This window comes from Pseudomonas svalbardensis (assembly GCF_030053115.1).
GTDB classification, from domain to species: Bacteria; Pseudomonadota; Gammaproteobacteria; order Pseudomonadales; family Pseudomonadaceae; genus Aquipseudomonas; species Aquipseudomonas svalbardensis.
The window spans coordinates 6287646-6344590 of record NZ_CP125619.1 but is presented as its reverse complement, the minus strand read 5'-3'; the positions used below and the strand labels follow the sequence as shown (position 1 = coordinate 6344590).

Annotated in this window: 53 protein-coding genes and 3 pseudogenes (2 of these 56 cut by a window edge); 38 read left to right on the top strand and 18 right to left on the bottom strand. The window is 57.0% G+C overall.

Features of this window, described 5'->3' with window-relative positions:
• The 5 genes from atpD to glmS all read left to right on the top strand — a co-directional run.
• On the top strand, positions 1-500 hold the 3' portion of the coding sequence (gene atpD / locus QFX16_RS29440) for a F0F1 ATP synthase subunit beta (protein ID WP_283182328.1). Its footprint begins 880 nt before the window's first position; the window shows 500 of its 1380 coding nt (coding positions 881-1380); its start codon lies beyond the left edge, outside the window; it ends in the stop codon at positions 498-500.
• A gap of 45 nt (positions 501-545) precedes the next feature.
• Positions 546-971, top strand: a complete 426-nt coding sequence (locus QFX16_RS29435; protein ID WP_008155716.1) for a F0F1 ATP synthase subunit epsilon — start codon at positions 546-548, stop codon at positions 969-971.
• 116 nt (positions 972-1087) lie between these two features.
• Entirely contained in the window at positions 1088-2455 is a 1368-nt protein-coding gene (gene glmU, locus QFX16_RS29430; RefSeq protein WP_283182327.1) for a bifunctional UDP-N-acetylglucosamine diphosphorylase/glucosamine-1-phosphate N-acetyltransferase GlmU, read from the top strand.
• Between the two features lie 219 nt (positions 2456-2674).
• On the top strand, positions 2675-3451 hold the full coding sequence (locus QFX16_RS29425) for a DeoR/GlpR family DNA-binding transcription regulator (RefSeq protein ID WP_056738517.1): 777 nt from the start codon (positions 2675-2677) through the stop codon (positions 3449-3451).
• 1 nt (position 3452) lies between these two features.
• The gene (gene glmS / locus QFX16_RS29420) at positions 3453-5285 is read left to right on the top strand and encodes a glutamine--fructose-6-phosphate transaminase (isomerizing) (RefSeq protein ID WP_283182326.1); all 1833 of its coding nucleotides are present in this window, start codon (positions 3453-3455) and stop codon (positions 5283-5285) included.
• A gap of 228 nt (positions 5286-5513) precedes the next feature.
• Here the strand turns inward: glmS and QFX16_RS29415 are convergent, their stop codons facing one another.
• The 6 genes from QFX16_RS29415 to QFX16_RS29390 form a co-directional block, all read right to left on the bottom strand.
• A complete protein-coding gene (locus tag QFX16_RS29415) occupies positions 5514-5981 on the bottom strand; it encodes a DUF411 domain-containing protein (RefSeq protein ID WP_283182325.1) in 468 nt (155 codons plus the stop codon).
• The gene (locus QFX16_RS29410) at positions 5971-6786 is read right to left on the bottom strand and encodes a c-type cytochrome (RefSeq protein ID WP_283182324.1); all 816 of its coding nucleotides are present in this window, start codon (positions 6784-6786) and stop codon (positions 5971-5973) included. Before QFX16_RS29410 ends, QFX16_RS29415 begins: the two co-directional genes overlap by 11 nt.
• A gap of 9 nt (positions 6787-6795) precedes the next feature.
• Positions 6796-7770 carry a copper resistance protein B gene (locus QFX16_RS29405; RefSeq protein ID WP_283184659.1) on the bottom strand — a complete coding sequence of 325 codons (975 nt, stop codon included), beginning with the start codon at positions 7768-7770 and terminating at the stop codon, positions 6796-6798.
• On the bottom strand, positions 7742-7990 hold the full coding sequence (locus tag QFX16_RS29400) for a hypothetical protein (protein WP_283182323.1): 249 nt from the start codon (positions 7988-7990) through the stop codon (positions 7742-7744). Before QFX16_RS29400 ends, QFX16_RS29405 begins: the two co-directional genes overlap by 29 nt.
• A 12-nt stretch (positions 7991-8002) precedes the next feature.
• The gene (locus QFX16_RS29395) at positions 8003-9904 is read right to left on the bottom strand and encodes a copper resistance system multicopper oxidase (RefSeq protein ID WP_283182322.1); all 1902 of its coding nucleotides are present in this window, start codon (positions 9902-9904) and stop codon (positions 8003-8005) included.
• Positions 9905-10082: 178 nt separating this feature from the next.
• On the bottom strand, positions 10083-10289 hold the full coding sequence (locus QFX16_RS29390; protein WP_283182321.1) for a co-regulatory protein PtrA N-terminal domain-containing protein: 207 nt from the start codon (positions 10287-10289) through the stop codon (positions 10083-10085).
• 389 nt (positions 10290-10678) lie between these two features.
• Between QFX16_RS29390 and QFX16_RS29385 the strand changes: the two are divergent.
• A pseudogene (locus tag QFX16_RS29385) lies at positions 10679-10794 on the top strand (flagellar basal body rod protein FlgB); the annotation flags it as partial.
• A 325-nt stretch (positions 10795-11119) separates the two neighbouring features.
• Here the strand turns inward: QFX16_RS29385 and QFX16_RS29380 are convergent.
• The gene (locus QFX16_RS29380; protein ID WP_283182320.1) at positions 11120-11773 is read right to left on the bottom strand and encodes a transmembrane anchor protein; all 654 of its coding nucleotides are present in this window, start codon (positions 11771-11773) and stop codon (positions 11120-11122) included.
• A gap of 12 nt (positions 11774-11785) precedes the next feature.
• Positions 11786-12523, bottom strand: coding sequence for a HupE/UreJ family protein (locus QFX16_RS29375; RefSeq protein WP_283182319.1), 738 nt, complete (start codon positions 12521-12523; stop codon positions 11786-11788).
• A 512-nt stretch (positions 12524-13035) separates the two neighbouring features.
• Between QFX16_RS29375 and QFX16_RS29370 the strand changes: the two genes are divergently transcribed.
• Entirely contained in the window at positions 13036-13335 is a 300-nt protein-coding gene (locus QFX16_RS29370; RefSeq protein WP_057387496.1) for a metal-sensing transcriptional repressor, read from the top strand.
• 58 nt (positions 13336-13393) lie between these two features.
• Complete coding sequence (locus tag QFX16_RS29365; RefSeq protein WP_283182318.1) at positions 13394-14137, top strand: TraX family protein; 744 nt, start codon at positions 13394-13396, stop codon at positions 14135-14137.
• A gap of 41 nt (positions 14138-14178) precedes the next feature.
• On the opposite strand, the gene QFX16_RS29360 is transcribed toward QFX16_RS29365, so the two are convergent.
• Entirely contained in the window at positions 14179-15489 is a 1311-nt protein-coding gene (locus QFX16_RS29360; protein ID WP_283182317.1) for an MFS transporter, read from the bottom strand.
• Between the two features lie 359 nt (positions 15490-15848).
• Between QFX16_RS29360 and QFX16_RS29355 the strand changes: the two genes are divergently transcribed.
• From QFX16_RS29355 to QFX16_RS29320, 8 genes and pseudogenes are all read left to right on the top strand, one after another.
• Positions 15849-16124, top strand: a complete 276-nt coding sequence (locus tag QFX16_RS29355; RefSeq protein ID WP_283182316.1) for a metal/formaldehyde-sensitive transcriptional repressor — start codon at positions 15849-15851, stop codon at positions 16122-16124.
• A 10-nt stretch (positions 16125-16134) separates the two neighbouring features.
• Positions 16135-17064, top strand: a complete 930-nt coding sequence (dmeF, locus tag QFX16_RS29350; protein ID WP_283182315.1) for a CDF family Co(II)/Ni(II) efflux transporter DmeF — start codon at positions 16135-16137, stop codon at positions 17062-17064.
• 97 nt (positions 17065-17161) lie between these two features.
• Positions 17162-17479 carry an IS66-like element accessory protein TnpA gene (gene tnpA, locus QFX16_RS29345; protein WP_010465922.1) on the top strand — a complete coding sequence of 106 codons (318 nt, stop codon included), beginning with the start codon at positions 17162-17164 and terminating at the stop codon, positions 17477-17479.
• Positions 17476-17811, top strand: a complete 336-nt coding sequence (gene tnpB / locus QFX16_RS29340; RefSeq protein ID WP_010465920.1) for an IS66 family insertion sequence element accessory protein TnpB — start codon at positions 17476-17478, stop codon at positions 17809-17811. The genes tnpA and tnpB overlap by 4 nt, the downstream gene beginning before the upstream one ends.
• Positions 17812-17873: 62 nt before the next feature.
• Entirely contained in the window at positions 17874-19400 is a 1527-nt protein-coding gene (gene tnpC, locus QFX16_RS29335) for an IS66 family transposase (RefSeq protein ID WP_010465918.1), read from the top strand.
• A 116-nt stretch (positions 19401-19516) separates the two neighbouring features.
• Positions 19517-19885: pseudogene (locus QFX16_RS29330) on the top strand (hypothetical protein).
• A gap of 239 nt (positions 19886-20124) precedes the next feature.
• Positions 20125-20514 (top strand): DUF305 domain-containing protein, encoded by a 390-nt coding sequence (locus QFX16_RS29325; protein ID WP_283182314.1) that lies wholly within the window; start codon positions 20125-20127, stop codon positions 20512-20514.
• 12 nt (positions 20515-20526) lie between these two features.
• Positions 20527-20736: pseudogene (locus tag QFX16_RS29320) on the top strand (metal/formaldehyde-sensitive transcriptional repressor); the annotation flags it as partial.
• Positions 20737-20791: 55 nt separating this feature from the next.
• On the opposite strand, the gene QFX16_RS29315 reads toward QFX16_RS29320, so the two are convergent.
• From QFX16_RS29315 to QFX16_RS29295, 5 genes are all read right to left on the bottom strand, one after another.
• Positions 20792-20992 (bottom strand): heavy-metal-associated domain-containing protein, encoded by a 201-nt coding sequence (locus QFX16_RS29315; protein WP_283182313.1) that lies wholly within the window; start codon positions 20990-20992, stop codon positions 20792-20794.
• Positions 20993-21103: 111 nt separating this feature from the next.
• Complete coding sequence (locus QFX16_RS29310; protein ID WP_283182312.1) at positions 21104-23461, bottom strand: heavy metal translocating P-type ATPase; 2358 nt, start codon at positions 23459-23461, stop codon at positions 21104-21106.
• A gap of 2 nt (positions 23462-23463) precedes the next feature.
• The gene (locus tag QFX16_RS29305) at positions 23464-23715 is read right to left on the bottom strand and encodes a DUF2933 domain-containing protein (protein ID WP_102595275.1); all 252 of its coding nucleotides are present in this window, start codon (positions 23713-23715) and stop codon (positions 23464-23466) included.
• A gap of 93 nt (positions 23716-23808) precedes the next feature.
• Positions 23809-24345: a cupredoxin domain-containing protein gene (locus tag QFX16_RS29300; RefSeq protein WP_283182311.1), complete on the bottom strand. Its 537-nt coding sequence runs from the start codon at positions 24343-24345 to the stop codon at positions 23809-23811.
• A 162-nt stretch (positions 24346-24507) separates the two neighbouring features.
• Positions 24508-24861 (bottom strand): co-regulatory protein PtrA N-terminal domain-containing protein, encoded by a 354-nt coding sequence (locus QFX16_RS29295; protein WP_283182310.1) that lies wholly within the window; start codon positions 24859-24861, stop codon positions 24508-24510.
• A 205-nt stretch (positions 24862-25066) separates the two neighbouring features.
• Between QFX16_RS29295 and QFX16_RS29290 the strand changes: the two genes are divergently transcribed.
• The 15 genes from QFX16_RS29290 to QFX16_RS29220 all read left to right on the top strand — a co-directional run bounded on the left by QFX16_RS29290 (position 25067) and on the right by QFX16_RS29220 (position 43734).
• Positions 25067-25756, top strand: coding sequence for a heavy metal response regulator transcription factor (locus QFX16_RS29290; RefSeq protein ID WP_024078225.1), 690 nt, complete (start codon positions 25067-25069; stop codon positions 25754-25756).
• The gene (locus tag QFX16_RS29285) at positions 25753-27141 is read left to right on the top strand and encodes a heavy metal sensor histidine kinase (protein ID WP_283182309.1); all 1389 of its coding nucleotides are present in this window, start codon (positions 25753-25755) and stop codon (positions 27139-27141) included. Before QFX16_RS29290 ends, QFX16_RS29285 begins: the two co-directional genes overlap by 4 nt.
• A gap of 370 nt (positions 27142-27511) precedes the next feature.
• Positions 27512-27895, top strand: a complete 384-nt coding sequence (copC, locus tag QFX16_RS29280) for a copper homeostasis periplasmic binding protein CopC (protein ID WP_019821291.1) — start codon at positions 27512-27514, stop codon at positions 27893-27895.
• Positions 27896-27898: 3 nt separating this feature from the next.
• The gene (copD, locus tag QFX16_RS29275; RefSeq protein ID WP_283182308.1) at positions 27899-28837 is read left to right on the top strand and encodes a copper homeostasis membrane protein CopD; all 939 of its coding nucleotides are present in this window, start codon (positions 27899-27901) and stop codon (positions 28835-28837) included.
• 74 nt (positions 28838-28911) lie between these two features.
• Entirely contained in the window at positions 28912-29253 is a 342-nt protein-coding gene (locus tag QFX16_RS29270; protein WP_283182307.1) for a hypothetical protein, read from the top strand.
• A 99-nt stretch (positions 29254-29352) separates the two neighbouring features.
• Positions 29353-30609: a TolC family protein gene (locus tag QFX16_RS29265; RefSeq protein ID WP_283182306.1), complete on the top strand. Its 1257-nt coding sequence runs from the start codon at positions 29353-29355 to the stop codon at positions 30607-30609.
• On the top strand, positions 30606-32090 hold the full coding sequence (locus tag QFX16_RS29260) for an efflux RND transporter periplasmic adaptor subunit (protein WP_283182305.1): 1485 nt from the start codon (positions 30606-30608) through the stop codon (positions 32088-32090). Before QFX16_RS29265 ends, QFX16_RS29260 begins: the two co-directional genes overlap by 4 nt.
• On the top strand, positions 32087-35245 hold the full coding sequence (locus QFX16_RS29255; protein ID WP_283182304.1) for an efflux RND transporter permease subunit: 3159 nt from the start codon (positions 32087-32089) through the stop codon (positions 35243-35245). Before QFX16_RS29260 ends, QFX16_RS29255 begins: the two co-directional genes overlap by 4 nt.
• On the top strand, positions 35242-35592 hold the full coding sequence (locus tag QFX16_RS29250) for a copper-binding protein (RefSeq protein ID WP_283182303.1): 351 nt from the start codon (positions 35242-35244) through the stop codon (positions 35590-35592). Before QFX16_RS29255 ends, QFX16_RS29250 begins: the two co-directional genes overlap by 4 nt.
• Positions 35593-35782: 190 nt before the next feature.
• Positions 35783-36136 (top strand): antitoxin Xre/MbcA/ParS toxin-binding domain-containing protein, encoded by a 354-nt coding sequence (locus QFX16_RS29245; protein ID WP_283182302.1) that lies wholly within the window; start codon positions 35783-35785, stop codon positions 36134-36136.
• Between the two features lie 372 nt (positions 36137-36508).
• On the top strand, positions 36509-37411 hold the full coding sequence (locus tag QFX16_RS29240; RefSeq protein WP_283182301.1) for a LysR family transcriptional regulator: 903 nt from the start codon (positions 36509-36511) through the stop codon (positions 37409-37411).
• A 130-nt stretch (positions 37412-37541) separates the two neighbouring features.
• On the top strand, positions 37542-38168 hold the full coding sequence (locus QFX16_RS29235) for a glutathione S-transferase family protein (RefSeq protein WP_283182300.1): 627 nt from the start codon (positions 37542-37544) through the stop codon (positions 38166-38168).
• Between the two features lie 63 nt (positions 38169-38231).
• On the top strand, positions 38232-40262 hold the full coding sequence (locus QFX16_RS29230) for a pyridoxamine 5'-phosphate oxidase family protein (protein WP_283182299.1): 2031 nt from the start codon (positions 38232-38234) through the stop codon (positions 40260-40262).
• 171 nt (positions 40263-40433) lie between these two features.
• Positions 40434-41627 carry a DUF3142 domain-containing protein gene (locus tag QFX16_RS29225; RefSeq protein WP_283182298.1) on the top strand — a complete coding sequence of 398 codons (1194 nt, stop codon included), beginning with the start codon at positions 40434-40436 and terminating at the stop codon, positions 41625-41627.
• Positions 41614-43734 (top strand): hypothetical protein, encoded by a 2121-nt coding sequence (locus QFX16_RS29220; protein ID WP_283182297.1) that lies wholly within the window; start codon positions 41614-41616, stop codon positions 43732-43734. Before QFX16_RS29225 ends, QFX16_RS29220 begins: the two co-directional genes overlap by 14 nt.
• Here QFX16_RS29220 and QFX16_RS29215 read toward each other — a convergent pair whose 3' ends face one another.
• Positions 43735-44364, bottom strand: coding sequence for a LysE family translocator (locus QFX16_RS29215; RefSeq protein WP_283182296.1), 630 nt, complete (start codon positions 44362-44364; stop codon positions 43735-43737). It lies immediately after the preceding gene.
• Between the two features lie 144 nt (positions 44365-44508).
• Here QFX16_RS29215 and QFX16_RS29210 point away from each other — a divergent pair, with 144 nt between their 5' ends.
• A complete protein-coding gene (locus QFX16_RS29210) occupies positions 44509-44982 on the top strand; it encodes an Lrp/AsnC family transcriptional regulator (RefSeq protein WP_046044944.1) in 474 nt (157 codons plus the stop codon).
• A 112-nt stretch (positions 44983-45094) separates the two neighbouring features.
• Here QFX16_RS29210 and lpdA read toward each other — a convergent pair whose 3' ends face one another.
• Entirely contained in the window at positions 45095-46495 is a 1401-nt protein-coding gene (gene lpdA / locus QFX16_RS29205) for a dihydrolipoyl dehydrogenase (protein WP_283182295.1), read from the bottom strand.
• Between the two features lie 217 nt (positions 46496-46712).
• On the opposite strand from lpdA, the gene hflK (QFX16_RS29200) reads away from it, so the two are divergent.
• The 5 genes from hflK (QFX16_RS29200) (at position 46713) to cfaB (ending at position 54075) form a co-directional block, all read left to right on the top strand.
• Positions 46713-48671 (top strand): protease modulator HflK, encoded by a 1959-nt coding sequence (hflK, locus tag QFX16_RS29200; RefSeq protein WP_283184658.1) that lies wholly within the window; start codon positions 46713-46715, stop codon positions 48669-48671.
• Positions 48668-49702: a protease modulator HflC gene (hflC, locus tag QFX16_RS29195; RefSeq protein ID WP_283182294.1), complete on the top strand. Its 1035-nt coding sequence runs from the start codon at positions 48668-48670 to the stop codon at positions 49700-49702. The genes hflK (QFX16_RS29200) and hflC overlap by 4 nt, the downstream gene beginning before the upstream one ends.
• The gene (gene hflK, locus QFX16_RS29190) at positions 49699-50757 is read left to right on the top strand and encodes a protease modulator HflK (protein WP_283182293.1); all 1059 of its coding nucleotides are present in this window, start codon (positions 49699-49701) and stop codon (positions 50755-50757) included. The genes hflC and hflK (QFX16_RS29190) overlap by 4 nt, the downstream gene beginning before the upstream one ends.
• The gene (locus QFX16_RS29185; protein WP_283182292.1) at positions 50754-52664 is read left to right on the top strand and encodes a cation-translocating P-type ATPase; all 1911 of its coding nucleotides are present in this window, start codon (positions 50754-50756) and stop codon (positions 52662-52664) included. The genes hflK (QFX16_RS29190) and QFX16_RS29185 overlap by 4 nt, the downstream gene beginning before the upstream one ends.
• 226 nt (positions 52665-52890) lie before the next feature.
• Positions 52891-54075, top strand: coding sequence for a C17 cyclopropane fatty acid synthase CfaB (gene cfaB, locus QFX16_RS29180; protein WP_283182291.1), 1185 nt, complete (start codon positions 52891-52893; stop codon positions 54073-54075).
• Here the strand turns inward: cfaB and cls are convergent.
• Positions 54072-55511, bottom strand: coding sequence for a cardiolipin synthase (gene cls, locus QFX16_RS29175; RefSeq protein ID WP_283182290.1), 1440 nt, complete (start codon positions 55509-55511; stop codon positions 54072-54074). The two genes, cfaB and cls, sit on opposite strands and share 4 nt — an antisense overlap.
• Positions 55512-55643: 132 nt before the next feature.
• Here cls and QFX16_RS29170 point away from each other — a divergent pair, with 132 nt between their 5' ends.
• Positions 55644-56165 (top strand): DUF3617 domain-containing protein, encoded by a 522-nt coding sequence (locus QFX16_RS29170; protein ID WP_150657752.1) that lies wholly within the window; start codon positions 55644-55646, stop codon positions 56163-56165.
• Positions 56166-56187: 22 nt separating this feature from the next.
• On the opposite strand, the gene QFX16_RS29165 is transcribed toward QFX16_RS29170, so the two are convergent.
• A protein-coding gene (locus QFX16_RS29165; RefSeq protein WP_283182289.1) for a His/Gly/Thr/Pro-type tRNA ligase C-terminal domain-containing protein crosses the window boundary here: on the bottom strand, positions 56188-56945 show its 3' portion. Its footprint extends 124 nt past the window's final position; 758 of the gene's 882 nt are visible here — the last part of the coding sequence; its start codon lies off the right edge, out of view — the gene reads right to left on this strand; it ends in the stop codon at positions 56188-56190.

The following is a 56945-nucleotide window of genomic DNA, read 5'->3' as shown; positions in this document are numbered from 1 at the left end:
AAGCGGTATACGTACCGGCGGATGACTTGACTGACCCGTCGCCAGCGACCACTTTCGCCCACTTGGACGCCACCGTCGTTCTGTCCCGTGACATCGCTTCCCTGGGTATCTACCCAGCGGTCGATCCACTCGACTCGACTTCGCGCCAGCTGGACCCGAACGTAATCGGCCAGGACCACTACGACACCGCTCGCGGCGTACAGTATGTTCTGCAACGTTACAAAGAACTGAAGGACATCATTGCGATCCTGGGTATGGACGAGCTGTCGGAAGCCGACAAGCAGTTGGTAAACCGTGCTCGTAAGATCCAGCGTTTCTTGTCGCAGCCGTTCTTCGTGGCTGAAGTCTTCACCGGTGCTTCGGGTAAATACGTTTCCCTGAAAGACACCATTGCTGGCTTCAAAGGCATCCTCAACGGTGACTACGACCACCTGCCAGAACAAGCGTTCTACATGGTCGGCGGCATCGAAGAAGCGATCGAGAAAGCCAAGAAACTGTAATCCCGGCGCCCGGCAACGGGCGCTAATTTAGGTTGAGGCAATCAGATGGCTATGACAGTCCATTGCGATATCGTCAGCGCGGAAGGGGAAATCTTCTCCGGCCTGGTCGAGATGGTGGTTGCGCACGGTGCACTGGGTGATCTTGGTATCGCCCTGGGTCACGCGCCGCTGATCACTAATCTCAAGCCGGGCCCGATCCGCCTGATCAAGCAGGGCGGGGAAGAGGAGGTGTATTACATCTCTGGCGGTTTCCTCGAGGTTCAGCCGAACATGGTCAAGGTACTTGCCGACACTGTGCAACGTGCCGCCGACCTGGACGAAGCCTCCGCTCAGGAAGCCGTTAAGGCTGCCGAGAAGGCCTTGCATGACCGTGGCGCAGAATTCGATTACGGTTCTGCTGCCGCACGTCTGGCCGAGGCTGCAGCTCAGCTGCGCACCGTCCAGCAGATCCGCAAGAAGTTCGGCCACTAATAGGCCACTGCTTGTTGTGCGATTGATTAAAAAGGGTAGCCTCGGCTACCCTTTTTTCTTTTTAGATATTCATAACCTGGTCGCAGCCGCTGACCACCCAGGATTGGTAGCCAGTCATGTCTTTAGAAATTGTTATCCTCGCTGCTGGTCAGGGCACTCGCATGCGATCGGCTTTGCCGAAGGTTCTGCATCCGATTGCCGGCAACTCGATGCTCGGCCATGTTATCCACAGCGCCCGGCAACTTGATCCACAGCGCATCCATGTAGTGATTGGCCATGGCGCCGATGCAGTGCGCGAGCGTCTGGCGGCTGATGATCTGAATTTCGTCCTGCAGGACAAACAGCTTGGGACTGGCCACGCCGTTGCTCAAGCGGTGCCTTTCATTAAGTCCGACACCGTCCTGATTCTTTATGGTGACGTGCCATTGATCGAAGTCGAGACCCTGCAGCGTCTGCTCAAGCAAGTAGCGCCGCAGCAACTGGGTTTGTTGACAGTAGAACTGGACGACCCGACCGGCTATGGCCGCATCGTCCGCAATACTGACGGCAAAGTGACTGCCATCGTCGAGCAGAAAGACGCCAACGAAGCCGAACGAGCGATCACTGAAGGCAACACCGGCATTCTGGCGCTGCCGTTCGCGCAATTGGGTGGCTGGATGAGCCGTCTTTCGAACAACAACGCCCAGGGCGAGTACTACCTGACCGACGTGATCGCGATGGCAGTCAGCGACGGTCTGGTGGTGGCCACCGAGCAACCGCATGACGCCATGGAAGTGCAGGGCGCTAACGACCGCAAGCAGCTTTCCGAGCTTGAGCGTCACTATCAGCTGCGCGCTGGTCGTCGGTTGATGGCTCAGGGCGTGACCCTGCGTGACCCGGCTCGTTTTGATGTGCGCGGTGAAATCACCGTCGGCCGCGACGTGCTGATCGACATCAACGTGATCCTCGAAGGCAATGTCGTTATCGAGGACGACGTGGTGATCGGTCCGAACTGCGTGATCAAGGACAGCACCCTGCGCAAAGGTGTGGTGATCAAGGCCAACAGCCACATCGAAGGCGCGATTCTCGGCGAAGACAGCGATGCCGGCCCGTTCGCCCGTTTGCGTCCAGGTACCGTGCTGGAAGCACGAGCGCATGTGGGTAACTTTGTTGAGTTGAAAAACGCTCATCTCGGCGAGGGCGCCAAGGCCGGTCATCTGACCTATCTGGGTGACGCCGAGATCGGCGCGCGTACCAACATCGGCGCGGGCACCATCACCTGCAACTACGACGGTGCCAATAAGTGGAAAACCGTGCTGGGTGAAGATGTGTTCATCGGTTCCAACAACTCGTTGGTTGCCCCTGTGGATATCTCTTCAGGTGCGACCACGGCGGCGGGTTCGACCATTACGCAGAATGTGGATAACGCGCAGTTGGCTGTGGGCCGTGCGCGGCAGAAGAATATCGATGGTTGGAAGCGGCCTGAGAAAATCAAGAAGGGCTAAGTTATCCACAGTTAATTTGGCGTCCTTGAGATAGCAATCGCGGACAAGCCTTGCTCCTACAGGTTTTAGCGCAATGTGTGAACGACGCGGACCTGTAGGAGCAAGGCTTGCCCTCGATGCTTTTATCCACAGGTCTTTTTTATCGCCCCACGCTTGACGAAGTTTCGCCAATAGGTTTTGATTGCTTCCGTTATCTTTCGAATCGAAACTTACCAAGTCATGTCGAAACGCAATACACCTCAACGGCGTCACAACATCCTCGCCTTGCTCAATGAGCAGGGCGAAGTCAGTGTGGATGAGCTGGCCAAGCGCTTCGAAACGTCGGAAGTTACGATCCGCAAGGATCTCGCGGCGCTTGAGAGCAACGGCTTGCTGCTGCGCCGCTATGGCGGGGCGATCACCCTGCCTCAAGAGCTGGTGGCCGACCTTGGTCAACCGGTGTCCAAATACAAGCAGGCCATCGCCCGCGCTGCCGTGACACGAATTCGCGAGCATGCGCGGATCATCATCGACAGCGGCAGCACCACGGCAGCGATGATTCCGGAACTCGGCCAGCAGCCGGGCTTGGTCGTGATGACCAACTCCCTGCATGTCGCCAATGCCTTGAGCGAACTTGAGCATGAGCCGGTGCTGTTGATGACCGGCGGCACCTGGGACCCGCATTCTGAGTCCTTTCAGGGGCAGGTGGCGGAGCAGGTCCTACGCTCTTACGATTTCGACCAGTTGTTCATCGGTGCCGATGGCATCGACTTGGTTCGCGGTACCACCACCTTCAACGAACTGCTGGGACTGAGCCGAGTCATGGCTGAAGTCGCCCGGGAGGTGGTTGTCATGGTGGAGGCCGACAAGATCGGCCGCAAGATTCCCAACCTGGAGCTGCCCTGGAGCAGCGTCCATACCCTTATCACCGATGATCGCCTGCCGCTTGAGGCACGGGATCAGATTCAGGCTCGCGGAATCAACTTGATCCTCGCGGCTGTCAGTCAGGAGAAATAGCATGTGTGGAATTGTCGGCGCAGTCGCAGAACGTAATATCACCGCCATTTTGCTCGAAGGCCTGAAACGCCTCGAATACCGTGGCTATGACAGTGCCGGTGTAGCGGTCTACACCCATGACCAAAAGCTCGAGCGTCTGCGACGTCCGGGCAAGGTCAGTGAATTGGAACTGGCGCTGGCCGAAGAACCGCTGGTCGGCCGCCTGGGTATCGCCCACACCCGCTGGGCCACTCACGGCGCGCCGTGCGAGCGCAACGCTCACCCGCATTTCTCCGGTGATCTGGCGGTGGTGCACAACGGCATCATCGAGAACCACGAAGCCCTGCGCGAGCAACTGAAAGCATTGGGTTATGTGTTCACCTCGGACACCGACACCGAAGTCATTGCTCACCTGTTGAACCACAAACTCAAGGATCTGCCTGATCTGACCGTGGCCCTGAAGGCTACTGTCAAAGAGCTGCACGGTGCTTACGGTCTGGCGGTCATCAGCGCTCAGCAACCGGATCGTCTGGTCGCCGCCCGTAGCGGCAGCCCGCTGGTCATCGGTTTGGGCATGGGTGAAAACTTCCTGGCTTCCGATCAGCTGGCCCTGCGCCAGGTCACTGACCGCTTCATGTACCTGGAAGAAGGCGATATCGCCGAAATTCGCCGCGACAGCGTGCAGATCTGGGACGTTAGCGGCCAAGTCGTCGAACGTGAGTCGGTGCAGTACCGCGATGGCGCCGAAGCCGCCGACAAGGGCGAATTCCGCCACTTCATGCTCAAGGAAATTCACGAGCAACCAGCTGTGGTGCAGCGCACCCTGGAAGGTCGCATTAGCCAGAATCAAGTGCTGGTGCAAGCGTTCGGTCCACAGGCGGCCGAGCTGTTCGCCAAAGTGCGTAACGTGCAGATCGTCGCGTGCGGCACCAGTTATCACGCCGGCATGGTTGCCCGTTACTGGCTCGAAGAACTGGCCGGCATCCCGTGCCAGGTCGAAGTCGCCAGCGAATTCCGCTACCGCAAGGTGGTGGTGCAGGCAGACACGCTATTCGTGACCATCTCCCAGTCCGGTGAAACTGCCGACACCTTGGCCGCTCTGCGTAACGCCAAAGAGTTGGGTTACCTCGCGAGCCTGGCGATTTGCAACGTCGGCATCAGCTCATTGGTGCGTGAGTCCGATCTGACTCTGCTGACCCAGGCCGGTCGCGAAATCGGCGTGGCCTCGACCAAAGCCTTTACCACTCAGTTGGTCGGTCTGCTGCTGCTGACTCTGTCCTTGGGTCAGGTTCACGGCACGTTGGCCAAAGGCGTCGAAGCCACATTGGTTGAGGAGCTGCGTCGCCTGCCAACCCGCCTCGGCGAAGCCCTGGCCATGGACGGTACCGTCGAAAAAATCGCCGAACTGTTCGCCGAGAAAAACCACACCCTGTTCCTCGGTCGTGGTGCGCAATTCCCGGTGGCGATGGAAGGAGCTCTCAAGCTCAAGGAAATCTCCTACATCCACGCCGAAGCCTATCCGGCCGGCGAGCTGAAACACGGTCCGTTGGCGCTTGTGGATAACGACATGCCAGTGGTCACCGTGGCACCGAACAACGAGCTGCTGGAGAAGTTGAAATCCAACCTCCAGGAAGTCCGCGCCCGTGGCGGCGAGCTGATCGTCTTCGCAGACGAACAAGCTGGCATGACCAATGGCGAAGGCACTCATGTTGTGCAAATGCCGCACATCCACGACATCCTGTCGCCGATCCTCTACACCATTCCGTTGCAGTTGCTCTCGTATTACGTTGCTGTGTTGAAAGGCACTGACGTTGACCAACCGCGAAATCTGGCGAAGTCGGTGACGGTGGAATAAGTTATCCACAGGTGATGGAAACATTGGTTTCACACAATAAAAACTGTCGCAAAGTAATAAAAACTGTCGCAGCTTGGAGGTCCCAAGGATCTCCAAGACATCTAGAGAGGGGCAGAACAACTGTAGCTGGTTGTCCTGGGCGTGTTACTTGAATACGAAATGGACAGCACGTGCCTGCGGCATGGCCAGTGACGCAGGCCATGCCGGGAATGGATGGAGGGGATCAGATTAGTTTCCAGGGTATTCAGCAATGACCAGATCTGTGCCTGTTTTGGTCAGGCCGATTACCTGATAAGCAACATGTTTTCCGTCGACTTCCATTCCTGGAGAGCCTGCTGGCATACCAGGAACAGCGATCCCAAGAAGGTCGTCACGCTCGTTCATCGCAATTATTTGCTCCGCGGGCACGTGACCTTCAACAAACTTTCCATTGATCATTGCTGTGTGGCAGGACGAGAGTCGTGGAGCAACACCGAGATTCTGCTTGACCGCGCTCATGTTGGTTTCTACATGATCAACGACGGTGAAGCCGTTAGCTTCAAGGTGCTGGATCCACTTCTTGCAGCATCCACAGTTAGCGTCACGATGGACGTCGATCGTCAGCGACTCTGCTGCATGACCAGCTGAACTGATAAACAGAGCCGCGAATGCAGCGAGGCGAAGTGCCCGACCGGGAAGAAGAAAGTTACTTCGCATGGGTATGTTCCTTCCCATCGGCATGGGTATGAGTTTTGGGCTGAACGACCGGAGTTGCTGGATCAGCATGTGAAGCCTCGGCACCCTTAGGGTGGGCGTGTTCGGTATTTTCATTCTGAGTAGGTGCTGCGGCCGCCTTATGAGGGTGGCTATTGTTCCTCTCGCCATGATGGTCGCCTGCGTCGGCTACTTCTTCGGCTGCCCCCGCATTATGATGTGCAGAGGCTGCCCCCTTTTGACCCTCATGCTCACCTTCATGGTTATGCATTTTGCTCTCGCCGCCGCCGTGTTGATGACCACCACTGCTGACTGCTAGAGCGGTGTATTGCTCTGCATTCAGGGTAGGAAGTTGCTTAAGAAAAGCGACCATTCCCCAGATATAGGGATCGGCCATGCTTTTACCCCAAGCGGGCATGCCTGTGGATTTGATTCCATGCTTGATGATCCAGAAAGCTGCGGCAGGGTTTCCATCAACGCCCAGTTTTGAAAGATTTGGGGGGGCAGGATAAAGGCTATTACTTAACTCGGTTCCTGCAATACCCGGAGCCAGATGGCAGCCAATGCACATTGAGTTGTAGTTGCCAGCACCTGCACGAATGAGAGTTTCATCACTCAGGTCGGGAACTTCAATGTCGCGTGAGCGCACTGCTATCGAGCGATCCCGAGCAATGGACAGCAGTGAGTAAACGGGTTCGGAGTGCGGATCATCCGCCCCAACATTGAACACACCAAAATACACCACGCCGGCACCTACTATTGCGGCGACCACCCCGGCAGCAGTCAATGTTTTCAATGTTCTTTTCATATCAGGCTCTCAAAACCACATCCGAATACCAGCGACAAATCGCGCCTCGTTCGCATCCTCTCCTTCATCGCTGGCCAGGTCTGCCGTATTGCCGTAGGAGCGGCTCCAGCTAACCCCAATATAAGGGGCAAATTGGCGAACAATCTCATAACGCAATCGGAGCCCTACTTCGGTATTTGCCAATCCAGACCCAATGCCTCGCTGAGGATCATTTTTTCCGTAAAAATTGGCTTCGGCCGTCGGCTGCAAAATCAGGCGATTGGTCAGCAGAATGTCGTAGTCGCCTTCCAATCGAGCAGCGGTTTGACCGTTCTCACCGATGTAGGCAGTCGCTTCGGCTTCAAAGTTATAGAGGGCCATACCCTGAATACCGAGCGCTCCCCAAGTTTGTGGTGACCCGGGCTTGAAGTCTTGTCGTACGCCGGTGACGACATCCCACCATGGACCGATGGAGTGCCCCCAAAGTGCTGAGAGTTCAGCGTTTTCCGTTACGCCATTGGTACGTTCGCCTTCCGACCGCAACCACAGTCGGTCAACGTCACCGCCGATCCATCCTTTTGCATCCCAGGCCAATGCACTACCGTTGTCAGCATCCTGGTACTCAAATTTATCCAGCAGCATGAAGGAGTTGAGTTTTTTGTCGTGGACACCATGACCAGCAACATCTGGAAAGGCGGCTGCACGGTCAGCGTCGGTAAGTACGGGGACTGGGGGCCGACTGGTGGTAGTCGCCCCTCCATCCATACTTTCCATTCCGTCCATTTGCCCGTCATCCATACTCATCTTGCTGTGATCCATAGCCCCCATCTTGCTATGGTCCATAGCTCCCATTGAGCCATGGTCCATCTTGGAGTGATCCATCTCTTCAGCGGCGTGAGCCACGACAAAGAAAGCAGGACTGGTAGAGACTGCCAGTGCCATCAACGTTGGGCGTAAAAACTTACTGGTCATGATCTCAATCTGCCTTTTTGGTTTTTTGGTCATGATCCATCGATTCATGGCTCATCTTGCTGTGGTCCATTGACCCGTGATCGGGCTTTGACTCGTTTGTCGCAGTTGCAGGCTTGCTCGTTGCTTTCACAGGAGTAGCAGGTGAATGATCACTACTATCTTCGACTGCCAGCGCCACGGACGAGAGTCCACCCATCAAGCCGACGGCAAAGAGGCAACCAACCAGCGATTTACGATTTAGGTATGTGCTCACAGATCGTCTCCTTTACTCATCAACCCGTACTTCACGGAACATGCCCATTTCCATATGGAAAAGCAGGTGGCAGTGATAAGCCCAGCGACCTAAGGCATCAGCGGTGACTCGATAGCTGCGCTTGGTACCTGGTGGCATGTCGATTGTGTGTTTGCGCACCATGAACTTGCCGTTCTCATCTTCAAGATCGCTCCACATGCCGTGAAGGTGGATGGGATGGGTCATCATGGTGTCGTTCACCAGGGTGATGCGAAGACGCTCCCCATATTTCAGACGAAGCGGCTCGGCGTCAGAAAATTTGATTCCGTTGAAGGACCACGAAAACTTCTCCATGTGTCCGGTCAGATGAAGCTCAATGGTGCGATTGGGCTCGCGGCCGTCAGGGTCTTGGAACGTGCTTTTCAGGTCTGAGTAGGTGAGTACTCGACGACCATTGTTCCGCAAACCGATGCCTGGATCGTTTAGCTTGGGCGTTGGGTTCATGGCTTGCATATCAACCAAGGGGTTGTTGGATTCGGAGGCTGGGTGAGTCTGCATTTCGCCACCCCTACCGCCCATCCCGGCCATCTTGCTGTGATCCATCCCGGCCATGTTGGACATGTCGCCTTTGTCCATTCCCGCCATCTTGCTGTGGTCCATACCGGCCATGTTAGTCATGTCACCGCTGTCCATGCCGGTCATGTCACTTTGGTCCATGCCCGACATCTTGCTGTGGTCCATGCCTGACATGTCACCTTGTTTCATATCGCCGTCGCCCATACCAGCCATGCTGCCATGGTCCATGCCCGCCATACCGCCCATTCCCATGTCATCCATGGTCAAAAGTGGCCGAGGATCGATCGCAGGTACGTGTGCCTTTAATCCTTCGCGAACTGCCAAGGTTCCACGTGCATAACCTGTTCTATCCATGGACTGGGCGAAGATTGTGTAAGCTTCTTCGCTGGTAGGTTCTACGATCACGTCATACGTTTCTGCCACGGCGATGCGGAATTCATCGACGCTGACTGGTTTGACATGTTGGCCGTCAGCCGCCACAACGGTCATTTTCAAACCAGGGATGCGGACGTCGAAATAGCTCATAGCTGAGCCGTTGATAAAGCGTAGGCGCAGCTTCTCGCCCGGCTTGAAAATACCGGTCCAGTTACCGTTAGGCGCCTGGCCATTCATGAGATAGGTGTAAGTATCCCCACTGACGTCTGCGAGATCAGTGGGGTTCATTTTCATTTCAGCCCACATCTTCCGGTCGGCCACGGCAGCAGACCAACCTTGCTTGCTGACGTCGTCGATAAAGTCGCCTACGGTACGTTTGTGGTGGTTGTAATAGTCCGATTGCTTCTTGAGCTTGGCCATGACGCGACTAGAATCTTCATCGGTCCAGTCAGTCAACATCACTACATAGTCGCGGTTGTATTGAAAAGGTTCAGGCTCTTTCGAGTCGATGACGATTGGACCGTAAACGCCTGCCTGCTCCTGCAAACCAGAGTGGCTGTGGTACCAGTACGTGCCGTTCTGATGCACCTTGAATTTGTACTCGTACATGCCATCGGGCGCGATGCCATGGAAACTCAAACCCGGTACACCGTCCATGTTGGCGGGCAGAATGATCCCGTGCCAATGAATGGACGTGTCTTGGTCTAGGCGATTTTTCACACGCAGTGTGACCGTCTCGCCTTCGCGCCAGCGCAGCAAAGGTCCGGGCAACGAACCATTGATGGTCATGGCTGTGCGTGGTGAGCCGGTGATGTTTACAGGGGTTTCACCAATAAACAGATCAAATTCGTTACCGGTGAGAACGCTCGGTAGACCAGGGCTGGTCACTGCCCATACAGGAGTGCGCCACAGACCAAGGCCGCCGAGAATGCCACCAGCGGCCAGGCCTTTAACGAATGTCCGCCTAGAGGTTTTGGAATGCATGCCGTTTATGTCCAATCAGTCAAAAGGGAAGCCGTGCGAAACAACCAATGGGTTGCCCGGATGAGCTTCGCCCACCGTCACAAAAAACGAACTCTTACGGCAAGCGAGCTCAGAAATTGCCACATTTAAACCACCACAGTGATTACATTTCTGTCAGCTTGGGAATGTACCCAGCTATTTAGCAATTCTTGTGGTCCATCACTTTGGCTTTGCTTTCTGCGACGGGAGGTTGAGAGCTTTGCGTTTGAGCTACTTGGTACGATTCCATCGAGTTACTCCTGGCCGCTTCCATGCGTGCGAAAGCCCGGTCACCACCGCCTTCAGCCATAGCCAAAGAAGAGATGGTCAGAGCAGCAATGACGAACAAGGATTTGATAGGGTTCATTTGGGTTTCCTCGGATGAGTATTCGGTAACCCCTGAATCCACATCAAGCGCTGATTCTTAGGGGTGAGCTTAAGGCTCAGTTGGACTATAAGACTTACCCCCTGTCAGGAAGCTTAGGCCAATATTACAGTTGTGTCAGGTTGCGATATTTCTCTTGAGGAACACACTACTTAATTCTTAATGATCTCGATCATCCAGCAACACATAGCCGATATTTACCGATTGAAAGTTTTAGCGGTGTGGTTTTGTAAGCTGCCGGTAACTTTGGCGGAGGCTTTACGTTTTTTTGCACCTACACTTGAATTGAATGCGTCGACTTGAGCGCGCTGAGCTCAAAACTAGAGCTTGATATGCGTGAGAAATAGTAACGTGACTAAAGGTGATCGAATGTGAGTATTAATTTTGAAAAAGCACTTGGCTCCCAGAAAGAGTGTTAATTTATCGCAGCCAAAGAGCTGAGGTGCTGAGCAACAATATCGCTAACGCCGATACGCCTAACTTCAAGATAGCGATTGACGGCGATCTAAGGAGAATGCTCCATTTAGAGAGCGCTTCTGTGGTACTGGTGATGTTGTGAAAAGCGAGGCGGCATTGGCTGCCTCGCTTGTTTTCAACGCTTCACTCGTGCGAGTGGCCATGACCTGCACTTTCCGATCCCGCCTCTTTCTCACTACCGCTACATGCGGTCATCAGACCCAGAAAGCAGATTAGAAGAACTGAACGGAACACCGTTGCTGAAGTTTTCATGCGTGTATTTTCCAAGAGATTATGGAGGTGTGTATTCGATTAAAGCGCTCCTCCCCCCTCGGTAGGAGCGCGAGCTTCTGCGATTACTGTTTGACGCTCAGGTAATCACCGGTCGTACTCAGAGAGATGGTCACGTCGTTGCTGCTGCGATTACGCCAAAACCAACCGTGGGTGCCGTCAAAAATGGCGGTGAATTCACCTTTATCACTTTTGACCTGCTTGCCCTTGTTGTAGCTGTGGAAGTAACCCTTTTCACCGTTGTAGGGTTCGCCATGGGTGTCATAGTTCACAGGTCCGCCAGCCGCTGTCCATTCATAGCTGACAGTCTTGTTCTTCAGCACTTCCAGTTTGATTTCTGTCCCTTCGCCTGGCTTGAGCGTGACGGTCATTTGATTGGTTTTCAAAGCTGGGGCAGGTGTCGCCACTGGTTGAGCTACAGGTTTCGCAATAGGTTGGACTTGCGCAACTTGCGGAGCTGGAGCTGGAGCTGGAGCTGGAGCTGCGGGTTGCGGTTGCGCGGCATCCGCCAAGGCTTCCTGGGCAAGGATGATTTTCAGTTCACCCATCTGCGTCAGGCCCAGTGCGCGCCCCACGCCCGTTGGATCAATAGCGTATTCCGATGGCATGACAACGGTCACCAGCAGGCCGACCGCGGTCAGCAGTGCAATGACAGTCGAGCGCACCAATTTGCGAGTGCTAGGCAATTCATTAACAGTGGGAAGCGGGGTATTGAACATGGTCAGAATTCCTTACGCAGAGACAAACAGGCCGGTGATCTGGTAACCCATCAGCAGGAAACCGGCACTCATCATGGCGACGTTGGCGGTATAGGCGTGGCGCCAGAAACTGCCGGTTCGCCGCCAATACCCCATTAAAATGAGAATCGCGCTAAGGGCCAGCAATTGGCCGATCTCGACACCAACGTTGAAGGCGATCAGGTTCGGAATCAGGCCATCAGGCGAGATCTCGTACTCCTGAATCTTGGTGGCCAGACCGAAACCATGGAGTAGGCCGAAGATCAGCGTGGCCACCTTGGTATCGGGTTGGAAACCGAACCAGCGCTGGAATGCGCCCAGGTTATCGAGCGCCTTGTACACCACCGAGAAACCGATGATGGCATCGATGATGTAAGAGCTGATGCTGACCTCGGTCAGCACGCCAAGCAGCAGCGTGACCGAGTGGCCTACCGCGAATAGCGTGACGTAAAGCCCAACCTCTTTCAGGCGATAGAGGAAGAAGATCACCCCGAACAGAAACAGCAGGTGGTCGTAGCCCGTCATCATGTGCTTGGCGCCCATGTAGATGAAGGGCAACAACATGACGCCTGAGCTTTCCTGTATGAACCCCTTGTCACCTTCGGCGACGGCATGAGCCATCGCCTCGGGCATTGCGAGGAAAAGTGCCGCGACAAATAAAAACAACAGCAGTAGCAGGCGACGCGAAGGCGCAGTAAATGCGTCAACGCCGCTCATCGAGTGAGTATGCATAGATCAATCCTACGTTGCAGGGATCAAAGGCCGCAGTACGGCCATGGTCAGGATGCGAACGAAGGACGGGGTGGACGCTCGATCAAGAAAATCGGCGGACGAGGAACGGAATAGCGTGGGGCTTCGAGTCGCATGGACAGCTTCGGCTGCGCAGACAAAGTCAACGCAGAACTGAGCTGTGGCGTTTCGTGATGGTGCTCAGGGGTCAACGGGGAGTGATAGTGATCCGAACAGCTCGCACACGACATCTCGGCTCGCTCTTCATGGGAGTGATGTGCGTCTTGCGCAATCTCCCAGACCGGCTGTTTCGACATCACTGACAGGGTATAGGTATGCCCGGCCCAGGCCACAAACATGGCGAGAGCAAGCGCGATTACCACCGTCGTTGTCAGTGTTCTGCTGAACATAGCGTTCGGGTTTCAACTCGTTTTGTAGGGCTTTGATGCGTTTGACCCATCCTCCTAGGGGGGATAGGATGCCAGCGTAATTCATCGAGGCCAGAGGCTCAAGTCATGAGTGAGCACGAACACGAACATAACCATCCCCACACCCACCAAAGTCACGAGGCGATCATCAAGCGGCTCAAGCGGGCGGACGGCCATTTACGCGGCATCATCACCATGATCGAAGAGGGTCGTCAGTGCGTGGACATTGCTCAGCAGCTGCATGCTGTCGAAAAAGCAGTGTGCCAAGCCAAGCGCACGCTCATCCAGGATCACATCGATCACTGCCTGGAGGACACCGTATCGGCGCTGAACAATGGTGAGCGTGCACCACTGGAAGCCTTCAAACAAATCACCAAGTACCTCTAGGTCTGAAAATGCCCAACTTCGGTGGACTGCTGCAACAAGGTGGGGCTCACGCCTAGGCATGACGACTGCTCATACCACCGAGGATTCCTCGCTCAAGCGCCGGAGCGGCAGCCTGGATCTGATCAAGTGGATGGCGTTGTTAACCATGGTCATCGATCACTTGCGGTTGGTGTGGCCGGAGATGAGCAATCTGTTCATTCCGGGTCGACTCTCTTTTCCGTTGTTCTGTGTCGCCATTGCGGCCAATGTGGCACGCTCGAAACCGGGCGAATTACTGACTGCCGCGAACGGTCGCTACGTCGCGTTGATCTTGGTGTTCGCCGCCATTTCAGAAGTGCCTTATCGCTACATCAGCACCTCGGGATCATTCAACGTGTTGGTGACCCTGGCATTGGGGCTGGTAATTGCCTGGGGATGGCAGCATCGCACTTTGTTGAGCGGAACCATGGCGTTGATTGCCGGCGCGGTTGCCTACGTGCTGGATGATCCGTTGATGTATGGCTTCTACGGGGCACTCGTACCTGCCGCGGTTTTGTTGGCAATCAAGAGGCTTAGTGCTCTTTGGCTGCTGCCAGCGGCTTTGTGCCTGTTGAGCAACACCCGCAGCAGCATCGTGACCAGGGCGTTGGACTTGGAAATCTATTCATTGCTGGCCTTGAGTACCGCGTTTGCTGCGCCCCTAATCGGACTCTGGCTACTGCGCCAGACCTTCACCTTTAAGGTTTGGCCGGTGCGGCAATGGGGCTACTGGTTCTATCCGGGGCACCTTGTCGCTCTGCAAGCGCTACGGTTTCTGATTTGAAGGCTGACCAACCAGCTTTAGCACATCTTAGGAACTTACGATCATCTGTTTGGCCATCGGCGATGCTGATCATCGATCACGTATGGATGCTCGTGATCCACACCCTCCTGGCCGTCGAAGTGCGTGTGATTGCCCGGCAGATTCTCATGGGTGTGCTTGATCGACTCTTGGTCATGAGCTGGACGCCATATCACGATGCTGGCCACCAGTGCGCTACCTGCCACGACAGCGAGCCCAACAAACGATGCGGTGAGGCTAATGTTGGCACCCAGCCATCCCGCCATTGGGTAGGTAATCAACCAGCAGGCATGGGATAGCGCAAATTGGGCGGCAAACAACGCCGGGCGATCTTCGGCATGTGCCGAGCGACGCAACAGCCGACCGCTGGGGGTCTGCGCTAGGGAATAGCCCACCCCGAGCACCATCCACAGCGGCAGCAGGAAGTTATAGGTGGTCAGGTTGATGCCAATCGCTAAGCCAGCGACCAATACTCCTCCGCCAAACAGCATGGCTGTTCGGTCTTTGATGTTTTTCAACAGCCGAGGCAAGACCAGGGCGGCGACCATCGAGCCGCCACCAAACGCAGCCAGCGCCAATGCCGTCGAACTCTGAGGTAGAGCGAAGCGCGACTGCACCAGCACCACCGTATTGACGATGACCATGGCACTGGCGGCCGCTACGGAGAGATTGAGAGCTAGCAGTCCCCGTAGACGAGGGGTGGCCAGAAATATGCGCATGCCTCGGGTAGTTCGCTCGTAAATGCTGCGTCGTGGTGTCGGCTTCGCCTTTGGCAGTAACACTGTGGCGACCAGGACCGCTGAGCCGAGAAAACCGATGACAGTGCCGGCGAAAAGGTTATGGAAGCTGATCACGGTCAGCAACGCGGCAGCGAGCATAGGGCTGGCGACACTTTCAAGATCATAGGCGAGACGTGATAGCGACAAGGCGCGGGTGTAATCGTCCTCATCCGGCAGGATGTCTGGAATGGTCGCCTGGAACGTCGGGGTGAACGCCGCCGAGGCTGACTGGAGAACAAAAATTAACACGTAGATCTGCCAGACTTCCGTCACAAACGGTAGAGCGAGTGCGACCAGTGCTCGCACCAAGTCCAGCGAGACCAGCATCGCTCGACGGGGTAGACGTTCAGCAAAAGCCGCTGCGATTGGTGCAACGCCAATGTAGGCCGTCATTTTGATCGCCAGCGCTGTACCGAGGACAGCACCTGCTTGGGCGCCCGCAAGGTCGAACGCCAGAAGGCCCAGCGCGACAGTGGCGAGTCCTGTCCCTACGAGCGCGATTACTTGGGCGAGAAAGAGATGACGGTAGGTTCGGTTGGCTAGGATTTTCAGCATGTAATATCTCAAGTGGCGAAGTGCGGTGACCAGGCGGTTACCGAACTTTTCACAAAGAGACGCAAGTAGCTGGTTTTGTCTCTGTTGTGTGCGGATATCCCCCCTGGGGGGATATGGCTCGATCCTAAACCATAGACCATGGCAGCTCAAGAAATAGGCGCTACGCCATCTATCGAATGATTGAAGTGCGGGCCCGCCCATCGGCTTGTATTGGTTTTGCACAGAGAGGCAACGTGCTCAATGTTTCGATAACGGCATTCAAACGCTGCACGCTGCCGGTCGGATGTCTTCTTTCCCTGGCTTGAATGGCCAATTGGAACGTGTGATCATGCTGTCAATATAGGTAGGGGGGGTATGGTATGAGTCATGTAAGTTCGAGCAAAGACAATCTTCTTAAGCGAGTAAAGCGAATCGCTGGGCAAATCCAGGCAATTGAGCGAGCACTCGACTCTGACGATGACTGCTCGAAAACCTTGCTTTTGGTCGCTTCGACCCGTGGCGCGATCAATGGGCTGATGGATGAAATCATCGAAGACCACGCTCGTGAACACGTCGCGAATCCGACACTCAGCAACGAAGAAAGAGCGAAAGGCGTTGACGAGCTCCTCGAAGCCATTCGCCGCTATTCCAAATAGGATTACCCAGATGAGTAATTCGCACACCGACTATTCCCACGACCATATGTTCCTGGGGACATCGCATGAAGAAAACGCCAAGCGAACCTTGTGGGTGGTGGCTCTGACCGTCGTAATGATGGTCGCTGAGATCACCGCGGGTTATGTCACAGGATCCATGGCGTTGCTTGCCGATGGATTTCACATGGCAACGCACGCAGGAGCACTCGGCATAGCCGCAGCTGCTTACGGTTACGCAAAAAGGCATGCCTCAAGTGCTCGCTACAGTTTTGGAACTGGCAAGGTGGGAGACTTGGGTGGCTTCGCCTCTGCTCTGATTTTGGGACTGGTCTCCTTGGGTATTGCTGGAGAATCGCTATTCCGTCTCTTTCAACCGACTCAAGTGCAATTCGGGACAGCGACACTTATCGCAGTTGTCGGATTAGCAGTGAATGTCGTGAGCGCGCTTTTGCTATCAGGCGGTCATGATCATCACCATGGGCATGACCACGAATCTCACCATGTGCATGGTCACGACAATAATTTGCGATCTGCTTACGTGCACGTCGTTGCAGATGCCCTGACCTCGGTTCTGGCCATCGCTGCACTGCTTGCTGGTCGATACCTTGGTTGGGTATGGCTTGACCCTGTAATGGGGATTGTGGGTGCAGTTGTCATTGCGCGCTGGGCTTGGTCGTTGATGCGGGTGACTGCGGGTGTATTGCTCGACCAGACAGATGATCATGTTGCCGAAGAGATTCGTGAACTGGTTGAACGACCGGGGGATGCTTCGATCATTGATCTTCATGTCTGGCAGGTGGGGCCTCAGGCCCGAGCCGCGATTGTGAGTGTTCTGGGCAGCCCAGCAACAAATGCCGAAAACATACGAGAACGCCTCGCTACGGTTCATGAGGTCACTCATCTGACGGTTGAGTACCGCACAAAACTGGGAGCTGAGTAAGCGTCCGGCCATGTCACCTTCAAAACTCCAGCATTAAGGGCGATGGTGTCCGCGTATTTTTAAGCGGACGCGATCACCCTTAATCGCCAGGATTTCCATGCGCCAACGAAGCTCTTATCCCAAACCGTTCAAAGCCCAGGTCGTTCAGGAATGCCTTCAGCCCGGGGCCACCGTTTCAAGCGTTGCCATCGCTCACGGCATCAACGCCAACGTCATTCGTAAATGGCTGCCGCTTTACCGGCATACCTCAGTTGCCGCGTTGCCTGCGTTTGTCCCGTTGAAGGCTCCGCCTAAGCGGCCGTCGGAGGCATCGGCGATCATCGAGATACCCGTTGGCGAACAAGCCATCGCAGTGAAGTGGCCAGTTTCCGATCCTGATGGGTGCGCTCGATTTATTCGAGAGCTTGCCAAGTGATCCGCATAGACGCCATCTGGCTCGCCACCGAGCCCATGGATATGCGCGCGGGTACCGAGACTGCGCTGGCCAGAGTGATCGCAGTATTCGGTGCGGCGAAGCCGCACTGTGCTTATCTGTTTGCCAATCGCAGGGCTAACCGAATGAAAGTCCTGGTTCATGACGGAATTGGTGTTTGGCTGGCGGCACGGCGGTTGAACCAAGGCAAATTCCACTGGCCAGGCATTCGCCAAGGTTGCGAGATGGAGCTGGATGCCGAGCAACTTCGGGCGTTGGTGCTCGGTCTACCTTGGCAACGTGTTGGCGTTGGCGGCGTAATTACACTGCTTTAAAAGTTTTAATTTTGCTTCTTGGCCTACTGCCGTAGGCGGTCTGCTTTGGTAAAATCCACGGCATGACTTCCTTGCCCAACCTCGACCAAATGACCCCCGACCAACTGCGCGCCCTCGCTGCGCAGTTGATGTCGAAGGTCGACACCATGGGCAGAAAGATCCACCGCGATCAAACCATCATCGAACAGCTGACCCACGAGATCGCGATCCTCAAGCGGCACCGGTTTGCCAAACGCAGCGAGCAGATCAGTCCTGAACAAGGCAGCTTGCTCGACGATCTGCTCAACACCGACCTTGAGGCTATCGACGCCGAGCTGACGGCACTGCTTCCGGCTCCTGCTCCAGAAGAGGCGCGCCAAAAACCAAAGCGCGCGCCACTGCCGCCGCAGTTTCCACGCACCGTCATTCATCACGAACCAGAAAGCACTCAGTGCACTTGCGGCTGCCAACTCCAGCGCATCGGCGAGGACATCAGCGAGAAGCTCGATTACACGCCGGGCGTGTTCACTGTTGAACAGCATGTGCGTGGGAAGTGGGCCTGCCGTCAGTGCGAAACACTGATCCAGGCACCGGTACCGGCCCAAGTGATCGACAAGGGCATCCCAACTGCGGGCCTGATCGCGCATGTGTTGGTGGCGAAGTTCGCTGACCACTTGCCGCTGTATCGGCAGGAGAAAATCTTCGGGCGCGCTGGTTTAGCGATCCCGCGCTCCACACTAGCTCAATGGGTTGGACAAACAGGTGTACAGCTTCAGCCATTAGTTGATGCCTTGCGAGAAGCCGTCCTGGCGCAGCAAGTTGTCCACGCCGATGAGACGCCGGTGCAGATGCTTGCGCCCGGAGAGAAGAAAACTCACCGCGCTTATGTCTGGGCTTACTGCACCACGCCGTTTTCGGCGCTTAAGGCAGTGGTTTATGACTTCAGCCCGAGCCGCGCCGGTGAGCATGCGCGTAACTTCCTCGGCGCGTGGAATGGCAAGCTGGTGTGCGACGACTTTGCTGGTTACAAAGCTGGGTTTGAGAAAGGCATGATCGAAATCGGCTGCATGGCTCACGCCCGCCGCAAGTTTTTCGATCTGCATGTCGCGAATAAAAGTCAGTTGGCAGAACAGGCGCTGCACTCGATTGGCGGTTTGTACGAAGTTGAGCGGCAAGTGCGAGACATGAGTGATGGAGATCGCTGTCGAATACGGCAAGAAAAAGCGGCGCCGCTGGCCAAAGCACTGCACGACTGGATGTTGGCCCAGCGCGATCTTGTGCCCAATGGATCAGCAACGGCCAAAGCCTTGGATTACAGCCTTAAACGCTGGGTAGCGCTGACGCGCTACCTGGTCGATGGGGCGGTGCCCATAGACAACAATCCAGTCGAAAACCAGATCAGGCCGTGGGCACTTGGACGCTCGAACTGGTTGTTTGCTGGATCGCTTCGCAGCGGCAAACGGGCAGCGGCGATTATGAGTTTGATCCAGTCGGCACGTATGAATGGGCACGATCCGTATGCCTATCTCAAAGATGTGCTGACGCGGCTGCCGACGCAGCGGGCGAGTGAGATCGACCAACTGCTGCCGCATCAGTGGGTATCTGCCTGAGTCATGCAAGGTGACTTCGGCGGACGCTTACGGAGCTGATTCATCGGTTCAAGTTTCGGCTCCGGCTTAGAAATGAACGCAAAGTTAACTGATCGGAAAATAAGGATCGAGAGAGGCTGTTGAGCAAACGCGATCAAGCGCACATCGAGCGTCGTCTGATTGCCGCCCTAACAAAGGCCTGCGAGACCGCCAAAGCGGAAATCGTGGGCTTCTCTTGGTTGACTCACGACGTGGTTTACGCGCGGTTCCCCTCCAGCCTGATGGTTGTTTAGGTCTTCGACACCGATGCCAACAGAGATCAGGTTTTTGCCAATGGGCAAGATAAGCGAATGCTTGAACTGACTACCCAGGCGTTAAGCGAAGCGGATGTTCACGCCAGCCAGGTGTTGGCCAACCTACATTTCGATAGTGAAGAGCAATGTCAGCGGTCGAATGCCGGTGACTGGCAGCAGCGCTTAGCCTGTGCACGATCTACGCGGACTTAAACCATGCTAACCAACTGGAACCTGACAGGAATGTAATTTTCATTTCTATCGACTGTCCGCCCAGCGTGGTCTAGGGTGAAATATGAGCTCTTGAGCACTTATTGATCTCTAGCCATGAAGCATTTTCCTGCTGACATCACGTCTGGCATTTCTGTCGAAAATGATCAGCTGTTTTCAATCGAAAATGTCGCCGCCGTATGTATATGCCGATCCTCCGCCTTTTAACCAGGAGATTCACAATGTCACAGCATATCAAACACAGCAGCTCTAGCCGATTCACTTTGTCGGTGAGAGCGGTAGTGATGGCTGCCGCTGTCATGGCGGCAGCACCGACGTGGACCAGTGCCGCAGAACCCGCAAAAAGCGGAACAATGCCGATGCCTTCCGAGCAGATGGATCACTCGAAGATGGACAGCATGATGGGTGGTATGTCCAAGACCGGCGATGTGGATTATGACTTCGCGGCCAACATGCGCATGCATCACCAGATGGCAGTCAAGATGTCACAAGCCGAACTCAAGAACGGAAAAAATCCAGAGATGCTCCGAATGGCCAAAGACATAATTGCCGCACAGGAAAAGGAAATCGCCGTTTTCGATCAGTGGATTAAAGAGAATAAAAAACCCTGACGATGGTGATGGCAAGCGCTGGAACGCGCGCTGAAGCAGGAGGTGGAGTGTTCTGCTGTTTTGCAACAAATTGCAGCGGTGGTGGGCGCGGTGAATGGATTGATGGCAGAGGTGCTCGAAGGGCGCATCCGTGAGCATTTAGGTGCTGAAGCTGTTACTCCAGAGCAACGTCAAGAGGACCTGGACCAGGTTGTCTCGGCTCTGCGCTCGTATTTGAAATGAACCCAAGGGGAGCCCGGACATGCGTGGCTCTTACCTTAGGAACGAATCAGCGCCCTCAGGCGCTGATCTGGGAAGGAAAACCTAACGCCTCTACAGTTTTACGAACCTGCTCTGGGCTTTTGTTACTTTCAACGCTCACCTTCCCCGTTGCCCGATCCACGGAAACCATAGCTTCGTTGTCCAGTGACTGAATCGCTTTGGTGATTTTGCTGACGCAACTGCCGCAACCAATGCCTGAAACATCTAAGACGAACATGATTATTCCTCTCTTTCTGAGCGGTCTCATTTCACCGCAACGACAGCATCAACGTTGACACGACGGCAAGGTCAAGAGTTATCAGTATCGGGCTGCGAGCATCAGTTAAGCTCAGTCAATTCGGGTATTCCTAAGTCTCAACGCATTGAAAACTACAGATGCAGAACTGACGCTCATGGCTATGGCCGCGATCATTGGCGACAGGAGGTGTCCCGTCAGTGGATAGAGAAGGCCTGCGGCTAGGGGGATACCCATCGCGTTATAAAGAAAGGCGAAACCCAAGTTTTGCCGCATGTTTTTTACCGTTGCAACCGAAAGAGCCCGTGCTCGTAAAATCCCCATCAAGTCGCCTTTTACCAGCGTGAGTTGCGCGCTATTCATCGCAACGTCAGTCCCTGTCCCCATGGCGATGCCCACATCTGCTCGCGCCAAGGCCGGTGCGTCGTTGATACCGTCGCCAGCCATGGCGACCCTCCGGCCGTATTGCTGGAGGTCTGCGACCAGACGTTCCTTGTCCTGAGGTTTTACTTCACCGTGGACTTCTTCAATCCCCATCTCCCTGGCGACAGCCCGAGCGGTGGTGAGCCCGTCGCCAGTAGCCATGATGATTTTGATGTCATCAGCCTTGAGCTTGGTGACTGCTTCTTTGGAGGTCGGCTTAATTGGATCTGATACTGCCAACAACCCTGCCAATACCCCGTCGACTGCGAGGTAGATGATGCTGATGCCGTCAAGTCGCAACAACTCTGCACGCTCTTGTAGGGGCTTGGTGTTCACGCCTGCGGCTTCCATCAACGCGGTGTTCCCCAGCTGGATCTTCTTGCCATCAACGATGCCACTGACCCCGATACCTGAACCAGACTCAAAGGATTCTGGCTTGGTGAGCTTAATGTTCTCGGTTCGGGCGTGATCGACGATTGCATGAGCCAAGGGATGTTCGCTGCCCTGATCAAGGCTGGCAGCCAGATGAAGAACATCGTGGGGATTGAAACTGGGTGTGGCCTCCACGCTGTGAAACACTGGCCGTCCCTCTGTCAGGGTGCCTGTCTTATCGACAATCAGCGTGTCGATCTTGCAAAGGTTTTCGATGGCACTGGCATCCCTGAACAGCACACCCATGCTGGCTGCTTTACCTGTCGAAACCATGATCGACATGGGCGTAGCAAGACCCAACGCACAGGGACAAGCGATGATCAGCACGGCGACAGCGTTGATCAGACCAAACACCCAACTGGGCTCAGGGCCAAAAAGCCCCCAGCCGACAAATGTCAGTATCGCAATCGCGATAACACCCATCACAAAGTAGCCAGCAATAGAGTCGGCCATTCGTTGCATGGGTGCTTTGGAGCGCTGAGCCCGAGCGACCATCTGTACGATTTGTGACAGCATGGTCTCAGCGCCGACCTTCTGCGCCTCCATTACCAAGCTGCCATGTGTATTCAGCGTGGCACCGATCAGGCTATCTCCAGCTCTCTTCATTACCGGCACTGGCTCGCCAGTGAGCATGGACTCATCCACCGCACTTTCGCCCTCCAGTACTGAACCATCAACTGGCACCTTTTCACCAGGCCTGACCCGCAGATGGTCTCCAAGGTGGACATGGGTGAGAGGAATGTCTTCTTCCTGTCCATCGGCATTGATCCGGCGTGCGGTCTTGGGCGATAGACCGAGAAGGGACTTAATGGCGGCGGAGGTTTGCGATCGGGCTTTGAGCTCAAGAATCTGCCCAAGCAAGGTGAGCGAGATGATGACCGCGGCGGCTTCGAAGTAGACGCTGATACGTCCATCTTGCATGAAGGTGGCGGGAAAGCTTTGGGGTAAGAGCGTTGCCATGACGCTGTAAAGGTAGGCTGCGGCGGTACCCAAACCGATCAGAGTCCACATGTTTGGACTGCGATTTCTAATAGAGGCTATGCCCCTTACAAAAAAGGGCCAACCTGCCCATAAGGTCACCGGTGTCGCCAGAGCGAGCTCGATCCAGTTTTGGATCGAGCCATGGAGGAGTTGTAACGAGTGCCCCGCCATGGCGAGCACTGTCACTATCACGGTTAATGGCAGCGACCACCAAAAGCGGCGGGCGAAATCCCGGAGTTCAGGATTTTCTTCTTCATCGAGCGTGGGCATGACCGGCTCTAATGTCATGCCACATTTAGGGCAGTTGCCGGGTCCGGGCTGGCGTATTTCCGGGTGCATCGGACAGGTAAACTCAGTGCCTGTCTGTACCGCAGACTCTGGAGTGCTGACGCGGGACTCGGCGCTCGAAACATTACCGCTGTAGCGTTCAGGATCAGCTCGAAACTTCTCCTGGCATTTCAGGCTACAAAATTGATATGTCTGTCCCTGATAAGACTCACCAAACTTACTTGATGAAGTGACTGCCATTGCGCACACCGGGTCACGTAGATCATCGTCATTGAGCGGAGCACTATGGGCGTGACTGTGGTCGTGGTGGCTCGATATGGTAGGCATGGCTATTTCCCTTTTTCGTCCTTGTGGGTTGCTGCCTGATCGCCATGGCTATGTCCGCCATGTCCATGTCCAAAAAAATGCATCAATGGACAGATCAACAGAATCAGATAAGGCCAAAATGGATAAACGTGGCTGAAATGCTCCCGCAACACGTAGAAGGCACCAATCGCAATGAGCATGATTAGTACAACGCCTGTTTTGCGCCTCCAAAATGGTGCGGTGGTGTTTCCATCCGGATGCTGATGGTTATTCATGATCTAAACCCCACTGTGTGAGCGTTGCTGTGATCTCTGCGACAGAGCGTAGCCAACTCGTGCGTCGAAGCGTTGTTAGCAGCCAGCTCCGGCTTACTTCAGGTCAAACGGACCAACCATCCCTGACTGGTAATGCCCCGGCACGTTGCAGGCAAACTGAAGGCCTGTGCTGTTGTTGAAGGTCCAGATCAGCTCCTGGGTTGCGCCAGGCTCAATCAGGACGCTGTTCGGGTCGTTGTGCTCCATTGCGACCATCTTCATTCCACCCATGCTGTGGCCCATACCGCTCATCGTTTTCCCGGTACCGGTGGGGTTAAGCGTCCCGTTCTGGAACATGCTTGCCATTTCTTTTTGGTGTGCTGCATGAGCAGCGGCTTTGCCGATGTTGAACTCGTGCAGCAGCGAACCCTCATTGCGAAGTACAAATCGAATAGTTTCACCAGGCTTTACGTCGATGCTTTCAGGTTTGAAGAAAACATCGCCCATCTCGACGTCCACCGTACGGGTAACCTCAGAGGCGACTCCAGGCTGGCCGATGTCCTCTTTTCCATGCCCTGCGCTGGCCATAGCCGTAGCACCGAAGAGTAGAGTGATTGCTGCGATGACAGGGGAAACGAGCTTAGCTTTCATAGTGACCTCGAGAGTAACAGTGGGAGCACTGGCTATGCTAAAGACACGGAGCTGCCAGTTAACTGACCTGAACACTACATTTCTGTCAGTTTTCAAAAAAAACACGGCGTTCAGGTGACGCCGTGTTAATCAGCTCTAACCAAGAAATGCGTCGAGCACTTATTACTGATGGCACTCTGAAAGCATCAATTTGTGCTCGCGCTGCATTTGGCTCAAAACGTCATCGACGATTTTGTCGTGCTTTTCCATCCAGGCGAGGTGCTGCTGAGGTGGCATTGATGCGTCTGGATGATCTTTATGGAGTTGGCTCATGATGTCGCCGAGCATCTTCATATGCTCGGCCATGTGGACATGACGCTGTCCTTCAGGGGCTTTTTCAGCTTGAATCAGTACGGCTTCAGCCCTGTCGCGCAGGCTTTCCATACGCTCTATCACCCGGTCTCCGCCACTTTCAGCCCATACAGAAGCTGAGACGAGTATCGAGCTCACAAAAAACAGCATTTTCAGGCGATTCATGGGGCAACTCCTTATGGAATTGTTTTCCGGCTCCCAAACGTTTCATGCTGAAGAGTCGGTCGAGCACCAGGAAGTACTCATGCTTGAACCCTAGACAGCGCTCGCTGACATCTACCTGAAGCCAATATTACTTTTCTGTCAGTTGCTGGTTGGCTGGCGTGTTTCGTTGCAGACTGCGCTTCATCATTATCCGAGAGCCACCCTCATGAGACTTCTGGTTGCTGAAGACGAACCCAAAATAGGTATCTATTTGCAGCAAGGACTCACGGAGGCGGGGTTCAATGTGGATCGCTTTACCAATGGCAAAGTGGCGCTTCAGCACGCTTTGAGCGAGGCCTATGACCTGCTGATTCTCGACGTCATGATGCCCGGGCTGGATGGTTGGGAAGTGCTTCAGAAGGTTCGTGCATCCGGGAAAGACGTTCCCGTGCTCTTTCTCACGGCGCGAGACCGTGTTGAGGACCGAGTAAAAGGACTTGAACTCGGAGCAGATGATTACCTGATTAAACCCTTCGCATTTTCTGAATTGCTGGCCCGTGTCAGAACGTTGCTGCGTCGGGGTAACGGCGCTCCCTCGCAAACCTACATGAAATTGGCTGATCTGGAGGTGGACCTGCTCAAGCGTCGGGCAATTCGTGGAGGTAAGCGCATAGACCTTACGGCCAAAGAGTTTGCGTTGCTTGAGCTGTTGCTACGACGTCGAGGGGAGGTGCTGCCAAAGTCACTTATCGCCTCCCAGGTTTGGGATATGAACTTCGACAGCGATACCAACGTTATCGAGGTTGCAGTGAGAAGGTTGAGGGCCAAGATAGATGACGACTTCGAGGTCAAGTTGATACATACCTCCAGGGGGATGGGTTACATGCTCGACGCGCCTGATTCGGAGTCGGAATGAACCGAATGTCCCTGACGACCCGCATGAGTCTGATGTTCATGCTCGCGGTAACGGCCGTGCTCACGGTCGCCGGACTCAGTTTCAATAACCTCAGCCGGCATCACTTTAAGATGCTGGATCAGCAGGCATTGAACGAAAAGCTCCACTCGACCCAGAGAATTTTGTCCGGGTTGAACAGCATCGATCAATTCAGCGATTTTAAGCCTGAACTGGAAGCGCTGCTCGGTGCTCACCTTGATTTGACTGCCCTGATAATCGATGGTGACGGCAAGCTATTGTTTGCTGATCCCGGTCCGGTAGATATTCCGAAGGAGTTCCGCACAACCACAAACAACACCGTCTGGGAGTGGCGGGAGCAAGGGCAGATGTTCCGTGGCGTGACGGCACAAGCCGTTGTGACGGGACAAGAAAAACCGTTGACCGTTATTTTGATCTTTGATGTTACTCAGCATATGTCCTTTTTCGAAACGCTTGAACGATGGTTTTGGATAGGATTAGTGATCAGCGCGTTGGTCAGCGCTGCACTCGGCTGGATGGTAGCAAGCAGTGGCATGCGGCCTATTCACCAGGTCACGCGGGTCGCTGCGTCAATGTCAGCAAAATCACTCAAAGATCGCATCCCCTTAGCACCCGTTCCCAAAGAGCTTCAGCAAATGGTGCTTTCTTTTAACGCAATGTTGTCCAGGCTGGACGATGCATTTGTCCGTTTATCGAACTTTTCCGCAGACATTGCCCACGAGCTACGGACCCCTGTCAGCAATTTGATGACCCACACGGAAGTGGTGCTTTCAAGAAAAAGGAATATTGAAGACTACGAAGACAATCTGTATTCAAATCTTGATGACTTGAAGCGTATGAGTCGGATGATTGATGACATGCTTTTTTTGGCCAAATCTGACAATGGTCTGATCACACACGAGAACAAACCAATAGATCTCGTGGAAGTCGTAGAAAAACTGCTCGAATACTACCGTCTGTTGGCTGATGAGCGAGGGATTGAACTCACGGTTTCAGGAAGGGGCAGCGTCCGAGGCGATGTCCTTATGCTCCACAGAGCCATTTCTAATCTGCTCTCTAACGCGCTTCGCTACACCTCTGAAGGGAAGACGATCAGTGTCGAAATCCTCCAGAAGGAGATGTCGGTATTGGTCGTCGTGGAGAACCACGGAGAACCCATTGCCCCCGAACATCTTGAAAAGCTTTTCGATCGTTTTTATCGCGTAGACCCAGCGCGGCGAGAAGGGAGTCCAAGCAACGCAGGGCTAGGTCTGTCGATTACTCGATCAATTATTGAAGCGCATGATGGCAAGATCTGGTGTACGTCATGTGACGGGAAAACGGCCTTTCATCTAGAGTTTCCTCGTGTTGACTTGACGGTCAGCTGAGCAACGGCGCATTTGTGATCAACGGCGATTTCTCAGCCAGCGCTCAGCGTCCACTTTTGTTATTTTTGAATGAGTGAGAACCCTAGTATCGCGGACACGCGGTCTGGTCTTTATGTCTAGCTACGCCCGCCAATTCGAGGCCAAACACCCGCGTCAAGCTGACTGAAATGTAATCGAACAGTTTGCGTTCGTGTGGCATCGTGTTCTTGCACTGTGACGTTGGGGTCTAGTGAGTTTTTCGTGTTCAACCTGCCCTAGAACACGGAGGCTACTAGCTAATCATCAGTGGTTTTAACAAGAATCGAAAAGTAAAAACTAGAAATTCCCAAACAAACCTCGAATCAACAGCTCTTGCTGTGAGGAGTCTTGCATGTCATTCCTTAAAACTACGACCGTAGCTGTTGCACTTACCGCCGGTTTGCTTCTGAGTGCAGTTGCTCAAGCACATCCAAAGCTCCTTTCTTCCACTCCGGCAGAAGGCTCGAATGCGGCGGCCCCTTCGAAAATTGAACTGCACTTTTCTGAGAATCTCACCACTCAGTTTTCCGGTGCAAAACTGATCATGACCGATATGCCTGGCATGCCGAACTCCCCAATGGGTGTTAAGGCCGCCGTCGCTGGTGGCGGTGATCCGAAAACGATGGTGATTACACCGGCAGCACCTTTGACCACCGGTACCTACAAAGTCGAATGGCGTGCTGTCTCCTCGGACACTCACCCGATCACCGGCAACTTCTCATTTAAAGTGAAATGATTTATGAGCGACTCAATAAATATTGTGGTTCGCTTTGCTCTCTATTTCGACCTGATGTTGTTATTCGGATTGGCAATTTTCGGCTTGTACAGCCTCAGGGGAAAGGAAAGAGTATCGGGCACGGTCTTGAATTTTGAGTCGCTTCTTTACGGTACTTCTGTTGCAGGTGTAGCTCTATCCCTTGTCGCCATGTTGTTGCTTGCGAAAGCAATGAGCGGTGTGTCGGAGCTTATGGAGCTACATCACCATATTTTTGAAATGGTCCTCATGGGGACTGACGTCGGGTTGACCTGGATGGTCCGAATAGCTGCCTTGGTGATGGCAATTATTGGCGTCGCACTGAATAAGCGATTTCCGACACCCAGTCTCTGGATCGTCACCGTATGCGGAGCGATTGCGTTGGCGACGTTGGCTTGGACAGGGCACGGTGCCATGGATGAAGGCAGCCGACGCTACTGGCATTTCATCGCCGATATATTCCATCTTTTAGCCGCAGGTGGCTGGTTGGGGGCTCTACTGGCATTCGCTCTACTGCTGCGGTTGAAATCGCTAAAGGGCGAACAAGAAGCTCGAATTCTTGCACGGGTGCTAACTGGTTTTGAATCGGCCGGCGCTGTGATCGTAGTGATCATAAGCATCACAGGCGTAGTGAATTATCTGTTTGTCATCGGTCCAAATCTCGATGAAGTGATGCTCAGTACGTACGGTGTACTGCTGTTTTTGAAGATCCTGCTCTTTGCCGGGATGATCGTGTTAGCCACGCTGAACCGCTTTCACCTAAGTCCGGTATTGGAGCGGTCAGTTCGAAATGGAGAATACTCTGCCGCGGTCAATGCCTTGCGCCGCAGCATGACACTCGAATTTTTAATGGCAGTCATCATAATTTGTCTTGTCGCATGGTTAGGCACTTTAAGTCCGGAAATGGAAATGAGCGCGGGATAGAGGTTGGTGACAGCCGACTAAGGAGTCTAGAAGGTGAATTGTAAGGGCCATTTCCACCGGCTACACTCCAGCCCATGAAACGCTACCTACGGTTTTGCCTGATTTTCCTGATTAGCCTGGCGCTCCCCCTCAGCGGGATGGCGGGTGTTCAGGCGCCGACTGAGCCCTGCCCCATGAAAACCATGGGCATGGCGATGATGGACGGCATGGGTCAAGACTGCTGCCATGACATGGAAAGTCCCACCGAGCACGGCAAACCCTGTAAGTCAGGCCAGGAGTGCAAGACTGGTGGCATGCTGCAAGTCTCGATCATCAAGCCTCCTATCACCTTATCCAGCCCCCTCATACTGTCCTTCTCCCTAGATTCGCATCCAGTACAAACCCCATCAGGGGTATGGCGACCGCCCCGCACTTGATTCCTGTACCACACTGAGCCTCATTCCGCGTTAGCGGGATGGCATATCTGCGTGCATGTCTTATGACGCGCGCAGTGGATCATTACAGGAATCGTGAACATGAACTCCAAGTGCTATTGCACAGGGTGGTCCCTCGTGGCCGGCCTGGCGGCAAGCGTACTAGCATTGCCGAGTCTCGCTGCTGCATTGACACTCGATGAAGCTTTGCAGCTGGCTGAAAACAATGCGCCGTCGCTGACTGCACAAGACGCGAAAATTCAGGCCGCCAGTAGTGCGGCCATCCCCGCTGGTGAACTACCCGATCCCAAGTTGCTGCTAGGCGTACAGAACTACCCCATTGGGGGGCCGGATCGCTGGAGCATCGACCAGGACTTCATGACTATGCGAATGGTCGGAGTCAGTCAGGAGATGCCCAACAGCGCCAAGCGCAAAGCCCGAATCGAGGTCGCTGATGCGGCCATTGACCGCGCCGCCGCTGAGCGCCGGGTCGAACGTCTAAAGGTTCGTCAGGCCACGGCGTTGGCCTGGATCAACAGCTACTCCGTTGAGCGTAAAGACGCGCTCTTTCAGGACTTCTACAAAGAAAACCGTCTGCTGGCTGATACCGTCCGTGCACAAATTGCCGGCGGCCGCGCTCAACCTGCTGATGCAGTAACGCCCAAACAGGAAGCGGCACAACTGGAAGAGCAGCAGGACGATCTGATTCGCCAGAGAGCGCAGGCCCGAGCGGCCCTGAAGCGCTGGATTGGCCCGGCCGCCAACGACAAACCTGTGGGCAGCTTGCCTGAATGGCCTGTCGAAGCCTCTGGCTACTCTCATAAGCTGCAACATCACCCAGAATTGGCAGCGTTTGCGCCAATGACCCGCGAAGCGCAAGCGAAGGTCCGTGAAGCCGAAGCGGAAAAACAGTCGGATTGGAGCTGGGAAGTCGACTATCAGAATCGCGGCCGACAGTTCGGCGACATGGTCAGCGTGCAATTTTCATGGGATCTACCGCTGTTTCCTGACTCTCGGCAAAACCCAAAAATTGCGGCCAAGCACGCTGAACTCAACCAGCTTGAGGCTGAGCGTGAAGCCCTTTCACGCGAGCACACCCAGCAACTGGAGGACGAGCTGGCCGACTATGAACGCTTGAATCGTGCCGTACATCGAACCCAGGACAGTCTGTTGCCCTTGGCCAAGGAAAAGGTCGAGCTCAGTATGGCCAGCTACCGCGCCGGCAAAGGCGATTTGAGCTCCGTCGTGGCCGCTCGGCGCGAGCTCATCGAAGCCCGCCTCAAACAGATCGACGTGGAAGAGCAGCGAGCGCTGACCAGTGCGCGTCTGCATTTCGCTTACGGGGAGTCCAGCCAATGAACCTTAAAAAGTGGAACGGGGCATTGTTGGTAGGCCTCTCGCTGGTATTGGGTGTCACCGGTGGTTACTGGTTCGCTCTGCAGGGAATGAGCGAAGTACCTGGTGCAGCCCCGGAGCAGAGCCTCCCCTCTCTGGACGAACGCAAAGTGCTGTATTGGTACGACCCTATGTCCCCGCAGCAAAAGTTCGATAAGCCGGGTAAGTCGCCCTACATGGACATGCAGTTGGTCCCTCAGTACGCCGACATCAAAGGGGACAGCGCAGCCGTTCGCATTGATCCAAGCCTGACTCAGAATCTCGGTGTGCGACTGGCTACCGTCAGTCGAGGTGTGTTTGCTTCGAGTCTGGACGTGGTCGGTGTGTTGACCTTCAACGAGCGGGACGTCGCCGTAATCCAAGCCCGTACGGCGGGTTTCGTCGAGCGCGTGTATGCCCGTGCTCCTGGCGACGTGATCAAAGCCAATGCCGCCTTGGCGGATATTCTTGTACCTGAGTGGGCTGCCGCTCAGGAAGAGTTCCTCGCACTCAGGCGCAGTGGCGATGCGGGCTTGCTGGCAGCGGCTCGCCAGCGCTTGCGGCTCACCGGGATGCCGGCGGCATCAATTGCTCAAGTAGAGCGCAGTGGCAAAGTCCAACCAAACCTGACCCTCACCAGCCCTATTAGTGGTGTGCTGCAAGAGCTCAATGTGCGCGAGGGTATGACGGTGGCCGCCGGCGAGACACTGGCACGCGTTAATGGTTTGAGTAGCGTCTGGCTGGCCCTGGCCGTTCCCGAGACTGAATCTGGATCGATCCTCATGGGGCAAGCGGCAGAGGCGCGTTTACCCGCGTTCCCTGGGGTTGTGCTCAAGGGCGTAGTCAGCGCGATTCTTCCGGAAACCAATCCGGATAGCCGCACACTTCGCGTCCGCGTCGAGTTGCCCAACCCAGAAGGCCGACTCAGGCCGGGTATGACCGCACGAGTGAGCCTCAATCGTTCAACGGAGGAAAACGTGTTGTGGGTGCCGAGCGAGGCCGTCATTCGCACCGGTCGACGTGCCCTGGTGATGCTCGCTGAAGACGCTGGCCGCTATCGTCCTGTTGAAGTGTTGATCGGGCAGGAAAACGATGGCAAGACGGCGATATTGAAAGGTCTGGAAGAGGGCCAGAAGGTGGTTACCTCTGGCCAGTTCCTGCTCGACTCGGAGGCCAGTCTTAAGGGCATCGTTGCAAGCTTAGAGGAACAGTCACCCACCAACGCAGCAGCCTCCAGTTTTCATGAGGCGGATGGGCAGATCGTTGAGATCAACGACAAAGAAGTCACACTCGCCCATGGCCCCTTCAAAACGCTGGGCATGCCTGGCATGACGATGACTTTCCCGCTCGCCAATCCGGCTCTGATGCAGGGCCTCAAAACGGGCGACAAGGTCCGGATTGCAGTGAGCCAGACCGACGATGGCTTGCGTGTCGAGCGCCTGGCCAAATCGGGGGGCCAGCCATGATTGCTGCCCTGATTCGTTGGTCGGTGGCCAACCGATTCCTGGTGCTACTGGCGACACTGTTCGTCACGGTTTGGGGCATCTGGTCGGTGCAGAGCACGCCCATCGATGCGCTACCTGATCTCTCCGATGTTCAGGTGATCATCCGCACCCCGTATCCGGGACAGGCACCGCAGATCGTCGAGAACCAAGTGACCTATCCATTGGCGACCACCATGCTTTCGGTGCCTGGCGCCAAGACCGTGCGCGGCTACTCCTTCTTTGGTGACAGCTTCGTTTACGTGCTGTTCGAAGACGGCACTGACTTGTATTGGGCTCGCTCGCGGGTGTTGGAGTACCTGAGCCAAATACAAAGTCGCTTGCCGGCCAGCGCCAAACCAGCGTTGGGGCCGGATGCGACAGGCGTTGGCTGGATCTTCCAATATGCGCTGGTAGATCGCAGTGGCGGACACGATCTGGCGCAACTTCGTGCACTTCAGGACTGGTTCCTCAAGTTCGAACTCAAGACTCTGCCCAACGTTGCCGAGGTGGCTACGGTGGGAGGGATGGTCAAGCAGTACCAAGTGCAGCTTGATCCGCTCAAATTGGCCAGCCTCGGTATCACCCAGGCCGAGGTGACGGAAGCGATCGGCAAGGCTAATCAGGAAACCGGTGGCGCCGTCCTGGAGATGGCAGAGACCGAGTTCATTGTGCGGGCCTCCGGCTACTTGAAGACGCTCAATGACTTTCGGGCGATCCCACTCAAGCTGGGTTCGGGCGGTGTGCCGGTGACCCTTGGCGATGTTGCCGCGATCCAGTTGGGTCCGGAAATGCGGCGTGGCATCACCGAACTCGACGGCGAAGGCGAGACTGTTGGCGGCGTGGTAATTCTGCGCAGCGGCAAGAACGCTCGCGAAACCATTGCGGCGGTCAAGACCAAACTCGACGAGTTGAAAAGCAGCTTGCCGGCGGGGGTGGAAATCGTCACCACCTACGACCGCAGCAAACTAATCGACCGCGCGGTGGAAAATCTCAGCCACAAACTGCTCGAAGAGTTCATCGTCGTCGCGTTGGTGTGCGGCATCTTCCTCTGGCACCTGCGTTCATCTCTGGTGGCAATCATCTCCCTGCCGGTGGGGGTGCTGATCGCCTTCATCGTGATGCGCTATCAAGGGATCAACGCCAACATCATGTCCCTGGGCGGAATTGCCATCGCCATCGGTGCCATGGTCGACGCTGCCGTGGTGATGATTGAAAACGCGCACAAGAAGGTTGAGGCCTGGCACGTGGCCAATCCTGGGGAGGAACTGAAAGGTGAACGTCATTGGCACGTGATGACTGAAGCGGCAGCGGAGGTAGGACCAGCACTGTTCTTCTGTTTGTTGATCATTACCCTATCGTTCATTCCGGTGTTCACCCTGCAAGCGCAAGAGGGCCGGCTATTCGGCCCGCTGGCTTTCACCAAGACCTACGCCATGGCCGCAGCGGCGGGATTGTCAGTGACCTTGGTGCCGGTGTTGATGGGCTACTGGATTCGGGGACGAATTCCCAGTGAACAACAGAACCCGTTGAACCGCTGGCTGATCCGGATCTACCAGCCGGCTCTGGATGCAGTCTTGCGACGACCGAAGATCACGCTGCTGGTCGCGTTGCTGGTTTTTATCAGCGCACTATGGCCAATGTCGCGCTTGGGTGGCGAGTTTCTTCCACCTTTGGACGAGGGCGACCTGCTCTATATGCCTTCGGCTCTGCCGGGATTGTCGGCGCAGAAAGCGGCGCAACTGCTGCAACAGACCGACCGCCTGATCAAGACCGTGCCGGAGGTCGAACATGTCTTTGGTAAAGCCGGTCGTGCTGAAACTGCCACCGACCCGGCGCCGTTGGAGATGTTCGAAACCACGATCCAGTTCAAGCCACAGGAGCAATGGCGCCCAGGCATGACTCAGGAAAAACTGGTGGAAGAGCTGGATCGAGTGGTGCGAGTTCCTGGGCTGACCAATATCTGGATACCACCGATTCGCAACCGAATCGACATGCTGGCTACGGGGATCAAGAGTCCTATTGGGGTGAAAGTTGCTGGCACCAACCTGACGGAGATTGATGCCGCGACTCAGGCGGTCGAGCGAGTGGCCAAGGGCGTACCCGGTGTCAGTTCGGCTCTGGCCGAGCGACTGACCGGTGGCCGCTATATCGACGTGGATATCGACCGCAAAGCCGCCGCCCGATATGGACTGAATATCGCCGATGTGCAATCCATCGTGGCCGGTGCTATCGGCGGTGAGAACGTCGGGGAGACCATTGAAGGGCTCGCACGTTTCCCGATCAACGTACGTTACCCTCGGGAGTGGCGTGACTCGCTCGGCGCCCTGGAGCAATTGCCGATCTACACCCCGCTAGGGAGCCAGATCACCCTCGGCACTGTGGCGAAGGTCAAGGTCAGTGACGGTCCGCCGATGCTCAAGAGCGAGAACGCACGGCCTTCTGGCTGGGTGTACATCGATGTGCGTGGTCGGGACATTGCTTCCGTGGTCGCCGATCTACGCCGGGTAGTCAACGAGCAGGTCAAATTGCAGCCCGGCATGAGTCTGAGCTACTCAGGACAGTTCGAATTTCTCGAAAGGGCCAACGCACGGCTCAAACTGGTGGTACCTGCCACTCTGTTGATCATCTTCGTGCTGCTCTATCTGACTTTCGCCCGCTTCGATGAGGCCCTGCTGATCATGGCCACTCTGCCATTCGCGCTGACTGGCGGGGCATGGTTCCTCTACCTGTTGGGGTTCAACCTGTCGGTCGCCACCGGTGTCGGCTTTATCGCACTGGCCGGGGTTTCTGCCGAGTTCGGCGTGATCATGCTGCTTTACCTGAAGAACGCCTGGACCGAACGTGAAGACCTCGGCGACAACACCGAGCATGGGCTGGTGGCGGCGATTCGTGAAGGCGCGGTGCAGCGCGTGCGACCCAAGGCGATGACCGTGGCGGTCATCATTGCTGGCCTGTTACCTATCCTGTTGGGTAGTGGTACCGGCAGCGAAGTAATGAGCCGCATCGCTGCGCCCATGGTCGGCGGCATGGTCACGGCACCCTTACTTTCTCTGTTTGTCATTCCGGCAGCCTATCGCCTGATGCGTCGCCGGCACCTCCAGGTTGTATCCACCAATCCTCAAGGAAAAGTTGTATGAAAATGACCCTGATTGCAGTTGCAAGCACCGTATTTGCGCTGTCTCTTTCCGTCCTGGCAGAGGACATGCCGGGCATGAAAATGGACGGTATGGAGGGCATGCAGATGAAGCAGGAAACAAAGCAGGCTCCAGTCGCCAACGCCGACGGAACGATCAAGTCTATCGATACTACGAAGCATACGGTGACCATCGCTCACGGCGCTGTTCCAGCTGTGCAATGGCCGCCAATGACCATGGCTTTTTCCGTTACGGAAGATCAACTGACAGGGCTGTCGATCGGAGACCGCGTATCGTTTTCCTTTCGGCTAGAGGGCGGCAAAGCCACTATTGTGTCTATTAAAAAGTGAAACAGCAGTAGTGAAGTTGGCCGGCACGCTTTGTCGTGCCGGCCATTATCACTAAATCCGCAGGTCAGAAAAAACGGTACACCTGTGATGTACTTGACTGGCTGCTTAGCCGACTACGGCCTTTCGTCTACAGCGGTTTTGAGTCGCTAGCAGTCGAGGTTCGGACTAGGTTGGATGGTGATTCCATCCAATGGAAAGTCACCAACTCGCGTTACTCTCGGCCAGCATGATCATGTCGCTTTGCGACGTTGGAACCATAAGTCCGGAAGAGCGCGACAGAATCATTCCACTCAAAACGCTCAAAATAAAACTGGTCAGCAATCAGCTCTTAACGGGGGATGAGAGCGATCGACTGTTCCGCTTTGCACACATTACCGCCATGGCCGAGGTGATCTTCGGGGAAGCAGGGAAGGCCAAACAATGGCTTTCCAAACCCAAATCCCGTTTTTCGGGCAAAAGTCCAACTGCAATGCTGACTACAACCCACGGCACACATCGGGTCGAAGAAATGCTGATTCAGGTAGCTGAGGGCATGTCATTTTGATCCAACTGCAGCTAAGTAGAACCATCACAAGCGGGTACGCGACCGCAACTATTCATTCAGCTAGCGTGCTCCGTTAAGCCGCTTACCCCCTGAATTCAATGAGCCGCTGGTGTCAAAATATTATGTTCGGCACCAGTCTCGACTTTAAATTGGCTCCTGCGGGTAGTGTCAATCTATGTTGTTATAAACTCATCCCGTCATTCGAATATCACCATGGGTTGTGTCAAGTTATGTGTCATCTGGGGAGCGCTAAAGGCCCTATAAATGACTGATTTTATTGATGTTCGTGTGTCAAGCTATGTTGTTGGGCACCAACATTAAAAATCGCAGCCAACGGTTGCGATTTTTTTTATCTGAATTGAGGACACGCCCATGGACCGATTCCAGGAAATGCAGGTCTTCGCTGCCGTCGCCCAAGACCAAGGCTTCTCGGCGGCGGCGCGGCGTTTGGGCCTGTCGGCCGCCAGCGTCACCCGCGCAGTGGCGGCGCTGGAGAAACGCATCGGTACGTTGCTGCTGACGCGCACTACCCGCAGTGTGCATTTGAGCGAGGCGGGTCAGCGTTACCTGGAAGACTGTCGGAGGATTCTCGCCGAGGTGCAGGAAGCCGAGGACTCGGCGGCGGGCAGCCACACCCAACCGCGTGGGCAATTGACGATTACTGCGCCGGTGTTGTTTGGTGAGCTGTTTGTCACGCCAGTGATGGTGAATTATCTGACGCAATTTCCAGAAGTCAGCATCAATGGGTTGCTGGTCGATCGAGTGGTCAGCATGGTCGAGGAGGGCATCGATGTCGCCGTGCGGATCGGTGAGTTGCCCGACAGTAATCAGCACGCGATTCGCGTGGGTGAGGTTCGGCGTGTGGTATGCGGCTCGCCGGAATTCCTGACGGCCCATGGTCGACCTCGACATCCTCAGGATCTGGCTCAGGCGCCGGTTATTGCGACGTCCTCTATCGGTCAGTCGAGAACCTGGCCGTTCCTCGAAGGGGGCGAGCCGCTGAGTGTTCGACCAGCGCCGCGCCTGGTGGTGACGGCCAATCAGGCGGCCATTACGGCGGCATGCCTGGGTTTGGGACTGACCCGGGTTCTGTCTTATCAGGTCGCGAGCAAAGTCGCCTCCGGTGAGCTGGAAATCGTTCTGGCTGACTTCGAACTGCCGCCCTTGCCTATCCATGTGGTCTATCAGGGGGGGCGCAAGGCCCCTGCGCGGATCCGCAGTTTTGTGGATTTTGCGGCGAGCGCGCTACGTGATCACCCGTCCTTGCAGGCGTGAGGGTTATTTCGCTGGGTGAAATAATGGATTGCGTTGGCTGGTTATTCTGTTGTTTTGGTTGCGGGTGGAAGATAGCTCCCCATCGGTGCTGAACACTGTCCAACAGCGCCACCACCCAGCGGAGTCGACCATGCAAGCCATCAAATTCTACAACTTCCCTCGTTCCGGCCACGCTCACCGTGTAGAGCTGATGCTGTCTCTGCTGCAACTACCGACCGAGCTGATCTTTGTCGATCTTGTCAAGGGCGCGCACAAACAGCCGGATTTCCTCGCGCTCAATGCGTTTGGTCAGGTGCCGGTCATCGATGATCAAGGCGTGGTGTTGGCTGACTCCAATGCGATCCTGGTCTACCTGGCACAGAAATATGGCAATGGCCGCTGGTTGCCAGCCGATCCGGTCGGCGCGGCGAAGGTTCAGCGTTGGTTGTCGATTGCCGCTGGGCCGATTGCCTTTGGTCCCGCCAGAGCGAGGCTGATCACGGTGTTTGGTGCGCCTTACAACGCTGAAGAGGTGGTCGCTTATTCCCACACCGTGCTCAAAGTGATCGATCAGGAACTGGCAGCAACGCCGTATCTGGCTGGCGCCGAGCCAACCATTGCTGACGTTTCGGCCTACAGCTACATCGCCCATGCGCCAGAAGGCAACGTGTCCTTGGAGGACTACGCCAACATCCGCGCCTGGCTGGCGCGGATCGAAGCCTTGCCAGGGTTTGTCGGCATGCCGCGCACCGTTGCCGGTTTGCAAAAAACCGCCTGATGCTTACGGCCCGACACTGTCGGGTCGTTCACACTGCGCCGATGGCGCAGGGGAGAAGCCGTTATGGACCGTTCACCCTGGCACGCCGGCGAGAAACAATTGCAGGCTCATGTGGGCATTGCCGAACGAATGGAGGTGCTCGGTCGTAAGGTGATTCGCAGTGAGATGCCGGATCAGCACCGCACGTTCTATGAGCAACTGCCGTTCATGCTGTACGGCGCGGTGGATGCCGACGGTAATCCCTGGGCCAGTATTCTTGAAGGGCCACCGGGCTTCGCTCACTCGCCCGAGCCGGGCACATTGCAATTTTGTAGCCTGCCGGGCGCGGATGATCCTGCGCAATTGACCGAGGGCGCGGCGATCGGCCTGCTGGGGATCGAACTGCACACCCGTCGCCGCAACCGCCTCAACGGCCGAGTCGGCGCGATGACGGCAAGCGGCTTCGATGTGACGGTGGAGCAGTCCTTCGGCAATTGCCCGCAGTACATTCAATTGCGGCAGTTTCGCTCGGTGCCGTTGGCGGATCCGTCGACTCGCATCGCGCAACACCTCAACGGGCTGGATGACGCGGCCAAAAACCTGATCGCGGGAGCCGATACGCTCTTTGTCGCCAGCTACGTGGATGTCGATGGTCAACGTTCGGTGGACGTTTCTCACCGCGGTGGCCAGGCCGGTTTCGTACAGGTAGAAGGCAATCGCCTGACCATTCCGGATTTCGCCGGCAACCTGTTTTTCAACACCTTGGGCAACCTGCTGCTCAATCCCCGGGCCGGTTTGCTGTTTATCGATTTCAGTTCGGGAGACCTGCTGCACCTCAGCGGTCGCACCGAAGTCATTCTTGAAGGCCCGCAGGTCGAGGCGTTTCAAGGGGCCGAGCGCTTGTGGACAGTCGAGGTCGAAAGCGTGGTGCGTCGGCCCGCCGCGCTTGCTCTGCGGTGGCGCTTCGACGGCGTGTCACCCACCAGTTTGCTGACCGGCACCTGGGCGCAGGCCAACGCCCGTCTGCAAGCCCAGGCCATGGGCGATCGTTGGCGGCCGCTGCGGGTGGCGCGCATCAAAGACGAAAGCCACAACATCCGCTCGATCTATCTGGAGCCTGCCGATGGCGCGGGGTTGCCAGTGTTTCAGGCCGGGCAGCATTTGCCGTTGCGCTTCAACATAGCCGGCGAGGTGCATATCCGCACGTATAGCCTGTCGAGCGCGCCGTCCGATGACTTTTTCCGCATCAGCGTGAAGCGTGAAGGCTTGGTGTCTTCGCACTTGCATGAACAGGTGCGCGTCGGTGATCTGTTGGAGGCCCGTGCGCCTCAAGGACATTTCACCGTGGCACCTAATGAACGTCGGCCGCTGGTGCTTCTGGCTGCCGGTGTCGGCATCACGCCGCTGCTGTCGATGCTGCGCGAAGTGGTTTACCAAGGCCTGCGCACCCGCCGCATCCGGCCGACCTGGTTCTTCCAGAGTTCGCGCACGCTGGCCGATCAAGTGTTTCGGCCTGAGCTGGATCGCTTGCTCGATGAGGCGGGTGATGCGGTCAGGGTATTGCGCCTGCTAAGCCAGCCGGAGGCAGAGGCCCGAGAGGGTGAAGACTTCGACCTGACCGGGCGGATCGACACCGCGCTGCTCAAGACCCTCCTTGCAGTGGAGGACTACGATCAGCTGGATTTCGTCCTCTGTGGTCCAAGCAGTTTTACCCAAGGGCTGTATGACAGCCTGCGGGAAATGGACATCCGCGATGCAAGGATTCACGCCGAAACCTTCGGCCCCTCGACTTTACGCCGGGTGCCGGACCCCGATGCGGTGATCATCGAGCAACCACCCGCTGCTACGACCTCGGTACCGGTGGTGTTTCAGCGCTCGGCAAAAGAGGCCCGTTGGCAACCGGACGGTGGCAGTTTGCTGGAGTTGGCGGAAAGCCGTGGGTTGCGCCCGGAATTTAGTTGCCGCGGCGGTTCCTGCGGGACCTGCAAGACTCGCCTGATCAGCGGTCTGGTGAATTATCCACAGCCGCCGGCCGAAGTGCCGGATGACGGACAGGTGCTGATTTGCTGTGCGATTCCGGCGCAGGGGTCGCAGCCTTTGGTCCTCGACTTGTAGCAGCTGCCGAGCCTGCGAGGCTGCGTTCGGCTCGGTCCGCGCTCGGGCGCAGCAGTCGTAAGATCAGACACAGCGGTCCTTCAGATACACCGTGCGCGTAGTATTGGCCCGAACGCAGCCTCGCAGGCTCGGCAGCTGCTACAAAGGATCTGATTCGGCTCAAGGGGCTTTATGTATTTTTTCGCTCGTCTGTCGGCGTTGATTGTCGCGGTGGCATTGCTCAACGGTTGCGAACGACAGGATGCGCCGCCGCTCGATCAGCAACTCTACGTCTGGCAACGACAATGGACACCGGCCCACGAATCAGCGCTGAGGGACAGCCGCGCTGACTTTTCCACCCTGCGGGTGCTGGCCTTGCAGGCATTCCCGGAGGCGGGTTGGAGCCGGGCGCGGATTGATCCGGCGCTGCTCAAGCGTGATGGTCGGCCGCTGATCGCGGTGATTCGTCTCGATGGCCAGCTCAAGTCGCTGGATCGGGACGCAGTCACCGCGCAGATCCAGCAGGTGCTCGGCGATTGGCAAGGGCAGGGCCTGAAGCTCTCCGGTGTGGAAATCGACCACGACGCCGGTAATGCTCGGCTACCGGCCTACCGCGAATTTCTTACGCAACTGCGCGCAGTTCTGCCGGCCACTATTGCGCTGAGCATCACCGCATTGCCGGCCTGGCTCGACAGTCCCGAATTACCGGCGTTGTTATCCACAGTCGATAGCAGCGTGTTGCAGGTGCACGCGGTGAGCGATCCGCGTCTTGGTTTGTTCGACCCGGATCAGGCCCGACAATGGACCAAGGCCTGGAGCCGCATTACTTCGAAACCTTTCTATCTGGCGCTGCCGGCCTATGGTGTGGCGTTGTTGCCGGGCGGCGGTGCGCCGGTAGTGGAAAGCGAAGTGCCGATCGAACGGGGCGGCAAACGCCGAGAATTGCTCGCCGATCCGCAGCAACTGAGCCGGCTTGGGACCGAGTTGCGCAACGATCCACCGGCGCATCTGGCGGGCCTGATCTGGTTCCGTTTGCCGCTGGCCAGCGACCGCCGAGCCTGGAGTCTTACTACCCTGAGCGCCGTGGCGCGTGGCGATGCACTCGATAGTCGACTGGCGCTGAAACTCTCAGTGCAGAACGACCTCTATGACATCAGCCTCAGCAATCAGGGCAACCTCGACAGCGCCTGGCCCGAACGCCTGACACTTGCGGTGCAGGGCTGTGACGGTGCCGATGCGCTGGCCGGTTATGCGTTGCAACAGCGTCCGGATCTGCTTACCTTCACCCGCCTGCGCGACGGTCGAATACCGGCCGGTGAGCAGCGCGCCATTGGTTGGGCTCGTTGCGCACATATTGATCAAGGAGGTTCGAATGTTGACCCGTAACTGGCCCCGCCATCTGCTTTGCCTGAGCCTCAGCCTGCCGCTGGGTTCGGCGCTGGCCTGTGGGCCGGATTTCCCTATGCGTCTGCTGGACAACCGCGGGCAGTCGCTGGCGGAACTGCCGGAAGGTAACTTCAGATTTGAAATCAGTCGCCTCGGGCATGCGGTCGCCGGGCTGAAGAACGTCACCGAAACCGTCTACAGCATGGATGCGCCCGACTACGCAGAACAGCGGGGTAAGGCTGAGCAATCCGGTTTGACGGCTGAACAGCAGGGGCTGGTGAAACAGTTACGCAGCCTGACTGATGCGCATGATGTCGAGATCCAGGGCACGAACCTGCCGGCTGAGCTCAAGCTTTATCTGGCCGGCGCTGTGGCATTCAATGCCGGTGATCATGGGCTAGCAGCCGAGTACTTCCAGAACGTGCTGGCATTGCCAGCGGAACAACGGGCGTTGCGCAGCACTTGGGCGGCTTATTCGTTAGGTCGGGCGCTGTTTGTCATGAGCGCGGAAGCGGACGCTGGTCCTGACCTGCTGGCTCAATCTCGAAAGGCTTTCGAGCAGACCCGTCAGCTGAGCATCGACGGTTTTAGCGATCCACTGGAACTGGGTGTCGCCAGTCTTGGCGAAGAGGCCCGCGTCGCCCGCACTGCCGGCGACTGGAACCGCGCCATCGAACTCTACGCCACGCAAAATCTTCAGGGTTCGGCGGTGGGTTACACCTCGCTGAAACTGTTGGTGGCCGACCTCGCGGCGATGCCTGACGATCAACTGGCCGTATTGCTCAACGGCAAACCGGTACAGCAACTGGTGACGGCCTCGTTGATCAGCCGACTGGGCTGGTCATTCGGCGATCAACCGCCGAACGAATTGAAACTGATCAAACTGCTGCAAAACAGCACCCGCGGTAGCCTCCATAACGCTGATCGGCTGGCGGCGGTGAATTATCAACAGGGTGATTACGCCAGCGCCAAGGCGTTCCTCGAACACGCCGGTGATGGCGGACTGGCGTGGTGGCTGCGGGCCAAACTGGCCGTGCGCGATGGCGATAAAAACGCGGCTGCCGCAGCGTATGCCAAGGCTGCCCAGGCCTTCCCGCAGAACGAGTCGTGGGGCGAGCGGCGCACGCCGGACTGGGACTTCGAAACGCTTCAGCCCAAATGCCGGGTCGAGGGTGAAAGCGCGATCCTGGCATTGCAACGCGGGGATTATCTGCAAGCGTTCGATCAGCTTTATCGCAGTAAAGATATCTACTGGTTCGACGCCGCCACGGTCGCCGAGCGGGTGTTGACCGTCGATGAACTCAAGCAATACGTCGACACTCAAGTACCGGCACCGCCACCTTTGACTCAGCAGGATCTGGATAACTACGTGCAGTTACCGGTGGCGGCGAAACTGCGCAATGTGCTCGGGCGGCGCTTGCTGCGCGAAGAGCGGTACGACGAAGCGCCAGCCTATTTCGATAACGCCGACTTACAGGCCAAGGCCAAGTGGTATGGGCAGTTGCGCCACGACGCTGAATCAAAATGGTGGCCGACCAAACGAGCATTTGCTTATTACCATGCCGCGACACTGGCCCGTTTCGATGGAATGGAGCTGTTGGGTTACGAGATGTCCCCGGATTACGCGACCTTCGGTGGCAACTACAGCTTCGAAAGCAGCGAACTCAAGGTCGGTTCATTGGTGGCTGAAGGTGAAGTCAAACGTCAACAAGCAAGCGCAGCCCAACCCGATCAGCGCTACCACTACCGTTTTGTCGCCACCGCATTAGCCAGTCGCGCAGCGGACAATTTGCCGCATACCAGTGCGGCCTTTGCGGCAGTGCTGTGTTCGGCGGCGGGTTGGAACACCAGCCTGGAAGAAGAAAGCGCCTTCTACCAACGCTATGTCAAAGATGGACCGTACGTGGATTGGGCGGTGAACTTCGGTCGCCAATGTCCTTACCCGGATTTCCCGAACGCGGACAAACGTTACGTAACCCAGGCATTGGACCCTGTTCGCTCGGCCTTGCGACCTTACAAAAAATGGCTGCAAGTGGGCGGCGTCGTGGTGTTTACAGCGATAGCGCTGGTGCTGATCAATCGCCGCAAGCGCAAGGCGCTGACGTAATCATGCCTGTTGCACAAAGGTCAGCCGCACGGCGAAGCCGATCAACAGGCTGCCAAACAGCCATTGCTGCAGGCGCTGGGCCGAAGGACTGCGTTGCAGCCAACGACCAAGCGCTGCGCCGGTCAGTGCGTAAGCACTGTCGAATAACAACCCAATGCCAACCAATACCACGCCCAGGGTCGCAAATTGTGCGAGCACTGGCCCGGCGTGTGGATCGATGAACTGCGGCAGCAGCACCGAGCAGAACAGCAATGCCTTGGGGTTGAGCAGGTTGGTCAGCAATCCGCGCTGGATCGCTGCGCGCCAGCGAGGTTTCTCGGTGGTGGCGTCTGTTCCGTTCAAGTTCGGCAGCATTGTGGTTCGCAGGCATTGAATGCCGATCCATAGCAGATACGCGGCCCCGGCCAGGCGTACCACGTCGAACGTCCAGGGCGCAGCCTTGAACAGCGCCGCCAACCCCAACGCTGCCAACGCTACATGGCAACCCCGGGCAAAACCCAAACCCACCGCAGTGGCCAGCGCCGCACCTTTCCCCTGACGAGCACCGGTCTGCAACAACAGGATCATGTCCGGGCCCGGCAACAGATAGACCACCGCCAGCGCCATGAAAAACACCCAGAGTCCTGCCACGTTGCACCCCATTCGTTGTCGATTCGGTACGGCCAGTCTAGGGCTGAAGGGCAGGGCAGGTGGTTGCGTAGTTCGCTTCTAAAATGCTTCTGGTTGGCATAACCTGCCACTCAATTGCGGGAAACCATCAGGATCTGCCAAACCATGAAACTCGACGCCTACGACCGCAAGATTCTCGCTGCGCTGCAACGGGACGGTCGCCTGAGCAATGTGCAACTGGCTGACGAGATCGGCCTGTCCGCCTCGCCTTGTTTGCGCCGGGTACGGATGCTCGAAGAAGCCGGGGTCATACGCGGTTACCAGGCCAATCTGGATCGCGACGAAGTAGGGCTTGGGCTGACGGTATTTGTCGGGGTCAAGGTCGAACGGCACAACGATGAGCAGGCCGAATCCTTTCGCCTGGCCGTGACCGCGTTGCCCGAAGTGATTTCGGCCTTTCTGGTGTCAGGGGAATCGGATTTTTTGCTGCAAGTAGTGGTGCCGGACCTGCGCGCCTATGACCGTTTTCTCACGGGGCGTTTGCTGAAATTGCCGGGCGTAAGTGACATTCGCAGCAACTTTGCGATTCATACGGTGAAGACGCCGGGGGCGTTGCCGTTGGAACATTTACCGGTCTGAGACCCAATCGCGAGCAAGCTCGCACACAGTAGTTTTGCGTCGATTACAAATCCCCCTGTGGGAGCGAGCCTGCTCGCGATAGCGGTAGACCAGCCGCCGCCAATCTCCAGCCTTACATCTGCGTCGCCATCCCCTCCACATTCATCGCCGCCTGACGCAAAGCCTCGGAGCGGGTCGGGTGTGGATGGCAGGTCAGGGCAATGTCTTCGGCAGAGGCGCTGAACTCCATGGCCACGCAATATTCGCCAATCATTTCACTGACGCTTGGTCCCACCAGGTGCACGCCGAGAATCTCGTCGGTGCGCTCATCGGCCAGTACTTTGGCGAAGCCTTCGGTCTCGTGATTGATCTTTGCCCGGCTGTTGGCGGTGAAGGGGAATTTGCCGACCTTGAAGGCACGACCTTCGGCCTTCAGTTGTTCTTCGGTCTTGCCGACGCTGGCCAGTTCGGGCTTGGTGTAGATCACGTTGGGGATCAGGTCGTAGTTGACCTCGGCCGCCTTGCCGACAATCTGCTCTATGCAGACCATGGCCTCGTCTTCGGCCTTGTGGGCGAGCATCGGCCCGGACGTGACATCGCCGATCACCCAGATGCCAGCGGCTTCGGTGCGATGACCCTTGTTGGCGAGCATGCCGCGTTTGTCCGCGGCGAGACCGACGTTTTCCAGCCCCAGGCCTTGGGTGTAAGGCCGGCGTCCGATGGATACCAGCACGTAATCCGCTTCAAGCAGTTCGGCGGTGCCACCAGCCGCGGGCTCGACGCTGAGCTGAACGCCGGTCGCCGAGGTTGTGGCGCTGGTGACTTTGGAGCTCAATTTGAAGTTGATGCCCTGTTTACTCAACGAACGTTGCAGGGTTTTACCGGCTTCACCATCCACACCAGGGCAAATCCGGTCGAGAAACTCGATCACCGTCACCTGCGCGCCCAAACGCCGCCACACCGAACCCAACTCCAGACCGATCACCCCGGCGCCGATCACCACCAGATGCTTGGGCACTTCAGTCAGCGACAGCGCGCCCGTTGAATCGAGGATGCGTTTGTTGTCGATGTCCACACCGGGCAGGGGAGTGGGCTCGGAACCGGTGGCGATGATGATGTCCTTGGCGCTCAGTTCGGTCTTGCCGCCCTGGCTGTCGGTCACCGTCACTTTGCCGGGCCCGTCGATGTGGCCCCAGCCCTTGACCCAATGGACTTTGTTTTTGCGAAACAGAAACTCGATGCCCTTGGTCAACCCGGCAACGCTTTCATCCTTTTGCTTCATCATTTGCGCGAGGTTGAGTGTGGGTTTGACTTCAATCCCCAGGTTGGCGAATTCCGCGCCCATGGCGGCGTCGTAGAGTTCGGAGGCGTGCAGCAGCGCTTTTGACGGCATGCAACCGACGTTCAGGCAGGTACCGCCGAGCGTGGCGCGTCCTTCTACGCAAACCGCTCTGAGGCCCAACTGACCGGCGCGGATCGCTGCGTTATAACCACCGGGGCCTCCGCCCAGAATCACGACGTCATAGATGCTCATGGTTGTACTCCTGGAGTGAACGGGGGTCGGAATGGGTAAACGTAGTTCTTGAGTAAAATTACGAACGTAATATGTGCGTTCCGCAGCATTTCGGTCAAGGCTTCAGCCAAGCGACAGGTTGAGCGCCTTTAGATACAGCATTTAAGAACGGAAATTTCACGGCTTTCGTTATATCGTAACGAACTGCGATATGAGCAACGATAAACACTGGGGTGGTATGCAAGTCGATCTCGATGTCGATGGGACGCAAGTAGCCGGGCTGCCGCGTTTCCAGCAGGCGGTTTTTCAAGGGCGACGATTGCGTCAGTTCGCAATCGGTCTGGGCGCTCTTGCGGCGACAGGTTGGTTGCTGGCGTTTTTCGTCGGGCTGTTTGCGCCGCAGTCGCTCTGGCCAGCATTGCTGGTCAATCAGAGCGCCGGTTTGCTGGTGCTGGTCGCCGGTTTGCAATCGGCCTGGTGGGTGACGCAGTGGCGCGTGCGGGCGTTGAACCCGGTCGTGCAGGTCGTCGTTGCTGACGAAGTCGTTGCCCCGGTGGGCTGGTACGAACGGCTGCTGGATCGGCTCAGCCAGCGATGGCTGCGAATGCTGGTGCAGATCGGCGCCCCGACACTGTGGCTCGCGGGTTGGTCGCTGTTGACGTTGTTGAGCATCGAACAAGTCTGGAACCTTGCACTGCCGCCGGCCGCACTGGGATTGTCGGCCAGTGTCGGTGCGGCGCTGTCGTTGTTGCTGGCCTTCGGTTTGCTGGTGCTGGAGCGTCAACTGGCGCAGGAAAACGTCGCGCAATGGCCCGAAGCAGCGTCGTTGGCGCAGCTGACACGGGTGGCGATCATTGGCCTGGTGCTTAGCGCTTTGTGCCTGTTGTTGGGTAGCGAAACCTCGGTATGGCCGGTGCGTTTGGCGGTACTGATTGGCTTGCTGCCAGGGTTGGTCGCCGCCGAGCTGCTGTTGCGCGCCCTGCTGTCGTTGTTCAGTCCGCAGCGCGAACAACTCGAACCTGCCTTGCTGGCACGCAGCTTCGTCGCCGACATGCTGCGCTGGCCGCCGCAACCTTTGTTGGCGTTGCAGCACGAATTGCACAACCGCTTCGGCATCGACCTGCGACAGATCTGGGCCTTCACCTACATGCGTCGGGCATTTTTGCCGGTGCTGGCCGTGGTCTCGATAGTGGGTTGGTCACTGACCGGCATTCACGAAATACCGCTGCAAGGGCGAGGCATCTACGAGCGATTCGGCAAACCGGTGGAGGTATTCGGTCCTGGTTTGCACGCAGGTTTGCCCTGGCCTCTGGGCCGAGTGTTGAGCGTCGAAAACGGCGTGGTCCACGAGTTGGCCACCAGTGTTGGCGACACACCGGCGCCGGTCGTGGCCGAACCCGCCGAAGGTCCGGCGCCCGCGATTGCCAATCGCTTGTGGGACGCCAGCCATGTGAACGACAAATCCCAAGTCATTGCCAGCAGCCGAGCCGACAAGCAGAGCTTCCAAATCGTCAACATGGACGTGCGTTTCGTCTACCGCATCGGCCTGAGTGATCAAGCGGCGTTGGCCGCGACCTATAACAGCGCTGACGTCCCGACGCTGATCCGCAGTACCGCCAGCCGGATTCTGGTCCACGATTTCGCCTCGCGAACCCTCGACGGTTTGCTTGGCGAGGACAGGGTAGGGCTCGCCGAAGAGATTGGTCGAGCGGTACAGGCCGACCTACATAAACTCGACAGCGGCGTGGAAATTCTCGCCACCGTGGTCGAGGCGATTCATCCACCGGCCGGTGCCGCCAATGCCTATCACGGCGTCCAGGCTGCGCAGATTGGCGCCCAGGCATTGATTTCCCGCGAGCGTGGGGCGGCGGCGGCGGCCACCAACCAGGCGCAATTGCAGGCCAGCATCGCACGCGATCAAGCGACGGCCAGCGCTCGTGAAATCAACGCCACCGCCCAAGCAGCGGATCTGCGGTTCAGCGCCGAACAAAAGGCCTATGCCAGCGCCGGCCAAGCCTTCGTGCTGGAGCAGTACTTCAGCCAACTGTCCCAAGGCCTGGCCAATGCCAAGTTGCTGGTGCTCGATCATCGCTTGGGCGGCAGCAGTAACGCGCCGACCATCGACCTCCGTACATTCACGCTGCCGGCTGACCCTGCGCCGGCGCGTAAAACCGCTCAGCCAGGAGCTGCCAATTGAGCCAGTCGCACACTCACGATCACGATGACCACACTGGCCACGATCACGGTCATGGCGGACATCATCACGGACATCACCATCATGGTGATCCCCAAGAAGCTGGCCCTTTCCCCTGGCGGCGAATGGGCTGGGCAGCGTTGCTGGTGGCGTTCGCCATTGCGGCAGCCAGCCTGGTGCAAGTGCGTTCGGGGGAGGCGACGGTGATCACGCGTTTCGGTAATCCGTCGCGGGTGTTGCTGGAACCAGGTCTTGGCTGGCGTTGGCCTGCTCCTTTTGAAGCGGCGATTCCTGTCGATCTGCGACTGCGTACCACCTCGAGTGGTTTGCAGGATGTGGGGACGCGGGACGGTTTGCGCATCATCGTTCAGGCTTATGTGGCCTGGCAGGTTCAGGGCGATCCGGACAACGTGCAACGCTTCATGCGTGCCGTACAAAATCAACCGGACGAAGCAGCGCGGCAGATTCGCACGTTTGTTGGCTCTGCTCTGGAAACCACGGCCAGCAGTTTTGATCTGGCTAACCTGGTTAACACCGACGCCAACAAAGTACACATCGCTGATTTTGAAGCGCAACTGCGTCAGCAAATCGATCAGCAGCTGCTCACCACTTATGGCGTGCGGGTGCTGCAAGTCGGTATCGAGCGTCTGACCTTGCCGTCGGTAACCCTCACCGCTACGGTCGATCGCATGCGTGCCGAGCGTGAAACAATTGCCACCGAACGCACGGCCATCGGTAAGCGCGAAGCGGCGCAAATCCGTTCCGCTGCCGAGCGTGACGCGCGCATCGTGCAGGCCGACGCCACGGTAAAAGCAGCGGACATCGAAGCACAATCGCGTGTCGAAGCCGCGCAAATTTATGGCCGCGCTTACGCCGGGTCGCCACAGCTCTACAACCTGCTGCGCTCGCTCGACACGCTAGGCACAATCGTCACACCCGGCACCAAACTGATTCTGCGCACCGACGCCGCGCCTTTCCGGGTGTTGGTTGACGGTCCGCCGAGCCTTGATAGCAAGCCCGGGTCGCAGCCATGAAATTAGTTCCACGTGGAACAAATGAGTTAAGCAGTCCCTGGATTCAGGCTGGGCGATTGGCTTTTTTGGCTCTTTACGCCGTGACGGTACTGGCCGCTTTGGTGTGGGCATTTTCCAATGTACGGCAGATCGATCCGCAAAATCGCGCGGTGGTTTTGCACTTCGGCGCGCTGGATCGCATCCAGAATGCTGGCCTGCTATTGGCTTGGCCCCGTCCGTTTGAGCAGGTTATTTTGTTGCCCGCGGCGGATCGGGTGATTGAACGTCGGGTGGAAAACCTGCTGCGCACCGATGCCGCGTTGCAGGCAGACCGAGTCGCGAGTTTCGCTACACCGATCAGCGATGCACTCGCCGGCTCCGGTTATTTGCTCACCGGTGACGCGGGCGTGGTGCAACTGGATGTGCGTGTTTTCTACAAAGTCACCGAGCCGTATGCGTTCGTTCTTCAAGGCGAACATGTGTTGCCAGCATTGGATCGATTGGTGACTCGCAGCGCGGTGGCGCTCACGGCAGCGCGAGATCTGGACACCATTCTAGTGGCGCGACCGGAACTCATCGGCGCCGATAAACAGGCTGCCGAAAGACGCGAACGTCTACGCGGTGATCTGGTGCAAGGCATCAATCAGCGGCTGGCTGACCTGACCGCAACCGGGCAGGGATTAGGAATAGAAGTGGCGCGGGTCGACGTGCAATCGAGTCTGCCCGGGCCAGCGGTCAACGCCTTCAACGCCGTTCTGACCGCCAGTCAACAAGCCGACAAAGCTGTGGCCAATGCGCGCACTGAAGCCGAGAAACTGACTCAGACTGCCAACGAACAAGCCGATCGCACGCTGCAAGTCGCTCACGCCCAAGCGAGCGAGCGTTTGGCCAAAGCCTCGGCTGACACGGCCACGGTATTGAGCCTGGCCAAGGCGCAACAACACGGGACCGACTCGCAAATGTTGCTGCGCATCTACCGCGAGCGGATGCCGAAAATTCTCGGTCAAGCCGGTTCGGTGACCACGGTCAACCCGAAAGACGATTCCCGCCTGATCATTCAGGGAGCTGCACAATGACCACCCAAACCGCCGCCGCACCGAGCATGTTGTCCTCGGCTGAACAACGTAGCGCCGCCCGGCAATTGACCCTGGCCATGCTCGCTTTGGGCTTGCTCGCACTCGGCCTGACCTGGCGCTGGTTGTCGCCGGAGCAGACGGGCGTCAGTCAATTGCTGCTGGGCTTTGCTTCGTTACTGGTGGCCGTGCCCGTGATGCGTTCCGCCTGGTACAGCCTGCGTTATCCGAGCCTGCACGGGATCACTGATCAATTGATCGCCCTGGCCATGCTGGGGGCGTGGGCCACGGGAGATCTGCTGACCGCGGCGTTGCTGCCGATCATCATGATCTTCGGCCACGTACTGGAAGAGCGCAGCGTGATCGGCTCGCAGGAGGCGATTCGCGCCCTCGGCAAACTGACTCGCAGCCATGCGCGTAAAGTTCAGGCCGACGGCTCCATCGTCGAAGTCGATAACGGCACACTCAAGGCCGGCGACCTCGTCGAGGTACGCGCGGGTGATCGGGTGCCAGCGGATGGTCGGGTGTTGTCTGGACAGGCGAGCCTGGACACCGCTTCGATTACTGGCGAATCGGTGCCGATGGAGGCGGGCGTCGGCATGCAAGTCTTTGGCGGCGCGATCAACCTCGACGGTCTGCTGCGTATTGAAGTGACTCGCACCGGCAATGAGTCGACCCTCGGCAAAGTCATTGCGCTGATGCAAAGTGCCGAACGTTCCAAACCACCGATCACGCGTCTGCTGGAACGCTACGCTGGCAGCTACATGGTGCTGGTGTTGCTGCTGGCCGCCGTGACCTGGTTCGTCACTAACGATGCTCAGGCCATGCTCGCGGTGTTGGTGGCGGCCTGTCCTTGCGCGCTGGTGTTGTCGGCACCGGCCACGGCGATTGCCGGCGTGGCGGTGGCGGCTCGTCACGGGATTCTGATTCGCAGCTCCGCGTTCCTCGAAGAGTTGGCAGACCTGACTTCGCTGGTGGTCGACAAGACCGGAACCCTGACCTTTGGCACCTTGCGTTTGCAATCCATCGACAGTCCGCTCGAGGATCGCAGCCACGTCCTTAAACTCGCGGCCAGCCTCGGTTCTGCCAGCAGTCATCCGGTCAGCCGCGCGCTCGCCGGGTTGGTCACCCAGGAACATTTTCTGCTGCTCTCCGACATCCACGAGCGTCAGGGGCTGGGCGTGGTGGCGATGACGGAGCAGGGCGAGGCGGCGCTCGGTCGTCCGGAGCTGTTCGCGCAGTTGGGCATCGCCACTTCAAGTGTCCCCGACCACGATGGCCCGATTGCCGGGTTGGCGCTCAACGGTGAATTTCTCGCCTGGCTGTTGCTGGCCGACAGCGTCAAACCTGAAGCTCGATTTGCCTTGAGCGAGCTACGTGAGTTGGGGTTGGGTCGGCAGTTGCTGCTGACAGGTGATCGGCAAAGCGTCGCGCACACATTGGCGCGAGATGTCGGGATCAGCGACGTTGAAGCTCAAGCGTTGCCCGAGGACAAACTCAATCGCGTGCTGAAGGAAATCGGCAGCGGCTTCCGGCCGATGGTCGTGGGAGATGGGATCAACGATTCACTGGCGCTCAAGGCCGGTGTGGTCGGCGTGGCGATGGGCGCGGGCGGGGCGGACATCGCGCTAGCCTCGGCCGACATCGTCCTGATCGGCAGCGACCTGCGTCGACTCGGTACATGTGTGCGTTTGAGTCGCCAATGCCGGCACACGTTGCAGGTTAACGTGATCATCGGTCTGGGCTGGACGCTGGCGATTGTAGCTTTCGCCGCCTTCGGCTGGCTTGGTGCTGCGGGCGCGATGATTGCTGCGCTGTTGCACAACTTCAGCACGTTGCTGGTGTTGGGTAACGCCGGACGTTTACTGCGTTTTCAGGAACCATTGCTCAAGCTTAAGGATGAGGATTGAGTACACCGAGTGAATGCTCTAAACAGCGCGATCACGGACGATTTCAAGTTTGCAGAACTGTATGACGAATTCGCAGTCATCTAGGTGAGGGCAATCACTTTTGTGAATTCGCGACGGTGGGTTCGAGCGTTACGAATCATAGAAAAGGGTTATTAATTCGATAGCCAGCTATTTTTCAAGGATGGACTACCCTCACATCAGACGTCTGAAACAAGAGGGTCTATCCATGCTCGCGCACCTTCCTCCGGCCTTACAGAATCTGCAGTTACCGTTACGCCTGCGACTCTGGGACGGCCATGAATTCAATCTGGGGCCGACGCCCAGCGTCACAATTGTGGTCAAGGACCCACAAATGGTTACCCAGTTCACTCACCCAAGCCTGGACACGCTCGGAGCGGCGTTTGTCGAAGGTAAACTTGAGCTGGAAGGTTCCATCAGCGAGGTGATTCGCGTCTGTGATGAATGGAGCCAGGCGTTGCTCGGAGACCAGGATAGTCAGCCAGTGCGCACCGCTCACGACAAGGAGACCGACGCGAAGGCTATTTCCTACCACTACGACCTTTCCAACGCGTTTTATCAGCTGTGGCTCGACAGTGACATGGCGTATTCCTGCGCTTATTTCGAGACCGGCAGTGAAACGCTGGAGCAAGCCCAGCAAGCCAAATTCCGCCACCTGTGCCGCAAGCTGCGGCTGCAACCAGGGGAGTATCTGCTGGATGTCGGCTGCGGTTGGGGCGGACTGGCACGGTATGCGGCTCGGGAGTTTGGCGCAAAGGTGTTCGGGATCACACTCAGTAAAGAGCAACTGGCACTTGCCCGTGAACGGGTGACTGCCGAAGGCCTGGAAGATCTGGTCGAACTGCAACTGCTCGACTACCGCGACCTGCCTCAGGACGGTCGCTTCGACAAAGTGGTCAGTGTCGGCATGTTCGAACACGTTGGCCACGCCAATCTGGCCGAGTACTGCAAGACCTTGTTCGGTGCGGTGAAAGAGGGTGGCCTGGTGATGAACCACGGGATCACCGCCAAGCACACCGACGGCCGTCCGGTGGGGCGCGGTGTCGGCGAATTCATCGAGAAGTATGTGTTCCCCAATGGCGAGCTGCCGCATCTGTCGATGATCGCTGCCGAGATCAGCGAAGCAGGGCTGGAGATCGTCGACGTCGAGAGTCTGCGCCTGCATTACGCGCGTACGCTGGACCATTGGAGCGAACGCCTGGAAGACAATCTGGAAGCGGCTTCCAGGCTGGTGCCAGAGCAGGCCTTACGGATCTGGCGGTTGTACTTGGCGGGATGCGCTTACGCGTTCGCCAAGGGCTGGATCAATCTGCACCAGATTCTCGCGGTGAAAGCTCACCCCGACGGCAGCCATGAACTGCCATGGACGCGAGACGATATCTACAACCCTTAAAGTATCGGTGAAATAAGCCGGGCGACCCGCATGCCGACCTGTTGCAGGCGGCGGGTCTCCCGGCTTTCTTCTTTGGCGATCTCGTGGGCCTGGGCGAAGTCATCGTTGAGCATCTGTTCTACTTCGGCGGCAAACGCGCTGTCGACCGTCAACAACATCACTTCAAAATTCAGCCGGAACGAGCGGTTGTCCAGATTGGCACTGCCAATGGCGCTGATTTCGCTGTCGATCAACACCACTTTCTGATGCAGAAAGCCAGGCTCATAGCGGAACACCCGCACGCCGGCGCGTACCGCTTCGAAGGCGTACAGGCTGGAGGCGGCGTAGACGATTCGGTGGTCCGGTCGTGAGGGCAGCAGCAGCCGCACATCCACTCCTCGCAGAACCGCCAGCCTTAACGCCGCGAACACAGCTTCGTCAGGGATGAAATAAGGGCTGGTGATCCACACCCGCTCGGTTGCCGCATGGATGGCTTCGACGAAGAATAACGAACAGGTTTCGTAGGAATCTGCCGGGCCGCTCGCCAGCAATTGGCAGAGCACTCCGTCGTCCGGGTAAACGTCCGGCAGGATTAGTGGAGGCAACGAACGGGCGGCCCAAAACCAGTCTTCAGCGAAAGATTCCTGCATGCAGGCCACCACCGGCCCGCGTACTTGCACATGGGTATCGCGCCACGGGGCGAGGGGTGGTTTCTCGCCCATATACTCGTCGCCGACGTTGTGCCCACCGACGAAACCCAGCACTCCATCGACCACCACAATCTTGCGGTGGTTGCGGAAGTTGACCTGGAAGCGGTTGAGCCAGCCGCTGCGGGAGGCAAAGGCTTTGACCTCGACGCCGGCATCGCGCAGCGGCTGCACGTAACTGTGAGGCAGGGAGTGGCTGCCGATGCGGTCGTACAATAAATAAACCGCCACACCTTCAGCGGCTTTCTTCAACAGCAAGGTTTGCAGCTGTTGGCCAAGGCGATCGTCATGGATGATGAAAAACTGAATCAGCACTGCTTCTTTCGCATTGCCGATGGCGTCAAAAATGGCGTTGAAGGTGGCTTGGCCGTCGATCAGCAAACGCACTTCATTGTTCGCCAGGCACGGCATGCGCCCCAGTTTTGGCATGGCCCTCAAGGACGCGTAAGCATTTGAGGCACGAGCGGTCAGCGCCTCTTCTACCCAAGGGCGCCAGTTCAGCTCGGAGATCGCCGTGCGCATTTCTTCGTTGGCCTGGCGCCGAGCCTTGATGTAGCCATCGAAGGTACTGCGGCCGAAGACCAGATAGGGGATGAGCGTGAGGTAGGGAATAAACACCAACGACAGGGCCCAGGCGATCGATCCCTGGGCGGTCCGGACGGTGAGCACGGCGTGGATGGCAGCGATCAGGCCCAGCGTGTGAAGCAGTGCAATCATGTAGCCGAAAATATGCGGTCCAAAGTAATCCATGGGGGCAGCCTTGCTCCTGAAGATTCAATGCTTAACAGACCATGTTCCGTGCAGAATGTCGCTATTTAATTGGCCCATGAACCGAAGCCACTCGCTGACGTCTAACGGCCACTACTGATCAGGAGTTACTCGATGAACGTTCGTCTGCTGGGTTTGGCCATGGCTGTTGGTTTGTCACTTCCTGTGGCCGCTCAGGCGCAGATGTTGCAGCCCGGTTTGTGGGAAATGACCACAAGCAACATGAAGGTCGATGACCAGAATCTCCCGGATTTGCAGCTGATCCTTGGCCAGATACAGAGCCAGATGACCCCTCAACAACGCGCGCAGCTCGAAAAGCAGGGCATCACTATGGGCGGCAAAGGGATTCGGGCTTGCTTGACACCGGAACAAGTGAAGACCAACGACATTCCGCTGACCGATCCACAGTCGGGCTGCAAGCAGGAAATCACCGACCGCACCGGTAATCAGTGGAAATTCCGCTTCAGCTGTCCGAAAGCGCAGGGCACCGGTGTCGCCACTTTCCTCAGTGATCGTGAGTTCACCACTAAGGTTAACGGCACCTTCAATGCTACCGGCATTCAGCAGAAGGGCAGCCTCGATAGCCGCGCCGTGTGGTTGGGGCAGGATTGCGGGACCGTTAAGCCAAGAGCTTAAAGCCCGCCAGCAGGCCCGCGCCCTACATGACTGTGTGGGGGCGGGCCTGACTCAACCACTCACACACCGTCTCAACACCCATCCTCCCGAAGTCTTCACCTGTGCGGCTGCGCACACTGACAAACCCACCTTCTTTTTCTTTCTCCCCGATCACCACCAGATACGGCACGTGCTGACTGTGCTCGCGAATTTTTTGGCGGACTTTCTCGTGACGCAGATCTGCGCGGGCGCGCACGCCACTTCTGCGCAATGCCTCGGTCACCGACTGCGCGTAATCTGCCTGACGTTCGTCCATGCTGACGATCATGACGTGCGACGGAGTCCGCCAGTTATCAAGCTCCTGTTGGCAGGACCAGCACGTGCCGTAAATCCGTTGCTGCAACGTACCGCTGATGTGGTCGAGGGTGAACGCTTGCAGCACTCTGGTCGCGGGGACATGCGGGCCAGCGGTCGTAGATTCGAAACTCCCCAGGCGGTACAGCGATGTCTTTCCTTGACGGCGAATCGAATGATTAGTCGCCGCCAAAGCCTGCATGCGGGCTTCGATCAGTGGCAGGTCTGCGGGCGTTAAGGATCGCTCGACAGAAAACTCATGAAAGAACCCGTCGCCCAGCGCCGTTCCTGCGTGCAGTTGCACCTGTGGATGGAGTTGTTTGACGGCCATGGCCAGCATCAGTGCACAGGAGCGTCGCAGGATCTCCAGTCCATCGGGCTCTTGAGGCGTGACGATGCTGACCCTGGCATCGGCTTCGATCATGAACTCACAGTCCACCAAGATGC

What these genes read in the sequence shown, in the direction of transcription:
- QFX16_RS29435 (WP_008155716.1), top strand. Translation starts at nt 546, where the DNA reads ATGGCTATGACAGTCCATTGCGATATCGTCAGCGCGGAAGGGGAAATC.
- glmU (WP_283182327.1), top strand. Translation starts at nt 1,088, where the DNA reads ATGTCTTTAGAAATTGTTATCCTCGCTGCTGGTCAGGGCACTCGCATG.
- QFX16_RS29425 (WP_056738517.1), top strand. Translation starts at nt 2,675, where the DNA reads ATGTCGAAACGCAATACACCTCAACGGCGTCACAACATCCTCGCCTTG.
- glmS (WP_283182326.1), top strand. Translation starts at nt 3,453, where the DNA reads ATGTGTGGAATTGTCGGCGCAGTCGCAGAACGTAATATCACCGCCATT.
- QFX16_RS29415 (WP_283182325.1), bottom strand. Translation starts at nt 5,981, where the DNA reads ATGCGAAGTAACTTTCTTCTTCCCGGTCGGGCACTTCGCCTCGCTGCA.
- QFX16_RS29410 (WP_283182324.1), bottom strand. Translation starts at nt 6,786, where the DNA reads ATGAAAAGAACATTGAAAACATTGACTGCTGCCGGGGTGGTCGCCGCA.
- QFX16_RS29405 (WP_283184659.1), bottom strand. Translation starts at nt 7,770, where the DNA reads ATGACCAAAAAACCAAAAAGGCAGATTGAGATCATGACCAGTAAGTTT.
- QFX16_RS29395 (WP_283182322.1), bottom strand. Translation starts at nt 9,904, where the DNA reads ATGCATTCCAAAACCTCTAGGCGGACATTCGTTAAAGGCCTGGCCGCT.
- QFX16_RS29390 (WP_283182321.1), bottom strand. Translation starts at nt 10,289, where the DNA reads ATGAACCCTATCAAATCCTTGTTCGTCATTGCTGCTCTGACCATCTCT.
- QFX16_RS29380 (WP_283182320.1), bottom strand. Translation starts at nt 11,773, where the DNA reads ATGTTCAATACCCCGCTTCCCACTGTTAATGAATTGCCTAGCACTCGC.
- QFX16_RS29375 (WP_283182319.1), bottom strand. Translation starts at nt 12,523, where the DNA reads ATGCATACTCACTCGATGAGCGGCGTTGACGCATTTACTGCGCCTTCG.
- QFX16_RS29370 (WP_057387496.1), top strand. Translation starts at nt 13,036, where the DNA reads ATGAGTGAGCACGAACACGAACATAACCATCCCCACACCCACCAAAGT.
- QFX16_RS29365 (WP_283182318.1), top strand. Translation starts at nt 13,394, where the DNA reads ATGACGACTGCTCATACCACCGAGGATTCCTCGCTCAAGCGCCGGAGC.
- QFX16_RS29360 (WP_283182317.1), bottom strand. Translation starts at nt 15,489, where the DNA reads ATGCTGAAAATCCTAGCCAACCGAACCTACCGTCATCTCTTTCTCGCC.
- QFX16_RS29355 (WP_283182316.1), top strand. Translation starts at nt 15,849, where the DNA reads ATGAGTCATGTAAGTTCGAGCAAAGACAATCTTCTTAAGCGAGTAAAG.
- dmeF (WP_283182315.1), top strand. Translation starts at nt 16,135, where the DNA reads ATGAGTAATTCGCACACCGACTATTCCCACGACCATATGTTCCTGGGG.
- tnpA (WP_010465922.1), top strand. Translation starts at nt 17,162, where the DNA reads ATGCGCCAACGAAGCTCTTATCCCAAACCGTTCAAAGCCCAGGTCGTT.
- tnpC (WP_010465918.1), top strand. Translation starts at nt 17,874, where the DNA reads ATGACTTCCTTGCCCAACCTCGACCAAATGACCCCCGACCAACTGCGC.
- QFX16_RS29325 (WP_283182314.1), top strand. Translation starts at nt 20,125, where the DNA reads ATGTCACAGCATATCAAACACAGCAGCTCTAGCCGATTCACTTTGTCG.
- QFX16_RS29315 (WP_283182313.1), bottom strand. Translation starts at nt 20,992, where the DNA reads ATGTTCGTCTTAGATGTTTCAGGCATTGGTTGCGGCAGTTGCGTCAGC.
- QFX16_RS29310 (WP_283182312.1), bottom strand. Translation starts at nt 23,461, where the DNA reads ATGCCTACCATATCGAGCCACCACGACCACAGTCACGCCCATAGTGCT.
- QFX16_RS29305 (WP_102595275.1), bottom strand. Translation starts at nt 23,715, where the DNA reads ATGAATAACCATCAGCATCCGGATGGAAACACCACCGCACCATTTTGG.
- QFX16_RS29300 (WP_283182311.1), bottom strand. Translation starts at nt 24,345, where the DNA reads ATGAAAGCTAAGCTCGTTTCCCCTGTCATCGCAGCAATCACTCTACTC.
- QFX16_RS29295 (WP_283182310.1), bottom strand. Translation starts at nt 24,861, where the DNA reads ATGAATCGCCTGAAAATGCTGTTTTTTGTGAGCTCGATACTCGTCTCA.
- QFX16_RS29290 (WP_024078225.1), top strand. Translation starts at nt 25,067, where the DNA reads ATGAGACTTCTGGTTGCTGAAGACGAACCCAAAATAGGTATCTATTTG.
- QFX16_RS29285 (WP_283182309.1), top strand. Translation starts at nt 25,753, where the DNA reads ATGAACCGAATGTCCCTGACGACCCGCATGAGTCTGATGTTCATGCTC.
- copC (WP_019821291.1), top strand. Translation starts at nt 27,512, where the DNA reads ATGTCATTCCTTAAAACTACGACCGTAGCTGTTGCACTTACCGCCGGT.
- copD (WP_283182308.1), top strand. Translation starts at nt 27,899, where the DNA reads ATGAGCGACTCAATAAATATTGTGGTTCGCTTTGCTCTCTATTTCGAC.
- QFX16_RS29270 (WP_283182307.1), top strand. Translation starts at nt 28,912, where the DNA reads ATGAAACGCTACCTACGGTTTTGCCTGATTTTCCTGATTAGCCTGGCG.
- QFX16_RS29265 (WP_283182306.1), top strand. Translation starts at nt 29,353, where the DNA reads ATGAACTCCAAGTGCTATTGCACAGGGTGGTCCCTCGTGGCCGGCCTG.
- QFX16_RS29260 (WP_283182305.1), top strand. Translation starts at nt 30,606, where the DNA reads ATGAACCTTAAAAAGTGGAACGGGGCATTGTTGGTAGGCCTCTCGCTG.
- QFX16_RS29255 (WP_283182304.1), top strand. Translation starts at nt 32,087, where the DNA reads ATGATTGCTGCCCTGATTCGTTGGTCGGTGGCCAACCGATTCCTGGTG.
- QFX16_RS29250 (WP_283182303.1), top strand. Translation starts at nt 35,242, where the DNA reads ATGAAAATGACCCTGATTGCAGTTGCAAGCACCGTATTTGCGCTGTCT.
- QFX16_RS29245 (WP_283182302.1), top strand. Translation starts at nt 35,783, where the DNA reads ATGGAAAGTCACCAACTCGCGTTACTCTCGGCCAGCATGATCATGTCG.
- QFX16_RS29240 (WP_283182301.1), top strand. Translation starts at nt 36,509, where the DNA reads ATGGACCGATTCCAGGAAATGCAGGTCTTCGCTGCCGTCGCCCAAGAC.
- QFX16_RS29235 (WP_283182300.1), top strand. Translation starts at nt 37,542, where the DNA reads ATGCAAGCCATCAAATTCTACAACTTCCCTCGTTCCGGCCACGCTCAC.
- QFX16_RS29230 (WP_283182299.1), top strand. Translation starts at nt 38,232, where the DNA reads ATGGACCGTTCACCCTGGCACGCCGGCGAGAAACAATTGCAGGCTCAT.
- QFX16_RS29225 (WP_283182298.1), top strand. Translation starts at nt 40,434, where the DNA reads ATGTATTTTTTCGCTCGTCTGTCGGCGTTGATTGTCGCGGTGGCATTG.
- QFX16_RS29220 (WP_283182297.1), top strand. Translation starts at nt 41,614, where the DNA reads ATGTTGACCCGTAACTGGCCCCGCCATCTGCTTTGCCTGAGCCTCAGC.
- QFX16_RS29210 (WP_046044944.1), top strand. Translation starts at nt 44,509, where the DNA reads ATGAAACTCGACGCCTACGACCGCAAGATTCTCGCTGCGCTGCAACGG.
- lpdA (WP_283182295.1), bottom strand. Translation starts at nt 46,495, where the DNA reads ATGAGCATCTATGACGTCGTGATTCTGGGCGGAGGCCCCGGTGGTTAT.
- hflK (WP_283184658.1), top strand. Translation starts at nt 46,713, where the DNA reads ATGCAAGTCGATCTCGATGTCGATGGGACGCAAGTAGCCGGGCTGCCG.
- hflK (WP_283182293.1), top strand. Translation starts at nt 49,699, where the DNA reads ATGAAATTAGTTCCACGTGGAACAAATGAGTTAAGCAGTCCCTGGATT.
- QFX16_RS29185 (WP_283182292.1), top strand. Translation starts at nt 50,754, where the DNA reads ATGACCACCCAAACCGCCGCCGCACCGAGCATGTTGTCCTCGGCTGAA.
- cfaB (WP_283182291.1), top strand. Translation starts at nt 52,891, where the DNA reads ATGCTCGCGCACCTTCCTCCGGCCTTACAGAATCTGCAGTTACCGTTA.
- cls (WP_283182290.1), bottom strand. Translation starts at nt 55,511, where the DNA reads ATGGATTACTTTGGACCGCATATTTTCGGCTACATGATTGCACTGCTT.
- QFX16_RS29170 (WP_150657752.1), top strand. Translation starts at nt 55,644, where the DNA reads ATGAACGTTCGTCTGCTGGGTTTGGCCATGGCTGTTGGTTTGTCACTT.